Here is a 57,671-nt window from a genome sequence, read left to right as displayed (position 1 = left end):
TAAGGACCGTAATGCCTTTATCCACAAGATTTTCAACCAACGATGACGACAGGACCGAAATCATGATGTCCTTCACCGCCACCAGCAGCGTGGCGGTGAGCACCGAGGTTCCGTTCAGCCCCGTGGAACCTCCATAGACGAATACGGTGACGGCGGAGGCAGCGACGGTATTGACCAGGGCGAGCGCAAGCCAGATGAGAACCACGCCCCACGTTTTGCGCATGAGTCCCGCCTTGACCATGTAGCCCACCACCAGTCCGCACAGCACACTGGCCAAGGCGTATGGAAGATACACGGGATTGGCCACAAGCGCCAAGAACATATTGGTCAGCAACCCGCACAACGCGGAGACCCAAGGCCCAGAAAGGCACGCGATGATGACGGTTCCAATCATGTCCATGAACAAAGGCAGCTTAAGCGTAGAGCATAACGTTCCACCGATAAGGTTGATTCCCACGGCGATGGGAATCAACACCAATGACTTCGTGGAAAACTGAGCCTTGATGGATTGCCAGAAGGGATGCTGGTATGCCATTTCTCCCCACCTTCGATTTGCGTTGCACATATGCCTTTGACTTCCAGGGGTAAACCACCCAATCACTGAAAGCACCGGCCTCTTCCCCCGAGAAACCAGGCGCTTCTCATCACGCAGACGATAAAACGTTAAATCATTGCAACCCCCCATGATAAAGAGTCACGGCATCGTTGTCAAAACAGCTAAATTTTTTGAAAATGTCTAGTGCGTCACGTATAAAACAACAGAATTCATATGGAAACTGATCCGGAACACACAAACACCTAGCGATAAAACGTTTCATCATGATATGATAGGTTCGTATTGCTTTGTGGTTTTTACACGATGAAAAGAGGCCATCTTGGACGAAATCATTTCGCTGATAGACAGCATCAACGGAGCTGTCGGTGTCGTCGGTTCAATGAACGCTGATTACACCGTGACCACGCCCCGTCTGCCCGAACCCGGAGAAACCGTCACGGGCGGCCAACTTGAGATACTCCCTGGCGGCAAGTCCGGAAACCAAGCCGCCGCCGCCGCGCGCATCGGTGCGAAAGCCACCATCTTCGGAGCCGTGGGGGACGATTCAAACGCGGATTTCCTCATTGGCAAATTAGCTGAAGCGGGAGTCGACACGAGTCATATCAGGCACGTGGCAGGCGCCAGTGGCACCACCGTCATCACCGTTGACGACCACGGCGAAAACACCATCGTCTATTCCCCCGGCTCCAATGCTCAGGTCGACGTGGCCTACCTGGAAACGCAAAAGGATGCCCTCCTGGCCTCATCGGTTTTGGGACTGTGCCTCGAAAGCCCCATAGAGACCGTGACCGCTGCGGCGAAATTGTGCCACAACGCGGGAATCAAGGTGCTGCTTAACGACTCACCGTTCCAGGCCGAACTTCCGCAGGAGCTCATCGATTATTGCGACATACTGCTAATCAACGAACATGAGATGGCGCAGCTGCTCGCCATCCATGAACCCGAAAACGGCGATTGGCTTAGCGCAGACTGGCGGCATATCGCTGCCGCCATGAACGAATTCGGCTTCCGAGAGGCCATCGTCACACTGGGAGGCTCCGGATCGATGGTGTTGTCCGGCGACAAGTCCGTCAAACACATCGAAGCCGCAAAGGTGCCTGCAAAGGACACGACAGGATGCGGGGACGCCTTCATGGGTACGGTGCTCGCGGGCTTGGCTTCAGGGTTACCCCTGCAGGACTGCACGGCTTTGGCATCCTATGTGGCTGGCTACGCTGCAACCAATTATGGCGCGCAGGCATCCTACGGCAACTCCGAACAGATTCGCAAGTACTTCATCACCACAAAGCAGTAGGAAGTAATGACGGCCTGAAAAAGCCATTACCACTTCTTATCAGGCCGTCGACTACTCGATAGAAGTGGTCACAGTCAATGTAACGTAAAGTCAAACTGTCATAGTCATACATAACTCTGCTTCGCAGACATATGTTAGCGTGTTTTCTGTCTCGCAAAATCGGTTCAAAGGAAACGCTATCTGCTAATACAAAAACCGGTGCAGAACACGTTAGAATAAACACGTGATTCTGCACCTGTAACACAGCATCGAAGTTTTTAGAACGGAACCCCACATCTAAAAATCACATTCGCAAATGAAGTGGTCTCGCCTGATCTGATGACGAATTTGGCGTTATGAACCAAATCTTTGAGGCCACCCTCACCATCATGAGGAACATACTGCAGAGGGACATCAAACCTCTTTCGAACCCATTCCTCCGCCTGACCGCCTCGAGCCTCTTCCGCCATAGTTCCAGCTTCTAAAATAAGCTCAGGCTTAAGGGCATCAAGTACATCCTCAAAACGCGGTATCCCAAACATCAAAGCCAAATCAACCACTTCAATGTCGTGAGGCACAGGGAGCCCACAATCTGAGACGACGAACAAATCTTTATGACGCAGACCAGCCAACGCTGAAGCCAATTGCGAATTTAATATTCCATGTGTAAGCATACTGTTCCTTAGTCCAATTCATACCGCGAGGTCAAAGGGAGCGACCAGAACGGACAGAAACCAAGAAATTTATGTTCAGACTTGACATTACCGTCTCTGAATTCCATAATTCCTTACCATCCCGGCCACAACTCCTTAATTGCTAGTCACTCATTGCTAATCACTTAAAATCAGCCACATTCTCTTTGGTCACCGTCTTCACGGCAATCGGCTGAGTAGATGCGACCTTACCGCCCTTAATCAGTTTTGCTGCGGCATCCACGGCACGCTTGCCAAGTTCTTTCGGCTGCTGAGCGATGGTACCCGACATTTTCCCTGACTTCACCATTTTGATTCCATCCGCGGTTCCGTCAAAGCCGACCACTTTGACATCAGATCCAGCTTTTGCCCCCAACGCCTGCACAGCGCCAAGCGCCATTTCATCGTTTTCCGCATAGATTCCAGCAACATTGGAATTGGATTGCATCAGATTCGTCGTAACATCCAAAGCTGCTGATCTATCGAACTTCGCAGTCTGCTCTGCAGCCACAGTAATACCGGGGAATTTTTTAATTTCATCTTTAAAACCTTTGCCACGATCACGAGTCGAAGCAGCTCCAGGCATACCTTGCAAAATCAGAATCTTACCTTTTTCTCCAATCGCCTTCGCCAAAGCATCAGCAGCTTGGGCCCCACCGGCAACGTTATCCGAAGCGATGTGACTGGTTACTTTCTCACCCGTCACTGAACGGTCCACTGAAATCACAGGCAAATTCGCAGAAAGAAGAGGTGCTACCGCAGGGCCGGCAGCATCTGAATCCACAGGATTGATGATGACTGCCTTTACTCCCTGCGACTGCGCGTTTTGCGCCTGATTTTGCTGAGTGGCCGAATCATTCTGTGCATCGGACACCACAAGATCCACACCCAACTTCTTCGCTTCATTTTTAGCTCCATCACGCAAATCAACGAAGAACGGATTATTGAGTGTTGAAACCAGCAAGGCTACTTTGCCACCTCCCGCATTAGACGTGGATGAACCAGCACCGCACGCCGTTGCGCCGGCCAACAGGGTTCCCGCGCAAACAATTGCAGCTACCGAACGCAAACTTTTCCTTACACTATTGCTTAACATAAGAACTTTCCTTTTCTAAATGAATTTCCTTAAAAATGTCATGGCTGAAACCAAAGCACAATCGGTCATGACGGTTGCAATAATCAACCCTGATCAGTGCGCATCCTCCTTTCGACGCAAGGTATCGAAACTGACCGCGAAAGCAATGACCAAACCAATAACGACTTGCTGCCAGAAAGAAGATACGTTAAGGATGTTCAAACCATTACGAATTACGGCAAGAAGTATGGCCCCGACGAACGTGCCCGAAATTCTACCTTTACCTCCTGCTAGCGAAGCACCTCCGATGACAACCGACGCAATGGCATCCATCTCGTATCCGGTACCCGCCTCAGGCTGGGCTGAATGAAGGCGGCCCGCGATGACAAGTCCTGCCACCGCAGCAAAGATACCGGAAAGAATGAAAACAGTAATCTGTGTCTTATGAACACTGATACCGGATAAACGCGACGCTTCCATGTTGCCCCCGACCGCATACATGGAGCGGCCGATGCTGGTATAGTTCAGAATCACTGCCGCGATGATTCCCATGATGATCATCGTAACAATCGGAATCGGAACTCCCATGATGGTACTGCCAAAGAAGTTGACCAAGCCAGACGTTGAGATAGGACGGCCGTCGGAAATTACCAACGTCAAACCACGCGCAACAGACATCATCGCCAACGTCGCAATGAAGGAAGGCAACTTCAGATATGCATTGGCCATTCCAGAAAGCGCACCGAAGAATGCACCCGCAAGCAGACCGATAATAATGGTCGACCACGCCGGCAGCCCCATATTGGCTCCCGTATATGCGACAATCATGCTGGAAATTGCCGCTGTGGCACCAACGGACAAATCAATCCCCGCAGAGACGATGACAAATGTTTGCCCAAACGCCAGAATAGCCGTCGTCGCAGCCTGTATACCTACGTTGAGGATATTAGCACCCGTAAGAAAAGCGGGAGCACAAATCGCCAATACGATGCACAGAACAATGAGACCTATGAGGGCACCATTGCGGGCTACGAAGTGCTTGATTGTTTGCCCGGCGTCAAATGTTTTGTTATTAACTTCCATTGTTGAACCCTTAGTTTGTATGCTCATTGCAGTACTCCTTCACGATTATCTTCATAGGTATTTTGTAAGGAATCGGATGTAAGCCCCTTTGGTGGAATATCAGCAGAATTCGAATGGGAATCAACCGAATCGGAATCTTGCATATGCGAAACTGCAAGCGACATTACACTCTCTTGTGTCGCTTCGGAAACAGGCATATCCCCAGATATCCTTCCTCCGCTCATGACCAGAACTCTGTCAGACATGCCCAGCACTTCAGGTAAATCCGACGATGCCATCAATACAGCACCACCATGAGCCGTAATCTCATTAATGAGCTCATATATCTCAACACGAGCCCCGACGTCAACGCCTCGGGTGGGCTCATCCAGTAAAAGAACCTTCACGTGAGCCATGGTCCACTTCCCGAATACAACCTTCTGCTGATTACCCCCAGACAGTGAACCGACAGACTGATTGATGTCCGACATATGAATGTTGAGTTTCCTAGACGTCTCCCCCTCGTTATTCCGTTGCAACGAGCGATTGACGAAGCCGAATTTCGCCGTGGGGATCATCGTCGCCATGCCGAGATTGTCAGCTACGGAAGCGCCCAAGACCAAGCCTTGCGTATGACGATCTTCAGGAACCAATCCAACACCCGCCGCGATGCTCTGCGGAATCGAGTTCTTTGCAACCCTGGTTCCATCGACGGTAACCTCACCTGAGTCATATGAATCGGCACCAAAAATTGCGCGAAGCACCTCAGTGCGGCCTGCACCCACCAGTCCGGCCAATCCAACAACTTCACCGGCATGAACCTCGAATGATACATCTTCAATCGCGCCCGCGCGATTAAGTGAATCCACCTTAAGCAGTACACGGCCACGTTCGGCAGCTTTTCGAGGGTATTGGTTCGTTATATTACGACCAACCATGAGCTTGACTAGTTCCGACTCCGGAGTAGAAGCAGGAACCGTGTCGATATACTGCCCATCACGAAGCACAGTAACCACATCCCCTACCTTCGGAATTTCATCTAAATGATGCGAAATGAACACCATACCTACGTTCTTGGCCTTTAACTGACCGATGATGGAGAAAAGCTGTTGACACTCATTTTGAGTCAACGCGGCGGTGGGCTCATCAAGAATAAGAATCGAGGCATTTTGCATCAAGGCCTTAGCAATTTCGACCATCTGTTGACGTGCAACTCCTAATTCCTTCATTGGCTTGGAAACATCTTCATCCAACCCAATCATTTTGAGGGCTTCAATGGCCTTGCTTCTCATGGTTGAGCGATCCACGAAACCTGCCTTCGTAGGTAGGTTGCCAAGAAAAAGATTCTCCATTATAGACAACTCGCCCACCATGTTGAGTTCTTGGTGAATTACAGCTATACCCAACCTGCGGGCCGCATCCACATTGGGAATGGTGACTTCTTCGCCATCGATTTCAATATGCCCTTCATCCGGTTGGTAGATGCCGCTCATCATTTTGATTACTGTTGATTTTCCAGCACCGTTCTCACCCAACAATACATGAACTTTGCCGGGGTCAACGGTGACCGAAACATTATCAACTACCTTGGAATTGCCGAAAATCTTCGACACTCCAACAAGAGACAATCTTGTCATCGCAACTCATCTTCCTTTCCTACATTTACTTTGATCAATCAACAGTTCCTAACACCTCAGTCAGGCATTACAGTCGACCGAATCAAAAGTGACTGCACAAACATTGGAAATCGACTTCTGATGGCATTGGCGCCTCCTTTGGTCACCCTCACAACATATGCTTCTTTACAAATTTTCAAGGCATTACATTCTCTTTGTACGCTTGATAAATTCATGATAAATCGTATTATCAATCTTGTCAAACTCCTTTTTTCTTTGTTGTGTCCCTTAATGAATTCTCTAGATTCTCGGTAAATCGTTTTATTATTGTCGTATTATTTGCTTTTGACAATATTTATATTTTCCAGTAAAGGATTGCATAAGGCACAATTAACTGAAATGCGAACCAATTAGGTTCCTGGCACCGACTCATACGCCTCAGCAATGGCGATTGCAGATATCGGAATCATCATTACCGTCGCCCATAACGAAAACCGGTCCCTTAGAATGCACCATGCAAGAAGTTACAAGCCTTCAGTAAAGCAACAATCACTGATAATCATGCAGGCAAATACCGGTTCGTCTCCTAACATGGCTCAACAATATGTGCCAAGGCATTCACTGCGCCATTTCACCTTGTTTCTGTCGTGTTATCATAGACGCAGATAAATGCGGCCACACACTATGCGATGAGGAATACGGTTATCGATGAAACACAGGACTACGTTAAAGGACATCGCACACGAAGCCAAGGTCTCCGTCACGTCCGTTTCCTTAGTGCTTAACGGCCGCCCCACCCGCATAACGGAGGGTAAGCGACAGCTTATCCTCGATACGGCCAGGCGATTGAACTATGTGGCAAACCAGACCGCACGCAGCTTGGTGACCAACCGGTCGATGCTTTTGGCGCTTCTGGTGCCGGATATTGAAAACATGTTTTTCGCTTCACTCGCCAAGGCGCTGGAGGACGTCAGTCGTGCCGAAGGATACTCCCTGATTATCGCGAATTCAGACGATTCACAGGACAATGAGCTGACGTTATTACACCAGTTCGAAGCCCGGGCGATCGATGGCCTCTACCTCATCCCCTCGGCCCAATCCGTGGAGCAATCGGACAATCTTCGCAAGGCGGTGGAGTCATTAGGCTTTCCGACAGTGCTCACAGACCGTAAGGTCGGTGGCAAATGGTGCGATTCCGTACGATCGGATAACTTCGCCGGGGGAAGGATAGCCGCACAGACTCTGATTTCCAGTGGACATACCCGCATTGCATGCATCTGCCAGACCTTGGCCGTACCGACTGGGCAAAGGGATATCGGACACGACCCTCTCAACGATAAGGAACTGCGCCGGCGCAACCACGGGTCTCGCCACATGCAGAGCTTCGACGCACGTCGGGAAGGCTTCCTGACCGGCCTGAACGAAGCCGGTCTGTCGCTTGATCCCACCTTGGACTGCTTCGGAAACTACAGGTTCTCCGGAGGCTATAACGTCGCCGACCACATCATAGATGCGGGCGCCACCGCCGTGTTCTGCGCAAACGACTTGATGGCGATGGGCTTCATGCAGCGCATGAGTGAGCGCGGATTGAACTGCCCTGAGGATTGCTCGGTCATCGGCTACGACAACGTGGTAAGCCGCTACGGGCTTGGTGCCCAACTGACGACTCTGGACCAAAACATCAATGCCTTGACAAGTGCCTGCCATTCCATGATGATGGGCAGATTAAGCCAAGATACCTCACAACAGGCTTGGCTCACCGACCCACAGGAACGTCTCATCAAACCGGAGCTTGTCAAGCTCGGTACCGTTGGGCATCCCGCCGCCTCACGCTAGCCGGCCCGCAAACAAGCCCAGACAGCCCGGTCCAAGAGCATGAGCTACGTCGAACGATACAGTGCATGGCTACGCGCTGGGCGGACAAGCAAAAAGCCCCCGACGACATTCACATCGTCAGAGGCTTGATAATCGTTCTTCGCTATCGCGTTTCACGCAGCTACGCGCTGAATCTTGCCGGCCTTAAGGCACTTGGCGCACACGCGGACTCGACGATTCTCGCCATTTACCGTAGTATGTACGGACTGAAGATTCGGAGCGAAAGTACGCTTATTGCGAATATGTGAATGCGAGACGGTGAAACCGGTACGCGGTCCCTTGCCGCACACTGCGCAACGAGCTGCCATGATAACTCCCTAGATTGTGTTGACTTGCAAGTCTGGCCCTGACAGCACACAAGAGTTCCGTCAAGACACAACATGCCAAGTATACAGCAGTGTCCGACCAAACACTCCGTAGACGAAGCAACGACCCACGGCCGAAAGCTCTTCCTCCATTGAGCGGCACTCCATGAAACCCAATACAAGTCGAGCCAAACATACCGCACAAGTCTTGAAGGACCAAAAAGCAAAACCGCAGATCATTTGACTAGACATTTCCTCAAAGAATGTCGTATTTTATACATACTTAAACACCCGTACTGTCTAGTGTTCGCAAAGAAAAGGCAGTTTAATACACAATTCACTCCTCCAATATCCATTTTTTATATTAATCAGGTAAAATAAAAGCAATTCAGGTCTGAAAGGGTTTGATACAGGGGGTGTGATGGATATGTCAAGACCAAGGCGAAATTCAAACCAGCTTCCGGCTGTCGATCGCATGGAAAATGCCTTCTGGCGCTTGCTGAGCAACAAACGCTATTCCAAAATCACCGTCAAAGACATCGTCGACATGGCTTGCATCAATCGCAACTCGTTCTACTACCACTACGAAAGACTTTCGGATTTGGCTCAAGGCGCCATAGAGGACGCAGTGACCAGTTTGAACAAAGCCTTGCCTGAACTGGTTGAAGACCCCGCGGAATCCTGGCGCCGCATAGTGATCCAATTGTTGGGGCTACCGAAGAACAGCACCCACATCAGCCATCTGGCTCTGGTCATGACGCCGAACAGCTCGGCGGATCTATTGAACTACACACGCACATCCATACGCAATTCCCTCATCCGCGAGCAACATCTCGACCCTGGCAATCTTTCGCTGACTTCGGACATATTGTTGGAATTCACGACGGCGGGTTTGATGGCATTGATAGGAACGTGGCCAAGGGTGTCGAAAACCGCGTCGCTGGATGAACTGGTCACCATCGACGGTGCAGTGCTTGCACGAACCCTATACCTTTCGATTGCCAACGGCGGCATGTCGAACTTCTGGACAAATCTCCTGCAGTCCAACAATCAAGGGTACGAACGAGGATTACCTCATGCCACGCTCAACGACAGCGGGGAATCCAAAGGTCCGCAACTTTCCGGAACCGTCAAGAATCCCGAAGGTTTTCAAAACGCGCCCATGCAGAACGCCATACAGATGCTCAGCAATTATTTCGAAACCCAGCGTCACAACGACATCGCCCACGGATCCGCTCCGGACGACGCACCCACATACGGAAATCGCACCTACGCGGATGCGCAGCGCAAGGACTCGGGCCAGTACCCATTCATGACGGGGCAACCCAACACGGACCTGGGATAATAACCGATCCATTGGGAAGCCGGATCGACACCGGCTTCGGATCCAGCTTCCCAATGGGAAACAACGGCGCTGCGCACTTCTGCGCATCCAAAAGGAAGCCTTTTGCACTGCGAGCGCCCCTCGAATCCATATTCCGCGGTCCAAGGCCGGGAAGACACGAACCAACTTACATGTAGACGGCAGCCAATGTCAGCAAACCCAAAACGATCAGCGCGCAAATCACGCCCGGGTTGCCCAGGACGATTGCGACCCGGCATTGCTTCGGCAGCTCATCAGGAGCCTTATACAGTTTGATGTTCTTATACTTAAGCACCATCACGACGATTCCCGCAAAGAACATCACGACATTGAAGAGGCTCAGCAGCAGGAATCCATATACCGCCGGACCACCGGTGGAAAGCGCCGTCTGCATTCGTCCAAAATTGGCGCTTCCGATATCGTCCATTACCTTCTGGCTCATACCTGCGGTAAGCAGTTCAGGAAGCGCTCCGCCAAACACATTGAAAAGTACATGCAGTGTGATGGTATAGCGAAGCCTTCCCGTACGAACATAGATGTATCCGAGAAGCATACCGAACGCCGTGGCATAGAAGAACTGATACAGATTGGCGTGGTAAAGTCCGAACGCCAGAGACGAGACAAGTATCGCCGTCAGCTCCCCGTATTGCTGAATCCGGTCGATGATGAGTTTCCTGAAGAACAGTTCCTCAAAAATCGGCGCCAGAATAGTGGAGAACAGTATGGTGACCCATAAACTCCCCCCTGAGAGCGCTTCATCCAATCGATTTGAAGCCTGGCCTCCGGACAGGATTCCGGAAAGAGCAGAGCCGATTACGCTCCCGATTTCCGCAATCGGGAAAAGCATCACGAAGCATTCCAGAAAGACCAGCGGAGTCATGCCCGACCGACGCCTCTGCACTTTAGGTAGGGTGCGGAACAACAGCAGGGAAAGCGGCATCGCCACCAGATACAGCGGAAGACTTCCCAAAACGGTCTCCATGTCGTCCTTGTTCATCCCCAAACGGACCAGACCGGGGCCGAAGCCGCTGACCAGCTGATCGGAAAGCACATACCAGAGCAGAATCGTAATGACCAGCGCCCAACCGATTCGCGAAAACACGGATCGGTGCTGCTTCAGGAATTTCACATATGCTGGATTCTTGGCGGGACGAACCGCCACCGGAGCTACCTGATACGGCTGCTGAGTGACGAATTGGGGCTGTTGGAGCTGAGCCGGATATGGCTGCGCGGAATACTGCAAAGGATATGATGACTGAGCCGAAGCCGCTGACTGCGGAATCTGCCATGTCTGGTACTGCTGCTGAGGGCTAGGTTGCGTCGGATACTGCTGCGTTGGGTAGGTCGGAGCCGGGTACGGCTGGGCAGAATGAACAGGTTGCTGTTGCCCCGCCGACAGTTGACTAGGCTGTACCTGATCGCCTTGCGTCTGATTCCCGACGGAAGACCAGAGCGGCTGTTGCTGTCCCGACAAAGGTGCATATGCCTGTGGCTGATACGGCTGATAGCGGTCCATTGGAACCCCATAATTCACGGGCTGACCGGGCATGACCCCATATGACGGAGCCACCGGAGTCTGCGGGGCTACCGGGATTTGCGGAACTATCGGAGCCTGCGGGGTCATTGAAGCCTGTTGAGCCACGGAAGACTGGGACGCAAACGGCACAGCCGAGCCGGCACCCTCTTGGATGCCTACTGCCGGCTTCGCTTGGTAAGGAACCTGCGCCAAATAAGGGCTCCCATCGTTTTGTGCATCATGCCCGCTGCCAGGAGTCACCTCCCAGGAAGAGTCGGCATGACCGGCTTCCCCTGCCTGAGCACTCGATTTCGACGTACCAATGAGATCCTGATTGTCCGGATCCGAAGGTTGCGGTCCATGATCGGAAAGCCACTCATGTCCGTCATGCATATGATCTTCCATTTTTCTGTTCCTTCACCGTTCATCCAACATGTTACGTCACGATTCACCGGCTTGACCAACACAGAGCCATCAAACGTTCTTCTCAGTCTAGACCATGACGGCGTCCAACAGTTCGGTAATGAGCCCGGTGTAGCTCAGACCCGTCGCCTCGAATGCCTTGGGGTACATCGATATCGGGGTAAAACCAGGCATGGTATTGATTTCGTTGACCACCACATCACCATTGGCGCCGACGAAGGTATCCACACGGCTCAGACCTGCACCGTCCACGGCTTTGAATGCTCGTATGGCAATGCGGCGCACCTCGTCCAAAACGGACTGGGGAAGATCGGCGGGAACCTGTACGTGCGAAGCTTCGGAATCCGTGTATTTACTGTCGAAGTCATAGAACTGGTCATCCCCGTCGCTTCTGCGATCTAGCACTATTTCGCCTGGCAACGCGGCACGAGGTTCGCCTCCTTTGACGGGAGCAAGGACCGCACACTCGATTTCGCGCGCGTCGACCCCGTTCTCGATCAGGATTCTCCAATCATGCTGGGAAGCTTCGAACAACGCAGCGGCAAGCTCTCGCTCATCATCTTCGCGCTCCAACTTCGAAACACCGAAACTCGAACCCGCACGCGAAGGCTTGACGAACAACGGATAGCGCAGATGCGCGGCATGTATCGAGTCGAGCACTTTCCTAGCGTCCCTCCCAAAGCCGTCATCGGCATCAAAACCGCGAACGTCCACCGTGATCCCAGGAACGACGGGGATGCCTGCGGCCTGAAGAAGAGTCTTTGTGAAATGTTTGTCCATGCACGCGGCTGACGCGAACACACCGCATCCGACATACGGAACGCCCATCATCTCCAAAAGTCCTTGGACGGTTCCGTCCTCGCCATAAGGCCCATGCAACACGGGAAACACTGCATCGACATGACCGAGCGAACTGAGCGATCCATCCTGCTCACGAATGAAGAAACCTTCACTCCCCTTACCGGTATCAAGTACCACTGAGCGCGCACCGGAAGCTATGACCTCCGGCATCGACGTCGATCCGGCGGCGCCGTCCTGTGAAGCGCCGCCAAGCGAATACGTACGCGGGTCAACCGGACTGACGACCCACTGACCCTCCTTGGTGATGCCGATGGGCACAGGTTCGAAACGATCGGTATCCATGGCACCCAACACTCCGGCAGCCGAAACACAGGAAATCGGATGCTCATCCGCTCTGCCTCCGTACAACACCACAATACGTTTCCTGCGCATAATCCTCCTTAACGCACTGCAAGCGCCTGTGTCGAAGCAACTTGGCCACCGCTGCGAACCTTGTGATCGCCCATGCACCGACACTGCCTTACCTCCAACCATACCAAGGCGCATCTTCAATCAGCCAAGCGCCGGTCGGAAACCACAATCAAACATCCGAAAACATCCGCCCAGCATGGTAGCCAACCATGACGTATAGCAGTGCAGACGTTCAGCATCCTGGGGCCCAGCAAAAACGGGCTGCCCGCAATCCCCTCCGTTACTCCTCATCGAAACTGGGACCCGAACCAAGCAGTTCGGAGAATATCCGCTTACAGGACAACCCCTCGTTCAACACACGATTGACGCCGCTCGCCAATGGTGTAGGGACATGGAGCTCCTTCCCCATACGCACCACCGCATCGGCGGTGGGAACCCCCTCCGCCACACCGTTGCTGAGTTCCTTCGCCTCTTGCATGCTCATGCCTCGGCCGATGTTGGCACCAAACGTATAGTTACGGCTCAAGGGCGACCCGCATGTGGCGATCAGATCACCTATTCCGGCCAAGCCGTGGAATGTTTTGGCGCTTGCCCCCGAAGCCACGCCTAGAGCCGTCAGTTCCACAAGTCCACGGGTCTGAACCATTGCAGCGGTGTTCTGGCCGTATCCGGCACCGTGCACCATGCCGACGGCGAGCGCCACCACGTTCTTGAGCGACCCGCACATCTCGACTCCGATCACATCCGTAGTAACGAATGCCCTGAAATATGGGGTGGAACAGGCTTTAGCCACCTTGCGCGCCACTTCGATATCGCAACAGGCCACCACGGTCGCACCTGGTTCGCGCGCCGCGACCTCCTTGCTCAGATTCGGCCCTGACACCGCTACGAATCGCTCCCGAGGCAACGCCAACGCCTCGCACACAACCTCATCCATACGTTGGCCGGTGCTGCGTTCTATGCCCTTCATCAGGGAGACCACGATCGCATCCTGCGGCAGGATTGCCCTGAAGGACTCCAAAGCCTCACGTGCGTATTGTGCGGCTATGGCCACCACCACGATCTGGGCATCACGGACTGCGGCCGACCTGTCACCGGTGGCGGTGATGTTGTCGGGCAGCCGATCGACGCTGGGCAGACGTTGGACATTGCGGCGGTCCTCCACGATGCTTCGGACTATTTCGGGTTCGCGTGCCCATAAAGTCACATCATTGCCGGCATCGGCCAACACCTGGGCGAACGCCGTTCCCCAGGCACCCGCGCCGAGCACCGTTATCCTATGCAGGGGCTTGTCAGAATTTCCCATAACTTCAATCACCTTGTTCCTGTTTTGCCTCCATGGTATCGACACCGCTTCCCTGCCACATCGAACCATGCACATTCCATCGTCGTTCAGACATCCGCCGGCCATCCCGACGGGACCGAGCCGACGAACCTACATGTCAACGGGCTGATCGGGCAAACCTCCCGCCGGACCGTCAGCACCGGGGTGACGCATGCCATCATCGCAAGCAGCGGCATAATCCATCCCGCCCGCTCCTAGGGCCGAATCGAGCTCTCGAGGACGCGGGACACGCGTCATCGTCGGATAGTCCCAATACCCTTTGGCGGGCGGTTCCTCACCGCGAATCTCGGCCATGAGGGTCTCCAGACGGAATCGGACACGGGCGGTAAGCTTACGCACAGATTCCATCGGCGGTTCCTCACCCCATCCATCCATGCCGACGAGCAGATCGGAATAGTCCAGCCTCTCGTCAAAGCACATGACCACGTTCTTCCTGGGCCACGGGAACCATTGATTGATGCTGGCGGCACCCCATGTGGCCGTACAGTACAACGGCACCTGACGCCCCAGACGACGCGAGGATTCCAAAGCGATGATGCCTATGCCGTCCTTCAGGCTCATGGGCCATTTCAAAGGGTCGCGGGTGAGCGTGCCCTCAGGCCATATGGTCAGGGGACGGCCGGAGGTGAGTATTTTTATGGATTCCTCTTCGATGATCTTCGCCTTGCCGCTGCGACGGGGAACCGGCTGCATGCCCACCAATTGAAGCCACTTGCCGACCAACGGCCAGCGGGTCAGCTCAGCCTTGGCCATGTACCGCGGACGGCGACCCATATGGAACATTGCCACCATCGGCACGAACACATCGTACATCGAAACATGGGTCGCCGCAGCGATGAAGGGACCCGTGGCCGGAACACGATCCAAGCCCCAGGCCCTGACCTTGCTGCGGTTGCGCAGCACCTTCGAGGCACCCTCAAGCAAACGTTCGGTGGCCTTGGGATGTTGCGCGTCAATCTCGGCCCGATTTGGGCGCTTTACCCCCGTTGGGTAATACCGGGTCGGATCGACGAGAAGATGCCGCTCACCGAGACGTTCGACCTGCTCGTCGCTCAACGGACTAACAGCGCTGCGCGGGGACGGTTTTCCTTTGGAAGTCATGTGTCCATTGTGCCGCATGGCTTGGAACAGACGTATCGGATTCCAGCGGATAAAGAGAAACCCGGTGAGGTTGGCACCGGGTTAAGAGAAGAAGAGGGTTCAATTATAAAGTCCCTTACGGGAACTGCCTGTGAACTATCCACCGGCTTGACTATTGTAATCAGGCATTCCTTGGAGGAACAATGGCTCAAGCTTGGAAAATGCTGAAAAACAATCTGTCCGACCTACACCTCAGCACACATGAGTCATGATTGCACGAACCATGGTTACTCGAGTCATAGTCACTGGCCCAACGATCGCATGAATCCGCCCTGCCAACACACACGAAAGAGCGGAAGCCTGCACAACAACGAACCCGCATTCCGACGGCATAACGACCCAACCAGCAGTGAGCGAACCGCATCCTGCATATGGAAAACGGCTCGCCTCTGCTACAGGTACCTTAATCGCCGAGCTTGCCTTTTTCAGCCTGCAGACGTTCCTCCTCGGCGGCCTTACGGCGGACCGAATCGGCTTCGAAACGGTCAAGCTCCTCAGCCACCGCCTCCTCGGGTATCTTTTCGAAAATCGGTGAAGGCTGCGGTACCTCAGTACCGACCACCAACGCCTCGCTGGCCCACGGATGCACCGTACTTCCCAGTTCGTAGTCACCCGTGATGATCGGATACTTGAAGCCTGGCTTGTCCAAATCCTCCACTTCTTCGATGCGCGGCAATGGTGAGAACGTACCGGTTCCACCGAGGGCCTCCCATACCTTCTGCGCCGAATGGGGCAAGAATGGAGCGAGCAGATGGTTCGCGTCCGAAACCGCTTGGGCGCAGGTGTGGAGCACCGTTCCCAGACGGGCATCGTCATCCTTGATCTTCCAAGGTTCGGCGGCAGAAATGTATTTGTTGATGTCGCCCACCAACCTCATGACCTCAAGCAAAGCGGCCTTCTGGCGATGGCGTTCGATGAGATCGCCGACCACATCGAACGCGGTGGCGCTTTCCTCAAGCAAAGCGCGATCCTCGTTCGTCATGGAATCTTCATCCAAGGGGGGTATCTGACCGAACTTGCGATGAATGAGATTGGCGACGCGATTGACGAGATTACCCCAGCTTGATGCCAATTCCTCATTGTTGTGGCGTACGAACTCAGCCAAGTGAAGTCGGCGTCGCTGGTCTCCGGGCCAGCCACGGAAATGTAGTATCTCACAGCGTCCACGGGATAGCGCGCAAGGATATCCTTGACGTAGATGACGACCCCTCGGGATGAGCTGAACTTCTTGCCCTCCATCGTCATGAACTCGCTGGCCACCACTTGCTCCGGTAGGTTGAGGCGACCCAGCGGGCCGGATTCACCACCCCTAGAACCCTCACCGTCATATGCGAGAATCTCGGAAGGCCATATCTGCGAATGGAATGTGATGTTGTCCTTACCCATGAAGTAATAGGCTGGGGACTTCGAATCGTTCCACCATTCGCGCCAAGCCTCAGGCTTCCCTTGCCGACGTGCCCATTCGATGGACGCCGAAAGATAGCCAATGACCGCATCAAACCAGACGTACAACCTTTTGTTTGGATTGTCAATCCAACCGTCAACCGGCACAGGAATGCCCCAGTCGATATCGCGCGTAATGGCACGGGGCTTGACTTCCTTGAACAAGCCCAATGAGAAGTTGATGACGTTCGTCCGCCAGCCTTCGCGTGACTGAAGCCACTTCAGATTCGCCTCCGCGAGCGCCGGCAGGTCGAGGAAGAAATGCTCGGTCTCTTCAAAGCGCGGAGTTTCACCGTTGATTTTAGAAACAGGGTTGATGAGCTCATCAGGGTCAAGCTCGTTGCCACAATTGTCGCACTGGTCACCACGGGCTCCGTCTGCGCCGCAAATCGGGCAAGTCCCCTCGATGTAGCGATCGGGCAGCGTGCGCCCGGTCGAGGGTGAGATGGCGACCTTCTGAGTGCCTTTGTAAATATACCCGTTCACCATGCACTGGCGGAACATCTCCTGCACAACCCGCTCATGGTTCCCCGTGGTCGTCCGGGTGAATAGGTCATAGCTCAAGCCCAGATCGCACAGGTCTTTGGCGATGACGCGATTGTAACGGTCAGCCAGCTCCTGGGCGCTTACACCCTCCTTATCCGCCTCCACGAGAATGGGGGTGCCATGCTCGTCCGTCCCGGAAACCATGAGCACATCATTGCCTTTCATGCGTTCATAGCGCGCATATACATCCGAGGGGACGCCAAAACCGGCAACATGGCCGATATGCCGCGGACCATTGGCGTAAGGCCAAGCGACGTTAACCAAAATATGAGTCATACGTAAGATTATCAGGCCCAGCGGGGACAGCAAGCCCCAAATACGGTGGAAAACTCTATCAATCGCCCGGCCGACGCGGGAATACGAGACCGGGACCAAGTTATTCACAGATGGATTCACCTTTCACTTCCAACGCTGCGAAGTTACCCACATATCCACTTTTTCCGCATACGCGTTGGCGCTGGAACGCAAAACCACTTAGGATTCCGGCCATGGATACGAAAAGCGAATCCATGCACCGTTGACGAAGACGGTAGGAGAACACAGAAAGGAGCTCTTATGCAGACCGTCGAACCAGTGCGCGAGGCGATGCAGACATTTGAAGCCAAACCCCAAGCCCTAGCCCGAACAAGACCACCCGACACCAGGCCGCCGGCCTCTCCCCGACAATCAGGAAGACCGCCCCGCATAGGAAGCGTACGGCGCTCCGATGACGCGCGGTCACGCCTTCGTAACATCCCGATCGGAACGCAGAAAACACCCGCAACCGGGCAGAACCGTGGCGGATCGACGGACAGGCCATCATCGGCAACGGAACCCCTGCTTGATGCCAGGGGACTTCCAGGACCCATGAGCGTGCGTCTGCTGGACGGCTGCGGGGTCCTACGCCCACTGGACGACACCTGGTGCTATCTCTCCCGATATGCTCGTACGCTGTTCGGCCGAGGCATCATCATGACCAACCTCGTGCCATCACGATCGACCGCATGCTCCCTCACGGCAGCTTGGGTCTGGTTGGGAGGAGAACTGCCCGATTTCATCGACGTGCTTTCGCGATCGCACTACCGATCGACGGTATGCGGGCGGGCGATACGCACCTATGACCGTAAAGTCACCGCGAAGCAGACAAGGCGCATCGGAGATCTCGCCGTCACCTCGCCGGCCCGCACTGCCTGCGACGTCATTCTTCTTGCTCGGGGCCTTGAATCCGATGACGTGGATGACTGGAATGGACGGCACCGTGACTTGGCGCGTGAAACCGCCTGTGCACTCATGACGGATTTCCACTTCAAGCCGCAGGATTGCCTCGACATCCTGGACGAGAACCGTGGTTGGCCAGGCGCACCTCAGGCCCGCAGATTCTTCGAATCGATTCGGTACTGCTTCTGATCGGGACAGGGCCGCCTCACGCGAACTCATTCACGCACGGTTTTCCGGTCGTCACGAGGACAAGTGCGCAGACCAATACGAATGCGAACCATCACACAGCCGTATCGGGCTGAGATGCAAGGCGCAATAGCGCGAAGATACGCTTGGGACCACGAAGGAATAAATCCGGGTGAAATTAGTCGAAATCGACCGTAAGCTTGTCGTCCTTGATGCTGAACTTACCGCTGACCAAGCCGGAATCGGTCGTCGTGCTGTCTTTCCAATCCTCGTTTTCGGTAAAGCGGTACTGATAGGCGATGCGCGAGTAAATGGGCTCGGTCGTGAACGTGCTTGAACTTAAGCTGAACCGATCCAGTTTGACGGAACCATTGGTCACGCTACGGGTTATGTTGGTCACGGCTTCATTGGTATAACTCTGGAAATCGCCATTCGAAAAGGCACAACCCTGCATGGCGAGGTCCTTGCTTGCCTCGCATGAATCGACATGCTTGCGCACCTGGCCCAACAGGTCGTCCTTCAACGCCGCAGTCGCCCGTGCAACGAGGTACACCGACGCATCCTTGCCGTCCAACTTCACTGAATCCGATTCAAAATATTTGGATTGCGGCAACTTGGCGGTCTCTACAACCGGATACGTCGGCAAAGCGTAGCTGGTCATATCCTTGAGCACGTCATCTTCATCGCCCGAAGGCACGTCGGGCGCGGTCACCGACTTCCTATGCATGCCTGCTTTGGCGAGATTGACGTCGATGCCGTTGACCTCAACATGGGTGAAGGCGTCGGGAACGGCTATGTTCACGGTATCGATCATTGGAGTGTTGATCTTCCACGAGTTGAAAAACAGCATCCGCCTGCCCGAAGGCTGCATGATCATCCGTTTTTCATGACTCACCCCATTGAGGGTATAGCTTACCTCAGCGACGCGGTCAGGCGAATTCGGCACGGTATGGGTAGGAGCGACCTGCACGTTCTGCATGCGCTTGCTGGCATCCTTGGCGGCATCATCATGAAGCAGCACCCGCGAATCGTTTTCTATCCCGGGATCAACCATTTTCGATGCGGACTCAAACCTGCCTTCAGCTACGGCGCTCACATAGGATTCCAGCATCTTATCCGGTGTGAACACGAAATTTTTCAGCACGATGTATGCACCGGCCAGGAGCACGACAACAACGGCCACCACCGAGCAGATGACGACGGTACGCCGTGACGGACCATGATGCTCGGGACTCGCAACGGTCCCTTCATCAGCGCTATTGGAAGCCTCGTATCCAAGACCGGCCTGAGGCTGCGCAGGCTGTGGCGTGATGACCGGAGCGAGCACGGCTGTGGGATCTGAGGTGGGCATAGCAACCGGGGACGGTTCATGGAAATCCATCAACGTGGTTTCCCCATCGGAAGTAGCCGAGGGCATAGGAACCGGGGTCGTCGCAGCGGTGTCGATTGGAGCGGAATCAGCATTGCCGTTCTCAGCCGAACGAGCCGACTCCTGCGGCTTACCGCAATGCGTGCAGAATCTGGAATCCGCATCGATATCCGTACCGCAGTAAACGCATTTCATCACATATCCCCTTTGTCCAAATACATCCAAATCGAAATCGTCACAGCAACGCCTGCAACACAGCCGTCCCCGCTATGGCCAAAGCAAGCAAGGCCATGACGAAAAGCGCAAGTACCTCAACGAGGATGAAAAGCAACCAAGTCCAGTATGTATCAAGCTTCGGCCTATCGGGGCAACGGGCGGTAAGGAAGAGGGGCTTGAGCGGAGCCAACGCGATTTCGAACATGAGCAGCACCAACGCGAAGGCCGTCCCTCCAAGCAGCACGAACAGCACCAGCACAAGATTGAAAGCGACCGATACTACGCCGAGTCTGGCGAATTCATGATGGATCTGTTGGAAGGTTTCGACGCTTCCAAACATCTTTTTGCCGATGAAGCGATAAGCGCCAACGCATAGACGGCTACTGAGAATGCGATCCACAAACGTATGAACCCGGCAAAGCCGACGCGCGGAGCTTCGATTTGCGGGCCGGACGTCCATCCACCAGTCATCATTTCAGTGGCGCCCCCCAAAAGATTGTTGACACCACGCTCAGCCGAACCCAGCACATTGTTCGCCGCAAAGAAACATACAAGCGAGAGCGACAACGAATCCGCGAACATGACCAGGCAGGACCACCACCAAGGAACAAATTGGATGGCCGAAGGATGTTTCAGGGAATCCAGCAACCACGCGAAGAACATGTTGGCGGTCGAACCCGCAGCACCCGCAGCGCCATTGGCGCCGCCGTTGGTGCCACCATTGACAGTAGCACCCGTGGGGACTGACGGGCGTGAAGCCATCAGCGTGTCCGTTTCAAAGTGAGGCACGGACGGCGACGGAGAAGAGAACGGCGGCTGCGGTCCATCTGCCCGTCCAGGCGAAGCGACCGGAGGAATACGCGCCGAAACTGGTCGCGACGCCGCCGGAGAAGCCGAGTCGGCACCGCCTTTAGCGAAGGGGGAGGATGAAGAGGGAACGGCGGCATCAGGAGCGTCACCAACGCCAAAGCCACCTGCAATCGCCCCGCCCGGAAGCGGAACTTGCGGAACCCCGTTGGGCAATATAGACGGAACCTCACCTTGACCCGGTTGCGACGGTTGAAGCGAATCGGGCGGCACTGCATCGAAATGCCTGCCGCATTGCCCGCAGAACTCGGCCGTCTGAGGATTCCCAGCCCCACATGCGGTGCATATCTTCATCTTTTACTCCCCATTGAAAGAATGGACCACGAATACCCTATCATCGATAGAAATGCATGATAATTGCCTTCAGCAAACCATAAGGTTCTGACAATCCGGCGATGCCTCACTATCGTTCCCCCGCATCGTGACGATGCATGACGGCCCATCGCGTACCTGTGGCCGCTGGCGGCAAAGGGGGCTGTCTTATAAGCATAAATTCATGCCTTACCCTGCTTCCTGAGCACTTGGGAATATATCTCCTTGCGGTTGGGCAGCGAGCCGTCCGGCAATGGGTGCTCCTGCGCCGTCACAGCGATGGCGTCCTTGACGCGCAGCCCTTCATCCCGCGCACGGGCCAACGCCAAATCGGCGAGCGCTTCAGGGCCGAGAACCGTTCCAACTTCCATCGCCGCCCCAGCCGCTCTCGTCTCGTCACCGCTCGCCCCTGCGACGACGAGCACGATCTCACCGCGCGGAGGATCGTCAAGAACGGATTGACGAATCTGTGCGATGGTGCCACGCCGAACCTGTTCATGGTCCTTGGTCAGTTCGCGTGCCATCGCCATGAGACGCTCGGAGCCGAACACTTCGAGGATGTCCGCCATCGACTCGTCGATGCGATGCAGGGTCTCATACCATACGATGGTTCGCGGTTCAGACAGCATGGTGCGCAGGTAACGGATGCGTTCAGCGTGGCGGCGCGGCAGGAATCCCTCATAGCAGAACCTATCGGTCGGCAGTCCCGAAAGCGCGAGCGCATCGAGCACGGCGCTTGGCCCTGGGGCGCATGTGACCGGGATGCCGCGTTCTATGGCCCGGCGCACGATCGCCAGACCCGGATCGTTGATGGTCGGCATGCCCGCATCGGAAACCACCAGCACCGTCGCCCCACGCTCCGCATCATCAAGCAGGCCATCCGCCTTGCCACGCTCATTGTGGTCATGGTAGGCTACCACCTTGCCGCCCACCCTGACCCCAAGTCTATTGGCCAGATCGTAAAGACGGCGGGTATCCTCGGCAGCCACGATGTCGGCACGTTCAAGCAGCGCCACAAGACGCGGAGAAGCATCGCCCACATTGCCGATCGGGGTGGCGGCGAGCACCACGGTGCCTGCAGGCATGACGATTCCGCACCCCACAGCCTTGACCTGCGTTCCGAAGGCCATCTCCGGCCCAGATCCGATGTTCTCTTCATACTTAAGCGTCATATGACCAGTATGACGCAGGATGTGTATGAGCGAGGGCCGAGGACGCGGCGAATCGATGGGACGAGTCGCACTCCGGTGTTTTAGGAAAACCTTCGGCTTGGAACACACGTCATCAGAATTCAGCCTCTGCCTGACGAGCCACGAAGGCAGGATGCTTGCGGCAACGCCCGCTTTATCAGTAGGAAATCGCACGCGTCGGCATACCGACCGACAGAGTCACCTGGGCTGGCGGAAATGACGGTCGCCGATGGCGGGGAACGGCGTATGAGGTTCGGTTTGATACCAATAGGCTACCGAAGCCACGTCGTCGCTGCGTTCGAAGAGGCCGTTCTCGTCCGTGCCGATCTGCTGCAGAGTAACGCGCAGATCATGTTGGAAGTAGATCGGGTCGGGCAGATGCCACCGGTACAGTCCGCGCATCACCGGCGTGGCCTGGTCCCAGTAACGGCTTTCACGCCCGACCAAGGACCGAGAGTAGAAGGGAAAACCCACGAACGGGCTACAGTAGGTTTGTTCACTCATCTCGCCGGGTGCCGGGCAATGCGCTCCGCGAAGCCCTTCCGCACCGAAGCGGTGATCGTACGCGGAACCGGTAACGCCCGATGAACCGGCGCCGTCCCCGAAGTCGGAGAAGCTCCATGCCCCGCCGAAGTAATCCTCGGTACCGGTACTCGTCCAAGTCGGATGGTCCTCGTCCCCGTCGATGTACATCTTCACTTCACCTTCGCCCCACCAACGGCTTTCGAGAGCGGTGAGGGCCAGATACATGCCGACGAACGCACCCTGCCCTCTGACGCCGTCGAGCACCGTGTAGTCGTGAGCCTCGGTGGTGACCCGTTCGCGCCTCCACTGGGCATGGAAACGCAGGGCGTCCTCAGGCAATGCGTCGTACTCGGTGTAGTCGATTTGGTAGAAGAAGGCGGGCACATCCTCGTTGTGGTCGTTGCGCAGGACGATTCTCGCATGTTCGAACGGCATGGAGAAGTAGGAGTTGAACCCGCGGTTGGGCGCCACCATGATCGGCAGCGAGTCGATGCGGCAGGCCTGGGCGTGGCCGCAGCAGAAGAAGTCGCCGATGGGGCATACGACGGAAGGCTCCTCCTCGCCGTCCCAGTAGAACTCCAGGATGAGGTTGCGCAGCACGTTCGGGCCGTTGGGCGAGGTCTTGCCGGTGACGGTCATCCAGATGTGGCGGATCACGCCCGGACCATCCACATCCATCAGGGTCGCCGTTCCTCCGGCAGGAATGGTTCCCAGGCAAGGTGTCCCCTTGCGACCCGGTCCGAGCCCACTGGCGCTCATCGCGCCACGGCCCTTCTCGCCATGCGGGTTCTCCGCGTTGACGCACCGTGAACGTCCGGAAGAGCGCAGGGCCACGCCGTCAAGCAAGCCGCCTAAATTTGCACACGACCCCGCCGCATGGAACAGGTTTTCTTCTCCCATCACAATCCCCTCTGTCGAGCTACCACAGAGTAGCTTAGATTACAAAACTCACCTCAACAAGCCTGAGAACAACCATCCCCACACCTCACGTGGGTTTCAGCCTCGCTCAATCATATTGATGATATCAACCATGTCGGTCCAAGGCGCAAAGTCTTGCTCATGACAATCTGCAAGTTCCTGGCGCCAATGCGCCTTTTGCTCCGAATTGTGCCTAAGCGCGTTGGCTTTGGCTGCTTCCAGTTTGCCTTCAATGGAGTCTTCACGGATAGACTTATTGTTTCTTCCCGCTGTTATTCCTAGCGTCTTGGCCAGTTCCTCGACCTCCTTCGTTCCCTTATGGCTCTCAGGACAGAGTCGTATATGATCCACCAGCCAAACTTCGAAACATGGGTTCGAAATTATCAACTTCATACCAGCCTTTTGGCATGTTTTTTGTGCCAAGCGGAGTTGCGAAGCGGTGTATTCATCGACATCCACCACTACCCACACTGCCCTATATCCATCAACACCTGCGTCTTTGGCAGCATTTTTCTTGCACTCCACTGCAAGAGAAGCCAACTTGGAAGGGTCACAGTGGTCCCACCTATAATCAATGGCCACGTCGAATAATTTCCTAAGGTGAAGAAAGTACTGTTTTTCGGTTACTTCGCCTCCGCCGACTATCAGATATCGCACCTTACGCCTATGATGCCCACGGCGAACATTGCGCCCGTGCTGCAATTCCCCCGCGTTCGAGCGATGATCTTTCATAAGGCACCCCCGATTCCCATACCGACCAGGGCATCGCCACCGTCATCGCTATACGCCGTATCGGCGTCAGCACCGGTTTCGTGCTCGTTGAGGATTTGTGCAAACAATTCGTGGAATTCAGGTCGTGGTACCGCACCATAAACGCCGTTGAGATAATTTCTTCCCATATTTTCCGTTTTGCGCACACCTAAATCACTGGCTGGGAAAATCTCGGAAGCGCCATCCATCCCTTTTTCAACAAACCAAAGCTGATCAGGGTCCAGCAACCGCGACGCGGAGCCGTAAACCATGATCAGCGATACGTCATGTGCCGTGAAAATCAGCTGCGAATTGTGCGGGTTGGTCTCCTTATCGGTAAAAAGCTCGACAAATTCCTTTACCAATGACGGATGCAAGCTCGTGTCTATTTCATCCACAAGCACAACGGACTGCTCTGAAAGACTGCTCAACGCTAGGGAAAAGAACGAAAGTGCACCCAGCGTTCCGTCAGATTCTTGTTCAGCCGGGAACCGAACCTCCTTGCCACCGACTTTGGTGTGGCTAAACATCAATCGCACCTCAGCCGGATCAGTAAAAATCTGATCGAATTTGGATTCGTCGACACCAAGGTCCTTCCGCAGTTGCCCCTTGATTTGGGACAACAGGATGGGATCTATAGTCTCCTTTTGTGCACTGAGCCCATCAATGCCGAAATCAGCATAACTGATCAACTTCGAAAGATTCTTACCAAATTCAGTATGTTTGGAAAGCTGATCGACGATACGCATCTGCTCCACTTTGAATGCAGAGGCTTTGCAGTAACTGATTCGGCGGAAAAAATCGAAAGCAGGTTTGGTAACCTCTAGTCCCGCCGCGGCCGCAGCAGAAAGCACCAAGGCATCCGGACGCTGGGATACGGTGGATTCCAACAGGCCACCCGCGCCGAAGGACGCCCCAAATTCCACACCGTTTGCATCACGCGAATATAGCTTGGACGGTCTTGAGGAAAGCCGCTCCCCGATTCGCCTATACACATACAGAGACTCATCCACCACCGAAGATCCTTGATAACTGAAGCGATACTCATACTCCATTCCATCACAGGCCCGGAAACGTATGTAAAATCTTGTGGGCTCATCAGCCCCATGACCCCCATCAGCTGCCAGAGCAAACGCATTCTTGGCGCCACCTTTGTAGCTTATACCCTGCTTATAGCTCTGAAGAACGCAAGTTACCATTTGCGCAAATGCACTGAGGAAGTTGGATTTCCCTGAAGCGTTCGCGCCATAAATAGCCGTCACAGTAGAAGGCGACGACCCTTTTTTGCTCGGCATCATGGAAAACGACTGGGCATCTCGGAAACTCCGAAAGTTTGAAAAAGAAAAATCTAACAACATTGTAGGCCGCCCATACTCTAAAATCTAGTGGAAACACGCTTTCGATATAAAATTATAGCACGAAATTGCATTTTTCGTATTTTCTTTACCAAATCGTCATTTTCAGTAGGCATTTGCCTCAATTATCATATGACAATTTGCAAGCGGCGATGCCACCTTGCAATGCCGGCAGCATCTCTACCGCACCCTCCGCGACAGTAGGACGCCCCCCCCTTGCACTGCCTACCAAACCGAGGCCGAACGCACTGACCGATAGACCGACCTAAGCCAATATCACCACGTTCTGTATAGTTAAATCAGCACACACACGACAACAGGACGGGATATGGGCTTCATCAAATTCCTCATCGAACTGCTTAAGGATCCGCGCACCATCATCGCCGGATGGATTTTCATGGGCGTGGCTCCGACGCTGGGCTTCATTTTTCTCGTCGTCTTCGTTGAAACCGGTGTCGTCGTGTTCCCGTTCCTGCCAGGCGATTCTCTGCTCTTCGCTGCCGGCTTCTTCGCCGCGCCGGATGCGGCGACAGGCAAAGCCGCTCTTCCGATCGCCGCCCTATTGCCCGTCGTGATGCTGGCCCCAATCATCGGCGACCAATGCAACTATTTCATCGGCCACTTCTTCGGCCGCAGAATCATCGCTTCGGGAAAGGTCAAGGCCATGACGCCCGAGCGCCTCGCGAAGACCGAACACATGATAGAAAAATGGGGACCGTTGGCGGTGTTTCTGGGTCGCTTCTTCCCGTTCGTCCGCACCTTCATGCCCTTCATCTCAGGACTTTCCGGAATGCGCTGGAGCCGGTTCACGCCGTTCTCCATACTCGGCGGATTGGTGTGGTCATCGTTGTTCACGCTGTTGGGCTACTTCTTCGGCGGCATCAAGGTGGTGCAGGACAACTTCGAACTGGTCATCGTGGCGATTCTCCTCATTTCACTGCTTCCGACTGCCATCGGGCTGTTGAAGGCGAAAATCGGGGAAAAATAGAAATTCCCCATAACGTACGTAAGCTGCCGCCGGATGATGTCCAACCATCAATGACTTTATGTTTTTTCGTTTTTACAGCAAATGGAACATCGGCGAAATCAACACGAACATCCTGACCGAAACCATCGGTCACCGATTGACGAACATCTCCCCCATTATCGCGGCTCAATCGATGTTGCCTACTACAGTCTCTTACCGCAAGGCCACAAGAAAAAGTCGTCAGTCACAATCTCAACGTCTCCAAGTTCGCGAACCTTATGAACCACTTCACAACAAACGAACTGTCATCGATGGCATTGCTTCGCGTAGAGTCCTGTCTCAGATTCCTGGAACATACCCAGACTTGTTCTACACCCGCCCGTCATACCATCCGACTTAGAACCATGACTGCCCATTGAAATCGATTTTCCATATCCGTTTAAAACCACCGACACTGTCCATGTAGGCCGGCCACACGACTAAAGATAATGACTATCGAGATGATTATGGCAACCATGTAACTATTCTTGCCAATAATCAATTCTGACTCATAGCCCGCTTATCATGAATCGAACCGTTCAGCTTTTGGTTTCTCATTTCGCATGATTCCAACACCATCGTCGGTTCTTATTCAAAAGTTAATGTATATGCTGGCGGGTCCGCTGCATCTCGTCTAACACCATCGTCGGTTCTTATTCAAAAGTTAATGTAGTTACTGTATGTATAACGATATATCTGACCATTATCACGATTATCAACTTTTCGACAATTATGGGTTTTTTAGCGTGTTGCGGCACCCCAGTCAACGTTTACGTATATCGTTATATATAAGTTCAATTTGATACAGCGATGTGCAGAGAGGCGAACATGAAAGTAACAATATTCTCCACATGTTTGGTCGACTTGGTGTTTCCCAACGTCGGGAAGGCAATGGTGGAAGTCCTTGAGCGATTCGGCTGTGAAACCTATATGCCCAAACAGCAAATCTGCTGCGGACAAATCACATACAACAGTGGGTATGTGAAGGAATCGACGCAAACCATGCGCAATGAGGTGGATGCGCTACTCAGCAAGGATACGGACTATATCGTGGGTCCAGCGGGTTCGTGCGTAAACATGCTCAAGGAGTTGCAGTTCCACCTAGGCGACGACCCTGAATACAAAGTCAAAGCCCATGTTCTAGCAGGCAAGGTCTACGAGTTTTCGCAATTCATGTACCGCATACTGGGTGTACTCGACGCCGGAGCCGAGCTGCACGCCAACGCCACATACCACCGCTCCTGCCACATGACACGGCTGCTGGGCGAAAGGGAAAGCCCGTTCATACTGATGGAACACGTCAAAGGACTGAATGTCATTGCATTGCCACACATAGAGAACTGCTGCGGATTCGGCGGAATGTTCTCGATGAAGGTTCCACAGGTCTCACGACAGATGGTCGATGAAAAAGTGGCTGACGTCGAAAGCACAGGCGCCGACATACTCATTTCCTGCGATCCTGGCTGCCTGATGAATATAGGAGGGCGATTCAACCGCGAAGGCAAAGCCATCACGATCATGCACTTGGCCGAGGTACTCAACAGCAACGTCGACATGGACCGCGTGCGTTTTGTAGATGAGCAAGAACGCGCCGAACTCGACCGCGAATATCTCGTGAAATCCAATATTGAGGAAGAGACACTGGTATGAGTAAGACACAGTTTACCGATGACACTATGTTCCACCGCACCGGACTGAAAACCGGAACGATGATTCGCGATAACGAACTCGACTTCGACGAGCGGGTCGCGAAATCGGAAAAAGACACTTTCGGACAACGCGCCGTAGCCAAAGCCCAGGACGCCCAATGGGTCAAACGCGAGACGGCCCGTGCTGAACTCGGCAATTGGGAAGGCTGGCGCGACCTAGGCGAACAAATTCGCCAGCACGCAATCCGTTACCTGCCGGACTATTTGGAAGAGTTTAGTGACAATGTGGAGCGACGCGGCGGACACGTGTTCTTCGCCCAAACCGATGTGGAGGCCCGAGACTTCATCGTGGACCTGGCCAAGCGCAAACAGGCCAGGCATGTGGTGAAATCCAAGTCGATGGTCACCTCCGAAATAGGGCTGGATCCCGCCTTGTTGAAGATTCCGGGCTTGGAGGTGACCGAGACCGACCTCGCAGAATTCATCCTCGAGGAGGACAACTGGGACGAGCCCACGCACCTTGTGTTCCCGGCAATCGACAAGGACCGCGACCGTGTGCAGAAAGTATTCCACGACAAGCTTGGATATGACGGCGACAACGACCCGCAGAACGAAGCCAGGTTCAGCCGCGAGGTGCTGCGCGAACGCTTCCTCGAGGCCGACATGTCCATCACCGGATGCAACTTCGCCGTGGCCGACACCGGGATGGTCAACATCGTGACCAACGAAGGCAACGCCGACCTTTCCATGGCGATACCCAAGACCCAAGTGGTGGTCATGGGCATGGAACGCATCGTGCCGAGCCTCAAAGAGGCCGAGACGATGGACAACATGCTCGTACGCAGCGCGGTGGGAAGCAAACTCACCTCATACTGCACGTTCACTTCACCGAAGATGCCCGACGAGACCGACGGACCCGAAGACTTCTACGTAGTCATCGTCGACAACGGCAGAAGCAACGCGCTGGGCACGGACTTCGAACCGATATTGCAATGCATACGTTGCGCTTCCTGTCTCAACGTCTGCCCGATATACCGGCACATCGGAGGCAAGGGTTACGGTTCGATCTACCCGGGACCGGTGGGTGCGGTGCTTTCACCGATACTACAGGGCGATTATGGCGACTTTCACGACCTGCCATATGCCTGCAGTCTGTGCTCCGCCTGCACGGCTACCTGTCCGGTCAAGATTCCTCTGCACGAGCTGCTGCTCAAACACCGCAAGATAGAGATGAACGACAACCACATGGCCAACGCCATCGCTGACATGACCATGAAAGTGGTCGGTATTGGCACCGGACATTCATCATTGTTCCGCACGGCGCTCGCCATGGACCATATAGCGACCGACCCCATCGCCAGGAAGGGCCATAAGAGCAAAGACGATGACGGCGAGACCAGGCGTACTCCCGATACGGCGCGGAACCTCAACACCACCGGCAAACATGAGGAATGGATGCCACTCGTCTTCGGTGGCTGGACGAAGGTCCGCGACCTTCCGCAACCTCCGAAGCACTCCGACAACTTCCGCACCTGGTTCGCCAAGCGAAAAAAGTCGCAAGGGTCGCCGGAGGAATTCTCCAAACTCCAATCGGGAATACTCTCCAGCAACCCAAACGCCACCATCGCCGGGACCGGTACGGTGAATCGTGAAGAAGACGCGACCGCGCCTTTCGGCGCTTTCGACAATTCCGTGTCGTCGCGTCGCGCCGACCACGAAAAAACCGAACCCCTCAGCGCCGACACGGTGCCGACCTCGTTGGGGTCGATTGAGGATGAGACCTATGGCGAACGGGTGCCCGACTTGGTGCATGCGGAAATGAATCCGCAGGCGCAGCATGGCGCGCACGACGCCTCGGATGAGGGAAGGAAGCACAACAAATGACCGACCGCGAAGCATTCCTCGACTATCTGGCGCAAAAAAGCGGGCGACCAAGGCACCAGCTGCAAAATCACCCATTGGAACCCATCAACGATCTGCCCGAATCGAACATGTCCGGCCATTCACAGGACGAGCTGCTCGAAATCGCGCGCAGAAACGCCCCTGCGGTGCATGTGGATTTCCAGACTTGCACGACTACGAATCTCACCGACACGTTGGATACGTTTGTGAAGCGGAACTCGGACGGCAGACTCATGCTGCCGACGAACGACGACGAGTTCGCGGCATTCGGTCTGGAAAGCTGGCGTGACGGACTTGACCCCAAACCCACCTACTGGCTGCCGGATGCGGATCGCGACAGCAATATCGCAACCGCTTCCCACGCCCAGGCCGCCATCGGGTTTGCGGATTACCTGTGTGCGGAAAGCTGCACCATCACTGCGGCTACGACACCTGGCCAAGGGCGTGCCTTCCATTTCCTGCCCGTCCATTACCTCTCGATTATCCGTAAATCGCGGATAGTGCCGCGTACGCGGCAGGCGATGGATCATTACGATCAGGACATCAAGTCCGGCCGCTTGGCCACATCCAACATCAACTTCATTACCGGTACCTCAAGCACGGGTGATATCGAAATGGTGCTGGTGGTAGGCGTGCATGGCCCACTTGAAATGACATACTTGGTGGTCACGGACTTATAAACGCCCCTACCGCAGTCGAACCGTGAGACGGCTCCTCCAAGAAGACACATCCCGGAGAACCGACTCTTCAATGCGGACGCTCATTGCCGATTATCCACTCGTTTGGCACCCGTTGACGAGTCCGCTTTGCTCACAGACATTCAACGACCGCAACGAACAGATCGGTCCAGGACGGAGCACATGATCCGTATCAGTCAGCGAATCCCACCAAGCCCAATCCGTAGCCCACCAATCAAAATGCTCATTCGAAGCAAAGGCTCGGATAAGAGGCAGACGGACGGTAATCACGCTATGCAGTCCAACGCACTGTATAGCGACTGAATCATGTCAAGACTCTTATCAGCAACGATACGGCCGGCGTCGGTGAGCGAGTAGAGCGAACTGCGGCCTTCGGACTTATTCTCGACCAACTTATCCTCAACAAGAAGACTCAACGTATACGAAAGCATGCGGTCGCTGATGCCGTCAACCTTGCGACGAATCTGGGAAAAGCGGGCGTCATTTTCTCGTAGTGCGGTAAGGACAAGAATGCTCCACCTACTTGTCACATCATTAAGCAGAGCCCGGGAAGGGCACTGCGACGAGAACACATCATACTTCACATTCGCCGTCTGGCTCATCACTTCATCCACCTCCATAGACCAACCCTGCGCATTACACCCATTCAACAGTCCCGGTAACAAACACCGCATTCTATAGTACACGAAATATCGATTTGACACTAACATTATTTTAGTGCTAACCTTATGTTAGCTGTCGAGGTACGGCGAGCCCATTCTCGCGACAGATAATTAAACAACCACAATAAGGTCCGCATATCGCGGACAGTGAAGAACACAGCAGAAGTTATGGAGAGCACGATGACAACAGCGACAATCTTCGGCAAAGGCAACATGGGAACCGCAATCATGGGCATCTTCGAGGATGCCGATTGGCAGGTGCAGATATTAGACAGCAAAACCACACCAAGCACCACCATCGAAGGAAGCATCGTAATCCTCGCCGTCCCCTACCCAGCCTTGACGGCCATCACCGGCACCTTCTCGGATCAGTTCAAGGGTCGCATCGTGGTGGACATCACCAATCCCGTGGATTTCAACACTATGGACTCGCTGCTGCCTGCGGCAGATAGCTCGGCAGCAGCGGAGCTCCAGACGAAGTTGCCGGACTCCCAAGTATTGAAGGCGTTCAACACGATGTTTGCGGGAAACCTCTCATCAAAGAAGGTCGGTCCGAACCAGGCGACCGTACTTATCGCCGGCGATAGCAAGGATGCCAAGTCCGAACTCGCCAACGTCATCAAGAAAGCAGGGCTCAACGCCATCGACGCGGGCAGCCTCAAACGCGCTCGCGAGCTCGAAGCCATGGGCTTCCTGCAGCTTGCGATGGGAGTAGCCGGAAAACTCAGCTTCGACGGCGGTTTCGCAATTTTGCAGTAACGCGAGGCTGGATCCGACTCACACTGAGGCAGGACAGAGCTGGACGGACGAATGCTCGCGCCCTGCGAATCCAACGACGTCCGCCCGCGCTCCACACCAGCGGACTTCGCGTGAAGCGCAGGCGGACATGAACATGCAAACATGTCAGAAATGAACGGTCATGCTCATCCAGGCAGCTACGGATACATGTGAAATACACGAATAGCGCAGCCCGGACACCGCCGAGGCAAACAAACCGCATCGGAGACCAAAACACATCAACTGGATAGGTGCGGACAACCAAGAGGGTCGGATCCCAACAGATCCGACCCTCTTCAATTCACACCGATACCCACCGGTGCACGACGCTCAGTGCTGACCATACACGTTGGTATAGCGATCGTTGAGCTTGGCTATGTCCTCCGGGGCAATCTCCATGGCACCGCCCAGCTGCTCGGCGGCCCACATCGTGTGCGCCACCTCCTCGGTCATCGCGGCGGCCTTGACCGCAGCCTCGGCGTCCTTGCCGATGGTGAACGGCCCATGGTTCCGCATGAGTACCGCAGGAGAATGGGGGTACTTCCTCAAAGTCTCCACCACGCCCTTGCCGATCTCCTCGCTTCCGATGAGTCTGAACGGCCCCACCGGAACGGGGCCACCGAACTCGTCACCCATCATCGTCAGGCCGCAGGGAATGTCGCGGCCAGCCGCAGCCCAAGCTGTAGCATACGTGGAATGGGTGTGCACCACACCATAAACGCCAGGCATGTTTCGGTAGATATAGGCATGGGAAGCGGTGTCCGAACTGGGGGCTTCAGTGCCGTCAACCAGATTCCCCTCCAAATCGGTCACCACCATCGAAGCAGGAGTAAGGTACTCATAGCGCACGCCCGAGGGCTTGATCACCATCAAATCCGCGGTATGCAGACGTTGTGAGACATTACCCGCCGTCCATACCACCAAATTCCATTTGATCAGCTGCTCATGAAGAGTAGCCACCTGTTCACGTACCTGTTTGACTTCAGCCCTTACTTCCGGCCCAAAATCCGCTAACGTCGCCATATCGATTCCTTTCGTCGCGTGCCATAGAGGTCACCCATCGACCATCACGGTCTCTACGCATTCTCATGTTAGCGCGAACATGCTACAGTTTGCAAGCATTGGCACACGCTTCACATGGCCCGAAGATCTTGGGACGCGCGGGAAAGTAGGATCGGGAAAATCGCGATGCCCGTACCCGAAGTGGGAGCACCACGATCGCACCCGAAGTGAAAGGCCGCCACTAAACCATGTGAATCACGATTGAGACGCGCGAAAGATACGATATACCCAAAAGACACGAAACACACCCTTGCAAATTGCACTTATATGGCGGTTACGCTACACTATGTAATGTTGTCTGAAGAGACAATGGGGCTGTAGCTCAGTTGGTAGAGCGCTTCGTTCGCATCGAAGAGGTCGTGGTTTCGATTACCATCAGCTCCACTGGCGTGTGTTTGCGCGTGTTTCCCTCAATCCTTGAAATCCCGGCTTTTCCTTTGCCGCAGTAGTGTTCATACGCGGCTCGCCTTGCCCCTCCCGTTTGCCACGGGACGTCAAAAAACGTCATAATAAACCATGGTTAGGTAACAATTTAGGTAACATCACGGAAGGGGCCGATGATGGTAAGGAAACAGACTTAATCAGAACCAGAAAGGAATAAGACGATATTGCCTAAAAAGTATTCCCTGCAAAACTAATAGCGGCAGCCAGACAAAAAGACTTTAACATTCGACTTCAATAAGTTTCGCCGACAACGATTCGCATAAAACAGTAAATCGTCTATTTTGCTTACTTTGAATCATTAAGCATATAATTTTTGGACACTTTCTTCGCACTCCCCAAGCACAACTTATTATCTTTCTCAGCCTTTCTTAACCAACGGTTTCCCCTCGAATCACTATAAACTAATTCACTAACGTAAAAGACAGAATTCGACGCATCACTGAAAATCGGGGTGCATTCATTTTTTCTACGGTCAAAACGAGAAAGATAAAGTTGCGCATAAAACTTGTTAGGCCCTGGCGAGGCGGTTCCATCTACATACCACTGGCCTGTCGCAATGTTGGCCCAACAGGAGAAATTTCCTCTTTTTTCCGGCAAGACCAAATCCACAGTTGACACGGCCTGATCCCAATCCCATTTCCCGCAGATCCTCATCTGAACCCTATGCACAGACGTATCACCCGAATTCTCCAGTAGAACACCATGCTGTTTCTTGTCAGTACCTATAACAGGGACCGCAGAAAGTATGTTGGCATCTCTATGGCGTTGTAATCGAAAGTTATAAGCAACAGAAACGATGCTAGCTGCCGAAATCAATGAACTTATCGACTCTATAATTGACCAAATCAACGTAACGCCTTTCTCATTGAGAATAAGTCTTTAACATTGCAGACTATTCGTTGAAATAAATACCTTTTGTATATTAACTCATTCGGAATATTCACGATTATGACCATGTCGATATGACGCATACCTAAGCTCTATAATGTTCTCTTAATCACTATGAAGCAGCATCTTCAATGATTGCAGACCCGAAAGCGCAACATTCTTTCCTAAATCCATACTCGCTTACCGAATATTGAACAAGAAAAGTATCGCTCAAACATCAAATTTCTACGGGAACTGAAATCCTACGATTTACATCACCTGCACAGTAATAAACCCACTACAACTACCGAAAACACAGTAAAACTCACAATACTGTTTCTGTAGAGAATTACATTGACGCACCATCACGAACGAGTGTAATTCAGTTCCGTGGACCATGCTCAGTTTTGAAGCGAAAAATCAGCATTCACAGTGATGCGGGGCGAAGCCGACAAAACTCCGTTCCGCATCAGTTACGACTTCACATCATAATCAGCGACTTTATGGATTCACGTTTATCCATGGCTGCATACGCATCCGCCGCATGCTCCAGGTCGAAGCGCTTGGTGAAGACCCTGCCGGGGTTAATGCGTCCCTCAAGCACGGCATCGAGCAGTAGCCCACGATCATAGGTGGTCACATTGGCAATGCCCCCGCACATGCCCACATTACGCCAGTAGAGCGGATCGAGATCCACCTGGCTGGACTGCGGGATGCCGACACGCCCTACAACCGCTCCAGGACGGGCCACCTTCACAGCGGTGTCGAACGAGAGCTCCGTACCCACACATTCAAGCACCGCATCTGCACCGGCGCTTTTACCTTCATCCACGCCCAAAAGCTTATGCACCGCCTTCACGGCATCATCACCACGATCCGGCACGATGTCAGTGGCACCGAACTCTTTGGCAAGCGCCTGACGGTCCGCATGACGGCTCATAGCGATGATGCGCTTGGCGCCGCGCAGCTTCGAGGCGATCACGCCACACAAGCCGACAGCACCATCACCCATCACTACGACCGTATCGCCTTCAGCGACCTCAGCGGAGGCTGCAGCATGGTAGCCCGTGGCCATCACATCAGATAGCGCAAGCAGCGAATCAAGCTGATCATCCGTATACCCTTCAGGCTTGCCGGGCACTTTGACGAGCCCCCAATCGGCGTGCGGATAACGTAAGTATTGCGCTTGGTAACCCCTCTTGCCCGTCGCGTCCGGGTTCATGCAGTTTGCATCGAAACCAGCACGGCATGCCGGGCAATGCCCACAGCCGGCAGTGAATGGAACAACCACGAAGTCACCTGGATGAATAGGCTCGGCACCATCACGAGCTGCCGCATCATTGACGCCACTACCTACCGATTCGACGATGCCGATGGCCTCATGCCCGGTCGTGGTGCCGGTATCGCGATGGGAAAGTCCACGATACCACCACAAATCGGAGCCGCACACGCAAGCGCGCAGGATACGCACGATGGCATCGGTCGGCTGTTCGATGACCGGCTTGGGAACGTCCTGCACCTCGATCCTTCCTGGCCCCATGAACACTGCAGCTTTCATTGTCTCTGCGGTCATACACCGCTCCTTTCACTAAATTACTTGGACGATTGGCTTTCTGAGCTACATGTGAAGAAATGCATCACTCCATAACGTGGATGTCAGCCAACCATCAATACCATTAAATGTAAAGCATTAGAGTTACTCTAATGCAAATCTTCGTCATTCTCACTTACGCTTTTTCGCAGCGTCAGCAGGGACGTAACTGTCTGCACTATGGCTGATGAGGACATCAGCGTAATGCGCCACTTTCTTATTGATCGTGACCAAGTGGCGGTTGAGCTCTTCAAGCTGCTCGACCGTGCGCCGCTGCTGATCGAGCATGATCTGATAACGTTCGGGAATGGTCAAATCTCCCCGGAGTACAAGTTCGAAGTAATGCTTGACCTCTCCAATTGGCATGCCGGTCTGCCGTAGACACGTGATCAAATGGACCCATTGCAGATCACGTTCGTCGAAAACACGGTTGTTGTGCTCATCGCGCTTCGCGAAAGGGATGAGACCGTGATTATCGTAGTAGCGCACGGCGTATGTCGATATGCCTTCTTTTTGCGCCACCTCACGCACCGTATATGTATTCTCCCCTTCAACCGTTGTCCATTCGGACTCTCTATTTCCCGACGGTTCAGCTAATTGACTCGAAGGCATGACGGAACTTCCCTTCCACTAACTGTAAACCTCTATACTTCTTTTCTACTATACAAAGGCAACCACTCATAAAAGGGCAATCGTTCGAAAGGGCAATCGTTCGAAAGGACAACCATGCATATTGCAATCATCGGTGCCACAGGATCAATCGGAACAATCACCCGCACCTACTTCCTCGACAACGGAAACGACTTCCTTACTCTCGTCGCCAGAAGCTTCCCCTCGTCCTTGACGATAGACCCCCGGCGTGAGCAAGTCGTCGTCGCTGACGTTACCGATCCGGCCTCATTGCATGGCATCCTGCAGGGCCAGGATGCAGTTTTCGCCGCGCTGTCCGGAGACCTGCCGGCAATGGCACGCGCTTTGGTAAACACCATGGACGAAGCAGGAGTGCAACGGCTGCTTTTCATCAGCTCAATGGGCATCTACGACGAGATACCGGCATCCGTCGGCGTGGAAGGCAACCTCTCCCACAATCCGATGCTGCTCCCCTACCGTCAGGCAGCGGACATTATCGAAGCCTCTGACCTGAACTATACCGTCATCCGGCCAGGTTGGTTCGACAACGGCCCAGCCGACGATTACCAAGTGACCCATAAAGGCGAACCGTTTGGAGGGCATGACGTAGCACGGCGTTCCATTGCGGACCTGGTATTCCGTTTGGCGCACGACCCCCATCTCGGCAGCCGCGACAGTCTCGGCATCAACCGTAGGTAAGCACCCGGAATGCCTGTATGCATTCACCATCGCGAATCATTAGGACGATACTGCCTGACCGGACCTATTAGTAGGCACCGCATCAGATTGCCTCTAGCACCCCGATGATTTGTGCGACCTCCTTATCCCTCACTTCCAGCTATAGAATCGAGGATTGAGAGCCAAGGGCCAAGACAACACCTAGAACAAAATCATCGCTGAACACACAGCAAACGACAACTCAAACAGCCGAAGGTACAGCCGACTGATCAGAGTTATGGGAACAGACACCGTAGTCCATCAATCATACGAATGTGTAAATTATCATGTATTTAGTAGCCATAGAGGGTGCCGCTGACGGGACGACGATTATGAAACACGTCTGATATTTTCAGTTCCTAAAACATATCATGTAGCCCCAGAACGTTGCTGCTGACCGAAGCAATCACAGGAAAAATAGACAGAATCGTTGAAATAGTAGGAAAAAATAAACATAAACAAGACTCGTGACCTGAAGACAATTATTCCTGTTTTCCCAAAAGGTAGCAACCAGCGGAATTTACCAAATTTACGCATAAAGATGTATGCTGAGATAGTCTAATACATCACCTTGGAAAGGACCATGACATGGACATCAAGAACGAAGCTACAAAACTTGCCCACAAGGTCGAGGATGGCGCTCAAAAAGCGGCGAATTCCGCGACCGAGGCTGCTCACAACCTGGCTGACAAGGCCGCTGATATGGCAGGGAACGTGAAAGACCAATCCCAAAAAGCTGCTGATCAGGCGAGCGAAAAGGGAAAGGAAGCCGCTGATAAAGCCAAGGATGCGGTTAACGAGGCCAAGAACTAGTTGAGGCCGGGCCAGGCTTAAAACTGACCGGCTTATATGACTCTCGTCACATGTAAGATCCGACTGCCATGACATCCACTCAACTAGTGGATGTCATGGCAGTCGGATCTTGCGTTATTCGCTTCCGAATCATGAATTCTAAATCACATATGGAACTGCATACGGCATTCAAAACGTAGATTTGAACCATCGATGCACGTCGATTCCGTCAATATATCAAATTAACGGCAATCCGATGCCTTCAAAAATGTAAGCGCAGAAAACTCAATGACACGAAAAAGAAGCGTCCAATCTTCAGACCAAAGTGGATCATGTCATTGCACCTCGGACGGTACTAAAATAAAGAAGTGATGCATCCACATACCAAGATGCCTTTCTTATAGACTTCCCGACCATAAGAAAGGCATCTAACGATGACATGGACTAACCGATTTCAACCACCGTCAGTCATCACCATGCAACGGGATGAGCAACGACGCCATATACGCCAACGCCAAGAGGACCACGGCACCTACCATGCTCGCCATGTATCCGACGGTGCCGTTTGTAGGTGTGCTGAAGGCGTTCATAATGGCATAGAGGACGGCATAGCTTAACCCTGAACCAAGATTGAAGCCACCGGCATTGAGTCCTGGCAGGTAACCTGTATTATCGGCAGGAGAAAGCACAACGCCCAAACCATTGAGCATGATGTTGACCGTACCCGCATAGGAGACACCCAACAAAACGGACAGAACCACCAAAGCCCAGATGCTAGGCACCTTACACACGTAAATGCCGAACAGAAGACCGATGACCGTGACAAGCAGACCGGCACGCAGAACCTTATGATAACCGAACTTGGATGCCAGAACGCCGGCGACCGGACCGAACGCCAATCCGATGAGCGCGTATGGGGTGAGCGTAGCGAAGGAAACAACGCTGGCGCTCATTCCCACACCGAACTTCGCGTCTTGAGCTAAAGCCGGAACGATGCCATTCATGATTGCAAAAACGCCGGTCATGGTCAGCAAAGTGGTCAGCAGCAGGCCCCAAGTGCGGCGCTGCTTGAGATAATGGGTGGTGACCATAGGTGCCTTGGCTCTCTTTTCAATCTGCCAAAAGACCACGAAAAAGACCGCCGCGACCACGATTTCTCCAACGACCACCAGCCAATTGGCCTTGACGAGCTTTTCAATCTCATTGATGGCAAGGTAGGCCATAAGAAAAGCCACACACAGAGAAAACACACCAGGCCAATCCATGCGCGGGGTTTCAGCCGCATGACTCTCATCGGCGAAGACGAGCACCAGCACGATGGCGATGACTGCTATGACCACCATGAACCAGAACACGGAACGGAAACCGAATGTTCCGGCCAACCAGCCACCGAGAATGGCGTCCACCCCGCCGATTCCGCCGTTGACCGCTGTCAGAATGGACATGAGCTTGGCATAGCGCGTATCGTCAGTAACCCTGTTATGGAGCATGATCAGCGTCATAGGAACAATGGGACCGGCGACCCCCTGTATCACGCGCCCGACCATCAACATCGGAACGTTTACCGCGAGCGCGGAAACAACGCATCCGGCCGCGGTCAAAATCAACATACCGAGCAGGACTTTCTTACGCCCCGCCAAATCCCCCAAACGGGGCAGAAAGAGCGAAAAGACGGCGCAGGCCGTGAAGAACACCGTCTGCGTCAAGCCGATTTGCGAGCTGTCGGTGTGCAGCTCGTTCTGCATGGTGGCCAACGCCGGCGAAAGCATGGAGGCGTTGAGCTGGAAAGCAAAGATGGCAGCCATCAGAGCCGTCATCAAAGCGACGATTGACTTACCGCCCTCATTCATTATTTTTTTACCGGAAACTTCACTCATTGCATTCACCCAATCCTTTTGATGGCGTCCGTGACAAGATTCCAGAACTTGCCAAAGTCAAGCTTGGTGGCGACCTGGGTGTGGCATTCCTCAGCAGAAGGCTCCGGACCACGCAAATCGGCAACGGTCATGCCCAACGTCAGATCACCGTGCAGCTCGATGTTCACAGGGCAACGACGAGTCTGCACGACACTTGGGTCAATGAGGTAGGCAACAGTGCAAGGATCGTGCACAGGCGGATCGATGAAGTCCTGATTATTTTGGTAGCTTTTACGGAAGAAATCCATAAGGCCGCTGACAAAGTGGGCCAGATCGGTGCCCAAATCGTCGATGCGGTGCTGGACTTCAGGTGTGCACAGGGCCTGATGGGTCAGATCCAAACCGACCATCGTCACCGGCCAAGGTTCGTTGAAAACGATATGGGCCGCCTCAGGATCAACCTTGATGTTGAACTCCGACACCGCGCTCCAGTTGCCGGTGTGGTAGCCGCCTCCCATCAGGACCACTTCCTTGACGCGATCGACGATGCGCGGCTCCAAACGCACAGCCATAGCGATATTGGTCAACGGGCCCGTCGGTACCAAGGTGATGGTTTTGGGTTCAGCCGCCATAATCGTGTCGATGAGCCAATTGACGGCGTGTCCCTTATCAAGCGGACGAGTGGGGTCAGGAAGCTCTACGCCATCCAAACCAGTCTCGCCGTGGATAGAGGCGGCCACCTCCTGCTTGCGCACGAGAGGTCTGTCGCAACCGGCATGCACGGGGACATCCGTCGCGTGGGCTTTTTCAAGGACCGCACGCGCATTGTAGGTGACTTTATCAAGGCTCTGGTTGCCACCGACTGTGGTGACACCCAGTAAATCTATGTCGGGGTTGCCCACTGCCAGCAAGATGGCGACCGCGTCATCATGCCCCGGGTCGGAATCCAGGATTATTTTCCTTGCCATTTGCTCTTTCTCCTTTTGCTGTTGACGCATACAACGACTTGCAAACCTAGCAACGGTCTTTCAATCGTCCTATCGGCTACGCGCTTGGCTATTGATACTCATATCGAACCATGAGCTGTCCAGCAGGCTGAGACCCCGACTTCCGGGCAACCTAAAACCCATCCGGCGAATCCCCACGCATCCGCACGACATGTTCACCGTGCGTATGCAAAATAAGGTCAACACCTTGCTTTTTGTCCTTCACGCATAGCGCGTCCACATCGTAGCGACTCCATGATACTGCCTAAAAGCCTGGTCATGAAACGACACCGGCGCAAGTCGCGAAAACACTTCCCGAAAGTGGTCTCGGACAAGCGGACTCCGCCCCGGACTCGCCCCAGACCGGCCGCACGACTCCATGAATAGGCTTCATTGCATTATGAGCTTTTGCAATCCACCTTCCATCCTTGCGAAGTCCCTGATCCTTTATGCCCAATGTGGCAAGGCCGAGCCCAGCCACGGGTTCGCTTGGAGTCGCAGCTTGTGTTGATTCATACCATCCAATCCGCTTCCTCGCCTCACCGCATTCATCGGTTTGAAAGCACGTTCAGGCCAATCGCCCACATACAGCGAATAGAGAAAAGGAAAGCTGGAGCGAGACCATAGGATGGTGGTCCAAGACAATCAACGTGTTTCCCATGAAGCAGCGGTAACGCATGTGCACACAAGCGCCAAGGGAATCAGTCCTGGGACGAACCGTCCTTAGCTTTGCCATCATGCAGTCTCCGGTAACCGGCGAAGTCGCCACGCACCGCCTGCACGGGATATTTGGCGCGGTTCTTGGCCAGCTTGGACAGGATGATGTCCTCCATGCTGCAGCCCAAGGCGTCAGCCATCGAACTGCAGTAAATCAGCACGTCGGCCAGTTCCTCCTTGACATGCTCAAGATCCGGCTTCTCGACGTCAGGCGACCACTGGAAGCACTCAAGTAACTCCCCCGCTTCGATGCAGATGGACTTCGCCAAAGCATCCACCGTGTTGTATTGGGCCCAACCGCGTTCGTCAAGAAACACCCGCAACGCCTGCACCGTGGACTCACTGATCATAGAGCGATTATACACCTCCACAACACTATAATGAGCTTCATGAGTGATTCCATCGACAGCCCCATAATAATCGACCTTCCGTATGAAGAAGGTGGAAAGAAGTATGACGAAGATATCTTCGCCAGGGCCTTGCAAACGGAAACCCACCAGAAAACCGGCCAAGTTGAGTCCTCGAATGTGACCGAATACCATTTGCGCATTCTCTTACATTACCCCGCCGTGTATGTCATTCATGCCGAGGAATCCCATTCCCAGCGCAGCGAACCGGAATACTGTGTTTATGTCGGAGAGACCAACGACATAAGCCAACGCACTTATGAGCATCTTTATAACGACCCTCAGAACCGCGACGATTGGAGACTCTTCAACAATCACGGGAATATGTCCCAATATGTGATCACCCATCCGTATTTCAATAAGTCACTGACGTTGGACATCGAGAATCAACTCATGCTTTACATGTCGAGCGTCGACCACGTGTCCCTACCAGTCAACAAGCGGGTCAATCCACAGCGTGACTACTATACGCACGACCGATTCAAGAGGATATTTTCCGACATTTGGCTCGATCTGCACCGCAAAAACCCCAGTTTGTTCCCCGCTGAGGGCATCATCCTCGATTCCGCTTTATTTAAAGCCTCACCTTTCCACAAGTTGAGTGACGAGCAGCTAGAAGCCGAGAATATCATACTTTCAGAAATATTCGCAGCACTTCATTTGGAATCTCCAGACCAAATAGCTACCGACAAAACCAACCCTGCTGACTCACACCTCATCCTCGTACAAGGCGCTGCCGGAACCGGCAAAACCGTGTTGCTCAGCCACCTTTTCTACCGACTTCTTACCCAAACCTTGCCAGAAGAAGATGCACCACTGATACATTCCCCTGCCTCAGCGTGGAAAAGCGATGACAAACATCAAGACGGCGATCATGCCTCTCAGCGAAATCTAATCCCGAAAGAAGATATATCCGCATACATCTTGGTCAATCATGATGAACAGATTCATGTCTACAATCAGATAGCCACAAAGCTCGGCCTGCAGAACCGGTCCGGAACCGTTGTGCTCAAGCCCACCGAATTCCTCAATCGCCACAGCAGGAAAAACGACCGACACCGCGCTCTGCTGAACGAGCCAATTGACAAGGCGGACGTCCTGCTCGTGGACGAAGCACACTTGCTGCTCACACAGGGAAACCGGGCATATTCGGGTAAATCACAGCTATTCGACCTGCTGAATCGCGCTAAAGTCGTGGTCGCCGTATTTGATCCCAACCAGATCCTGCAATCCAGCCAACGTCTTTCCCCTAAAATCCAGAAACTGCTTTCCCCAGCCGACGACAGTGCGGCGAATCCTTCCAATAATGGAAACGACGATGAGCCTTCTCGAATTCAATTGGACGATTACAACAATGCGAAGCCTTTGACGGTCGATGTTTCGCACATTCGTCTACAACAGCAGTTCCGAATCGATGCCAGCCCCGAAGTCATCGCTTGGTTAGACGCATTTACAGACGAGGGAATCATTGGGGAACTGCCGGCTGACTGTCATGAACATGCTTGGCATGCAGACGATTCAGTCGACACCCGCTCCAAACCATATGACATCCGTGTATTTGATTCGCCTGTGGATTTATTCGATGCGATAAAAAAGAAGGCGGAGATCAAGGCTGATGGCTGTGACGGCAAGGGGCTTTCCCGACTGCTTGCCACCTATGATTGGGAATACACAAGCAAGCATAAGAACGCCAATGACCCATCGGGGCACTGGAACGTCGAACTGCATCAGGACGGGACGGGCACATGGCGCATGGGGCTTGGTGGCGGTGACGGAACCGACAATACCTCCCATGATCGATGCTTCTGCCAGCCATGGAACTACCAACTCACCGACCCCCACTCGCACCGGAAGGGCCTCAACAAGGATCAGGCTTGGGCTGAAAAACCATACACCATTAATGAAGTCGGTTCCACATACACCATCCAAGGATTCGATCTGAATTACGCTGGAGTTATTATCGGACCATCCGTACAGTATCAAGACGGGAAAGTGATGTTCCACCCGGAGAACAGTAAGAACAAGAATGCCACGAACAGCCGCAAGGACCTCGGGGACTTTGCCGAAGAAAATCTCAAGGACGAACTCAATGTACTGCTCAAGAGAGGCGTACACGGATTATACTTGTTCGCCGTCAACCCTCAACTACAGCAACGGCTTATGGACGTGTATGAAGCTAGCAAAAATGATTAAGTCCAGTCCTCAACCGAGGTGTAGGGCAAATCAAACAGGTACGACTTGAATAGAGGAGAGTGGATTGACAATACAAAAGGCACAGTTGCATGCGGATAAGTCCGGTGCCGTACGCATCCATGCCGTCGTCACAGGACGGGTTCAAGGCGTGGGTTTCCGTTATTACGTCGTCAAACAGGCGCGGAGCCTGCACATCTCCGGCTGGGTTCGCAACCGCTCCGATGGGTCGGTGGAAACGGAGGCACAGGGCAGCGACGAAGACGTCACCGATTTCATCACCTTATTGAAAACGGGGCCTGAATGGAGCAAAGTCGAGCATGTGAATGCCGCATCGATACCAATCACGGAATTCACACCAACTGAAACCCGGGAGCCTACCTTTACGGTACGTCCCGACGCCCGCTGAGACGGATGCATGGAGCCACGCGAACCAATAGCGAACAACGTTGTTTTACGTGAAACACCCATGCACCGCATCAGCAGCAGGAATCGATTCCATTCGTGGCAAAGGCGCCATGTTCAAAAAGAACACGGCAGCCAGCGAACATTGCTCCGCGAATATCGAACCGGCTGTCTACCGTTGGCGCTCCTCACCCGACGGCGGTGCGGGAGGCGCACCTATCAAACCTATCTTGCTTAACGGCGCCGCAGTGATGTGCCGCATGGCAAGTAACAGGCCGAATGACAGCGTGGTAAGGGCGACGATGCCAATTCCAGTGGATGAGCATGCCCCGTCGTTAGCCCACATAGCACTGTAATCAAGACCAGGCATGATGTTCCAAATCACGAATGCGCCATACAGAGCAAACAGCAGCCCAAAAGTGATCATCACGCTGGCGACAATCTGAATGCTCGCTGACGAAGCCCGTTTCCCCGGCTCGTCCATGCCTGTTGCCCGCGTGAGCGCCATCGCCACGAAGGCGAGCCCGCAAGCCAGAAGTACCGACATCACGACATCAGTGGGTCTGTGCCACCGTCCCGCCACCAACGAAACCGCAACCAAAACCACGTAGGTGGCTCCTATCACGGCAACCAGCGCACGCCAGACACGAGGCACGGCCATCAACAAAAGCACAACTGCGGCCACCGCAAGCAGGGTATGACCGGAAGGCGCGGTGTTGCTTGGTTGCGAGTGCACACGCACCAACATGGGACGGGGCAGAACACGCTTCAACCACGACAAGCCGTAGCAGATTACGCCGAATGCAAGCCCCTGCGCAATCAGCCACCAACGTTTGCGCACAATCATGACTATGAACGCCACAGCAACCAGCACAATACTGATAACAAGTACCGTGGCTTCCTGCGACAACAGCGCCGAAACTGAGGAAAGCCAGACCGGTATGTGCGAACGCATGACAAGCCACACCATATCATCATAGTTCTGCCCTCTTGGCGTATGCACACCAGCCCAGTACACACCTGCGGCACCTGCGAAATATGCAATCGCCAGAACCACACAGAGTGCGATGCTTGATATGCGCGGCCGGTTAAGCAAAGGGTCCACGGTCTGCAACCTATACGAATCTTCCTCCATCTCGTCGGAAGCGTCCGAAGCTCGTCCTTGAACGTTCTGTTCTGAGCCATCTGGAACCGCTACCGTGTCCGGCCTCGAACCCGAATATCCATTCGCGCCTGCAATGCCAGCACCATGACGCCCTACCGACGAAAGTCCACCTTCGGGGGGAGTTGATACAGAACCAGCGTTTTTGCGAACAGCGGAATTCCGCGCCCTCTTCGTGCCGGCCTTTCGCCTTCCTTTTGTCTCCGTAGACTCCGAAGTCACACGAATAACGCGCCTGCCCGGTTCATTGTTCTCCGCCATACCACCGGTCGACACCGGTTCATGGACGGCGCCGCTCGAATTCACAGGGGCATCTGACCACAAAGCCGCGGCCGAATCACCGCGAACAGGCGGTTCTGGGGGCGCGGGAGGCACGGCACCTACCTCCGAAGACGGGCCATCAAGCTGATTGGAGGACAGGGAAGTCGGATCCTGCTGAACACCTTGGTCGAAGTTGTTGTCGGTCATACTCAAACTGTATACAAGGAGTGCCGACAGGCAAACGGAACGGACTCAGATGGGAAATGCCGGGCATCGCCTGACTCCGAAGCCGGCGACCTCACACAAACGCCGGCGCATGGAATGGCCGCGCTGGAAGGCATACGAAATCAGCATGGTTCATTAAGTCAGCTTCGAACCAGACTCTTGAGCAAGAGGCATATGACATCACACTAAACATCTTCGCATCCTGCTCATAGTTCGTTTCTATCGAAACCAGAAGCGCATAGCCACCCCTGGAAACACTTCCCATCGCTGCCCGAGGAGAAACGCTGCCCGGACGGAAACGCTCATGGACCGAAGCGCATAGACTCACACGGAAAGTTCCAGGTATCTGCTCATTATCCAAGCCCCGAAGCCAGAGGCGTGCAATTTTCACACGATAAGCAACTCAAATGGGCTTGCACCGTGAGACGCAAAGAAAATCAAAACAAACAATGCAGCTTTCCATCATCATTGTTTGAAAAAGTAAACCTTCACGCACCCGACAGAGGCCGCTTACCCTTGCTGCATTCCTGCCCTGGGGGGATTGGGCGACGTAACGCCACGTGAAGGCTTAATCAGTATACCCCACGTGCCGACCATCAGAAAAGGAATAAGAGAAGCTTGCCCGGTACGCTGCATAATTCCAGAACGGCATGCCCCAGCATCACACACCCAACACTGCGCCCTCAATACGGAACCGCACAGAGCCAACACACCCAAGACGGAAGGTCGTCCCACCGATCACCCCAAGACGGCAACCCCATACGGCACACCACAACACCATAAGTCTGAGCCCACATGCACCAATACGTCATGTTCCGCTGCGAAAGCCGTACCAACGCCTCTGGTATGAGCCATTGGAATACGAGCACTCACCTAGCCCAACGCGCACCAGCACCACACGTCCCCAAGACGGCACGTCACAATTGGAGGTCGTCCCGAATGGCAAAGTACTGCTGATCTCCCGACATGACTCCTTAGATAGCTTCTGATTCCGTTCCACAAGAAACCGACCTACACAACAAGGTACGGGGTTCGATACCGTCCAGAACGGCACAAGCCGCAACGCCAGCGATTTATTGCTACAAAAGATGCCAAAAAATGGAACAAAATATGGCAACAATAATCCATAGCTACAAAAGTGACGAAAAACGGCACAAATTGCAAATCGTAGAAGTCAAAATAATCGTACTCTCATAGAGACGACCGGAACCCGAAAAACACCAGTAAGAAACCAGTGGAATCACGAGTAAACGATACGGAACCAGCATCCACAGTCCGCGAAAGCATGGATATGCGATGCATAAGGCCGTTTAACGGACTGGAAAACCGAAGTCGGGACCAACGAGAAGACGTGAAGGATATGCGAAGAACCGGAAAAGGAAGGAATACGGAACCCGCCCGTGGGCGAAAAGGTGCATCGGAATCTAGATCACACAGGGAAATGGGAATACAGTCTCGAACATCCACACAGAATATGGGAAAGAACCAAGGACGTCCTATCAGCACGTGCCGGAGCTCGCTTGAAAGTCCGCTCAGAATAGAGGGAAGGACCAAGGGACTATGAGAAGCAAACGATGAGCATAATCAGAAGGGTGTGGGATTCCGAAAAGCCGAGAGGGGGCACGGAAACACACGGAGCACACGAAAAATTGCATAACAATTATGAAGCGTGTTCAAGAACGAAAATGAATCGGACACAAAAACGGGAAACAGGAAACCGAAACACGAACACAAAACACAAACAAAACAGGAAACCTAGACGCTGAAACCCGGATGTCGGAAGTATGATCGTGATATAACAAACTCCCACAGTTCACATCAATCAGCAGTGAACCGCGGGAGTTGCCCATCTCATCGCAGCGGCAAACGCGAACCAGAAAACGGCACGAATAGAGAATCAACCGTATAGGCAATCCCAATCACACCGCACAACGCCAACGCACTGCACGGTCAACTACCGCACCTCCGCGCACCATCACCGTCCGATGATGCCACCTATCGGCGGTAGACGCGACCGGCAAACACCTTCGCGACCTCAGGCGTGCCAGACGTCCTTGCCGTTGCTCTTGGCATCGGCCACATCGGCGTTGAGCTCGTCCTCATTGGCCTCGACCTCGCCTTTGATGAATTTCTCCACCAGTTCGCGGGCCTCGGTATCCTCATGCTGCACGGCAGGGGACTTCATGAAGTAGGAGCTCGGGGCAAGCACCGGGCCGGCCAAGCCGCGGTCGAGCGCGATCTTGGCGGCGCGCAGGGCGTCGATGACAATGCCGGCGGAGTTCGGCGAATCCCACACTTCAAGCTTGTATTCCAAGTTCAGCGGGACGTCGCCGAAGGTGGTGCCTTCCAAACGCACGAAAGCGAACTTGCGGTCATCGAGCCAAGCCACATAGTCCGAAGGTCCGATGTGGACGTTGTGGTCTTCCATCTCATGGGGGACGATGGAGGTGACGGCGCGGGTCTTGGAGATCTTCTTCGACTCCAGACGCGAACGCTGCAGCATGTTCATGAAGTCCATGTTGCCACCCACGTTGAGCTGGTAGGTGCGGTCGAGACGCACACCGCGGTCCTCGAACAAGCGAGCCATGACGCGGTGGGTGATCGTGGCACCGACCTGGCTCTTGATATCGTCGCCCACGATCGGCACGCCGGCATCGCGGAACTTCTGAGCCCACTCGGGATCGGAGGCAATGAACACCGGAAGGCAGTTGACGAAAGCGCAATGTGCATCCATCGCGGCCTGGGCGTAAGCCTTGTCGGCCTCTTCGGAACCGACCGGCAGGTAGCTGATCAGCACGTCGACCTTCTTGTCACGCAGGACTTGGGCCACATCCACCGGTTCGGCGCTGGACTCGGTGATCATCTGACGGTAATACTCACCCAAGCCGTCATAGGTGGGGCCGCGCATAACCTCAACGCCCTTGTTCGGTACGTCGGAGAACTTGATGGTGTTGTTCTCGGAAGCCCAGATGGCCTCGGAAAGGTCCTTGCCCACTTTCTTGGCGTCGACATCGAAAGCGGCCACGAACTCGATGTCACTGACGCGATAGCCACCGAAGTTGTTGTGCATCAGGCCCGGAATCTTTTCATCGTCCTTGGTGTCCTTGTAATATTCCACACCTTGAATCAGTGACGAGGCACAGTTTCCTATACCTGCCACAGCCACGCGAATGCTCATTGCGACTCCTCTTACGAATCTAACTAATGTCCAACATTCTATTCTAGCGCAAACCACGAAAAACTGCATATTGTAAAGCACTCGATGTCACTTGCCACAACTTGACACGGTCCGCAACCGGATCCGTCCGTCAAGGTTCCTACGTTACGACGCCACGACGGGTGGCACATGAATACATCAACCAACCAGATGGTTCCCGTCATCCCTGAGACACCACCACCCACAACCATCCATCACCTTGCCAAAGCTGAGCCGAAAACCGGGGACGATAAAGTACGCTAATCAGGTTCGGCAGTATTCATGACGTGCAGAGGAACCTCTCTAAATACCAAGACCTTCCGGTCATGCCATACAACGTTCCCGCGATACCCTGAAGTACTTCCAACATGCGATGAACCTTCTTGACATGCTGATAAACGTGCCGCCATACCGCAAAACGTTCCAGGCATCGGTACACACCGGCGCCGAGAAACCACACACTGGCACCCAATCCATACACACCGGCGTCGAAAAGGAATACGACCGACTGAATTCGGCATCAACGAAGCGCTTTGGAACCAGACAGTTCACCACAAAGCATAATCGCTTGAAATCGTTCGAAAAATAAGAATTTTTTCAGGGGGGATAGATACGGTAGTACGCATGGTATCCAGAAGGCAGCAAATTCCAGCACATATCGCAAACGCGCAGACCTCGCGCAGTCGGCGGGTCAGCTCGGCCAATGCCATAAGCTCTCGGCGCAGCCGCGCCGATTCAGCTGCCACTTCCAATACACCTTATGGCGGCCGCGCGAACGGATCAACACCACGCAACGCCCCGACCGCACGGACCCGCGAGCGCCGAAACACTGCAGGCAAGAAATACGTTCGTCGCGGATCACACACGTCAAACGCCACAAACAACAGACGAAGGCGACCCCGCAACGGCGGCGGCAAAAGACGGCACCTGGTACTCAAATGGGTGCTCGGCATACTGGCGGCCTTGCTGGCGATGGGAGTCGCGGCATTCGCCTATCTTTACGCCACTACGGAGGTGCCTCCACCGGAAAAAATGGCGATGGCCGCGAAGACCACGGTCTACTACAGTGACGGCACCACGCAGATGGGCAGTTTCGCGGAACAGAACCGCGACATCATAGAGTGCTCAACCCTGCCGAAATACGTCGGAGAGTCGATCGTAGCTTCGGAGAACCGAACGTTCTACCAAGACAGAGGCATCGATCTGAAGGGCATCGTGCGCGCACTGCTCAACAACGTCACAGGAGGTGCCAGGCAAGGCGCATCCACCATCACGCAGCAATATGCCGAGCGATACTACCTAGGCCAGACTGATACGTATGCGGGCAAGGTCCACGAGGCCATTCTCGCGCTCAAGATCAACAAGACCCAAAGCAAGGATCAGGTGCTGTGCAACTATATGAACACCATCTATCTTGGGCGTGGCGCCTACGGCATACAAGCCGCGTCCAAAGTTTACTTCAACAAGGACGCCAAGGATCTGACCGCGCCTGAATCCGCGCTATTGGCCGGCATCATCCCCGCCCCTTCGAACTGGGATCCCGCAATCAACCCACAGATGGCTCAGAAACGTTACACCAGAGTCATCGACGCCATGCGCGATGCGGACTACATCTCGCCCGCGGACGCAGACAAGGCCAAGACCATGCCCTCCACCCAGCCGCTGCGGCAACAACCGAACTGGTACGCCGGGCCGCAGGGGTACCTTCTGCAGATGGTACGCGAGGAACTGACCAACAGCAAGACCTTTACGAAAAACGACCTGGACACCGGTGGCTACACCATCGTCACCACCATCGACAAAACCAAGCAGGACACGATGTTCGATGTGGCGAGCCCCACAAAGGGAGGGGCAGGCATCGTTCCGGCCGGACTGCAGATCGGTGGCATCAGTGCGAACGTGAAGAACGGCGACATCGAGGCCGTATACGCCGGCGACGATTATCTGACCAAACAGTACAACAATGCCACCCAAGCCACTTACGAACCCGGTTCGACTATGAAACCATTCGCCTTACTCGGGGCCGTCGAGGCCGGTGTGAACCTCAACACCACATTCAACGGGAATTCCCCACGCACCTACGCAGGAATCGCCACCCCTGTTCAGAATTACGGCAATACGAGCTGGGGGTACTCGAATCTGTACAAGGCCACGGCCGATTCCATCAACACGGTGTATATGGATGTTCAGGAGCATCTGGGCGCCAAAAAGGTGGCGCAGATAGCACAGACCGCCGGAATGGACCCCAAGCTGGTCACCGGCGACAACCCGTTCACCGTTCTCGGAAACGACGGTGTGCATGTCAAGGACGTAGCACAGGCATACGCCACGATCGCCAACCAAGGCAACAAGCCGACCCTGCATATCGTGGCAAGCGTGAAGGACTCGTCTGGCAACGAGATGTATCGGGCACCCGTGGACACCGAGCAGGTCTTCTCCGCGAACGACACGGGACTGGTCGCCAAGGCGATGACCGGCACCATACAATACGGCACGGCTTACGAGGCACGACGCATCGGCAAGACGATCGCTGGAAAGTCAGGAAGCGCCAATGACGACACCGCGGGAAGCTTCGTCGGTTTCACCCCCAACATCGTCACCGTTTTCGCCACTTGGAATCCCGATGCCAATGGCAATCCACAGGTGGTGCCGCGCTTCGGCAGATTCACCGATACCGCCGCCTATCCCATTCACCTGTTCACAGAATATATGAGTCAAGTTTTGGAAGGCACACCCAACCAGGACTTCCCAGCAGTGAAGGACACCGGAAAAATCGGCGGTCCCGACGGAAAGTGGGGAACCGGCGCCCCGAGCGGAACGAATGGCGGATTCTCGCAGCCTTACAGGAACTCCGCCAACACGAATCCCGGACAGCAGCAACAGAGTCAGGGAGAGGCAGCCAACCCCGACGACACCAACGCCCCGAAAGGAAACGAAACCGGCTCCCAACCCGGCACCGTACCAAACGAAACCACGAAACCCGACGATTCACCAACGCAAAATCAGTCGGAAGGTTCGGCACAATACTCGGGACAATAGGACAGAACTGTACATCGAATCACGCTTCAACCTCGCGGCAACGTCTGCGAGCGTTCGGGCCCTGCGCAATCCAGCCGCACAATCCAGCCGCACAATCCAGCCGCACAATCGACCCGCACAATCCAGCCTGCGCCATTGATCCACAGCATCGATCCACATCTTCCAGCCTACACACGTCAGCCTGCGCCATCGACTACCTGCTGCAATCGAGATTCTCGCTGAACACCCATACTCGTCCGTCGCACAACACCGTCAGGGAGCGACCAATCACTTTACCGATACCCATGACGTCGGTCAGCGAGGCCGATTTGCCTTTCAGCGCCAGCAACCTGTGTTATCCGCCAACTTTCGCCGTCTTTGCCACAAAACGGTCATCAGCAATGTACGAATGCCGCAGACCATTCCAACGCTTGTTATCTACGCTCTTATTGGCGCGTAGTCACCGGCAAGGTACAGATACTGCAGACCGTTTCGAACCATCGGCGGCCGCCCAACCAACCAGACTCGCGGAAATCAGCCCAAACGCTCCGATCGGTTGATCGCTGAGATAATCGCCTTCAGCGAGCTGGTGGTTATCGAAGAATCGATGCCCACTCCCCATATGGTGCGAGCGTCCGCCTCGCCGCCGATGCGGCATTCAACGTATGAGGCCGCAAGCGCGTCCGTCCCCGCGGTCATGGCATGTTCGGCGTAATCCTGCACCTGAACCGTCAAACCGATGGAAGCCAGGGCGTTGAGGAACGCATCCAACGGACCGTTGCCCGTTCCGGAGACCTTGCGTTCAACGCCCCCGATGCCAGGCTCATCGCCGGAGTCAAGCAAAGTGGCTTCAAGCTTGGTATCCGAACCATCCTCGCCGGACACGGTGGAGACATGCAACAACTTGAGCCTCCCCCACTGCGTCAGATGTTCGTCGCCTTTGTCCCCCAAAGCCTCACCGGTATTCGAAGCCAACACACCGCCGCTTTCGACGGGCAAGTACTCGTCCTTGAAGAGGCGCCAAATTTCATCGTCTTTGACTTCCTTATCGTTTGTATCGGCGTAGTTCTGCACGACCTTTTCGAACTCCACCTGCAACCGTTTCGGCAGGTCGAGGTTGTGGTTGGCTTTGAGCAGATAAGCCATGCCTCCTTTGCCGGACTGCGAATTGACGCGGATGATGGCTTCATACGTACGGCCGATGTCTTTGGGATCGATTGGCAGGTACGGTACAAGCCACAAGAAGTCGTCAAGGTTCGCGCCGGCTCGGTCGGCGGCCACTTGCCGGGCTTCCAGACCCTTCTTGATAGCATCCTGATGAGACCCTGAGAAAGCGGTGAACACGAAATCACCCACATAGGGGTGACGTTCGTCCACCTTGATCTGATTGCAGTACTCGACCGTCTTGCGGATTTCGGGCACGTCAGAGCAATCAATCTGCGGATCAACGCCTTGTGTCAGCAGGTTCAAAGCGACGGTGAGAATATCGACGTTGCCCGTACGCTCGCCATTGCCCAACAAACATCCCTCGAGGCGATCGGCTCCAGCCAGCATGCCGAGTTCGGCGGCAGCGACGCTCATTCCTTCGTCATTGTGCGGATGCAACGAAAGGACGATGGAATCACGATCCTTGAGATTGTTGGAAACATATTCAACTTCGTCTGCAAAGACGTTGGGCGTGGTCATCTCCACCGTCGCGGGCAGATTGATGACCATCCTGTGCTCTGGTGTCGGTTTAATGACGTCGATGACGGCATTGCAAACCTCGACCGCGTAATCAGGTTCCGTGCCGGTGAAGGATTCCGGAGAATACTCATAATACAAATCGGTTCCATCCGCATCCGTCTCCAGCTCACGGCACAGCTTGGCAGCGTCAACAGCGAGCTGCTTAATGCCCTCACGGTCTTTGTTGAACACAACCTCGCGCTGCAGAACGGAAACGGAGTTATAGAAGTGCACGATAGCGCGCTTGGCACCGCGCAAACACTCATACGTCTTACGAATCAAGTGCTCGCGCGCCTGCGTGAGCACCACGATGGTGACATCATCCGGGATGAGTTCACGTTCGATGAGCAGTCTGACGAAATTGTAGTCCGTGTCGGAAGCACTCGGGAAACCAACCTCCACTTCCTTGAAACCCATCTTCATCAACAGGTTCCACAGGCGCAGCTTACGTTCATTATCCATCGGGTTCACCAACGCCTGATTGCCGTCGCGCAAGTCCACCGAGCACCAACGCGGAGCACGATGAATCCGCCGGGAAGGCCAAGTGCGCTGCGGATAGTCGAACGGAACCTGCACGTTGTACGCAGCATACTTGGAATACGGCATTCTGCTGGGTTTTTGCGGCGACCCGACGAAACGGGCAGGAGGCAGCAGCAGGTCATTGTTGCCTCCATTGGACTGTGCGGCGACAGCCGCGAGATCGAACACTGAATCTCGACTGACGCTCACATCGTCGGCCACGTCGCTGAATTGACCCTGACCCATCATTCCTCCTTTGTTCATCGGCGACACCGCACTATCACTACGGTGAACGGATAAGAAGCAACTTTACCCGCAATCGCGCCCGTATGCATCCACGGTTCCATAAATCACGAGGCAACGATCGTGACCGTTTCGATCGATACATACGACAATCCAATCGAGCCGATGCGCTCCGCCATGCACGGCAGACACGTCATCATGGATATTCGTAAAGCATGAAGACGAGGCAAATTCCATGCGGCGCAGTTGACCAATGAACCGCACTCATATTGGCGGTAAGCCACGGCAAACCTGATGTGAATCACAAATCGCCTGACTTGATGTCATTAGACAAAGGAAGGGGTGCGACCAGACGGCCACATCCTTCACTCATTCTTTTGCTACCCCATCATCTATAGCGCCGGTACCGGCGCCGGATACACGAACTCAACCATCACGCTCACGTCGCCAGACGACAGCGGACTGACGGCTACCAGCCAGTGTCAGCGAGTACGAGCGCACCGCGCGGGCTCGTACGGCAAAGTTCACGACGCAATCCGGGTGGGGCTCAGGACCGACGAATTCGTTGCCAAAATTGTCTCATCACTTACTATTCCCTCGACCTTCCGCCACACCTCATGCTCACGTCCATGTCTTCGATAACGGATTCGATGACGAAATCAACATCTGAAAGCTCACCATAATCCGTAGTAGCATGAACTCTTTGCAAGACCGCCGATCGCTCTTCAGTTTTGAGTGAACCTGCGGAGATAAAGGTGTCAACATCCCGCTCAATGAGTTTGGTTCCACGTTCCAACGCCTCTTGGGACGTATTAACCAATGTCACGTCATACCCATTCATCGCAAATTGAAGAGCGGTGGCATGCCCCATCGTACCCGCGCCAAGATTTCCTATTCTCCTGATGTCACCCAACTGCAAACCCATATCAACCTACTATGCCCAACCACGTCGTTTCCTGCTATCCTACGTTTCTCAATGAAGAAAATGCACCAGATCACCGAACCAACCAGCACCGGACGAAACACCCCGTCCCGCTGCCTTGAAACATAAAAGGGTCTTTCCCGGGCGAACCCGGGAAACGACCCAAACCACATCGGCAAAACCGCCTAAATCATCACAATAACGACTTCAGCAGGCTTCGCCATCACACGTCAGCGACGAGTCCGACGCAACACAGTCAACACACCACCAGCAGCCAGCATCACCAAGGAAGCCAACACAACGACAGCGACCTCAGCACCAGTACTAGCCAGATTAGACTTATTGGAACCATTGCTGGAACCGTTGGAACCACCGTTACCAGTGTTGTCGGAACCACCGTTGCCACCGTTACCAGTGTTGGAACCATTGGAACCACCGTTACCAGTGTTGCCACCGTTACCAGTGTTGCCAGTGCCGGAACCATTGGAACCACCGTTACCAGTGTTGCCACCGTTACCAGTGTTGCCACCGTTGGAACCACCATTACCGGAACCACCGTTGCCAGTGTTGTCGGAACCACCGTTACCGGTGTTGGAACCGTTGCCAGTGTTGGAACCGTTGCCACCGTTACCAGTGTTGGAACCATTGGAACCACCGTTACCAGTGTTGCCACCGTTACCAGTGTTGCCACCGTTGGAACCACCGTTACCRGTGT

General features: G+C 54.2%; 45 protein-coding genes, 1 tRNA gene, 1 other RNA gene and 1 pseudogene (1 of these 48 running past the window's edge). 15 read left to right on the top strand and 33 right to left on the bottom strand.

Annotated elements, in window-relative coordinates:
- Positions 1-535: the 5' portion of an ECF transporter S component gene (locus BBOMB_RS06410; protein WP_044087645.1), read on the bottom strand. Its footprint begins 146 nt before the window's first position; the window shows 535 of its 681 coding nt (coding positions 1-535); its start codon is at positions 533-535; the stop codon falls past the left edge of the window.
- Between the two features lie 340 nt (positions 536-875).
- Here BBOMB_RS06410 and BBOMB_RS06405 point away from each other — a divergent pair, with 340 nt between their 5' ends.
- The gene (locus BBOMB_RS06405) at positions 876-1,850 is read left to right on the top strand and encodes a ribokinase (RefSeq protein WP_044087646.1); all 975 of its coding nucleotides are present in this window, start codon (positions 876-878) and stop codon (positions 1,848-1,850) included.
- A 257-nt stretch (positions 1,851-2,107) separates the two neighbouring features.
- Here the strand turns inward: BBOMB_RS06405 and rbsD are convergent, their stop codons facing one another.
- The 4 genes from rbsD to BBOMB_RS06385 form a co-directional block, all read right to left on the bottom strand.
- Positions 2,108-2,503: a D-ribose pyranase gene (rbsD, locus tag BBOMB_RS06400; RefSeq protein ID WP_044087647.1), complete on the bottom strand. Its 396-nt coding sequence runs from the start codon at positions 2,501-2,503 to the stop codon at positions 2,108-2,110.
- A 160-nt stretch (positions 2,504-2,663) separates the two neighbouring features.
- Positions 2,664-3,617, bottom strand: a complete 954-nt coding sequence (locus tag BBOMB_RS06395; protein ID WP_044087648.1) for a substrate-binding domain-containing protein — start codon at positions 3,615-3,617, stop codon at positions 2,664-2,666.
- Between the two features lie 93 nt (positions 3,618-3,710).
- Complete coding sequence (locus tag BBOMB_RS06390; protein ID WP_044087686.1) at positions 3,711-4,679, bottom strand: ABC transporter permease; 969 nt, start codon at positions 4,677-4,679, stop codon at positions 3,711-3,713.
- 23 nt (positions 4,680-4,702) lie between these two features.
- Positions 4,703-6,295, bottom strand: a complete 1,593-nt coding sequence (locus tag BBOMB_RS06385) for a sugar ABC transporter ATP-binding protein (RefSeq protein WP_081867428.1) — start codon at positions 6,293-6,295, stop codon at positions 4,703-4,705.
- A gap of 687 nt (positions 6,296-6,982) precedes the next feature.
- Here BBOMB_RS06385 and BBOMB_RS06380 point away from each other — a divergent pair.
- The gene (locus tag BBOMB_RS06380; protein ID WP_044087649.1) at positions 6,983-8,110 is read left to right on the top strand and encodes a LacI family DNA-binding transcriptional regulator; all 1,128 of its coding nucleotides are present in this window, start codon (positions 6,983-6,985) and stop codon (positions 8,108-8,110) included.
- A gap of 152 nt (positions 8,111-8,262) precedes the next feature.
- Here BBOMB_RS06380 and rpmB read toward each other — a convergent pair whose 3' ends face one another.
- Positions 8,263-8,457, bottom strand: coding sequence for a 50S ribosomal protein L28 (gene rpmB, locus BBOMB_RS07930; protein ID WP_081867427.1), 195 nt, complete (start codon positions 8,455-8,457; stop codon positions 8,263-8,265).
- 418 nt (positions 8,458-8,875) lie between these two features.
- Here rpmB and BBOMB_RS07710 point away from each other — a divergent pair, with 418 nt between their 5' ends.
- On the top strand, positions 8,876-9,799 hold the full coding sequence (locus tag BBOMB_RS07710) for a TetR/AcrR family transcriptional regulator (RefSeq protein ID WP_152570149.1): 924 nt from the start codon (positions 8,876-8,878) through the stop codon (positions 9,797-9,799).
- Positions 9,800-9,965: 166 nt separating this feature from the next.
- On the opposite strand, the gene BBOMB_RS08570 is transcribed toward BBOMB_RS07710, so the two are convergent.
- The 5 genes and pseudogenes from BBOMB_RS08570 to metG all read right to left on the bottom strand — a co-directional run bounded on the left by BBOMB_RS08570 (position 9,966) and on the right by metG (position 17,718).
- The gene (locus tag BBOMB_RS08570) at positions 9,966-11,738 is read right to left on the bottom strand and encodes a CPBP family intramembrane glutamic endopeptidase (RefSeq protein ID WP_044087651.1); all 1,773 of its coding nucleotides are present in this window, start codon (positions 11,736-11,738) and stop codon (positions 9,966-9,968) included.
- Positions 11,739-11,825: 87 nt separating this feature from the next.
- Entirely contained in the window at positions 11,826-12,989 is a 1,164-nt protein-coding gene (locus BBOMB_RS06360; protein ID WP_044087652.1) for a D-alanine--D-alanine ligase family protein, read from the bottom strand.
- Positions 12,990-13,248: 259 nt separating this feature from the next.
- Positions 13,249-14,274: an NAD(P)H-dependent glycerol-3-phosphate dehydrogenase gene (locus BBOMB_RS06355; RefSeq protein WP_044087689.1), complete on the bottom strand. Its 1,026-nt coding sequence runs from the start codon at positions 14,272-14,274 to the stop codon at positions 13,249-13,251.
- Positions 14,275-14,403: 129 nt separating this feature from the next.
- Positions 14,404-15,414, bottom strand: coding sequence for a lysophospholipid acyltransferase family protein (locus BBOMB_RS06350; RefSeq protein ID WP_081867426.1), 1,011 nt, complete (start codon positions 15,412-15,414; stop codon positions 14,404-14,406).
- A gap of 442 nt (positions 15,415-15,856) precedes the next feature.
- Positions 15,857-17,718: pseudogene (gene metG / locus BBOMB_RS06345) on the bottom strand (methionine--tRNA ligase).
- A gap of 279 nt (positions 17,719-17,997) precedes the next feature.
- Here metG and BBOMB_RS06340 point away from each other — a divergent pair.
- Positions 17,998-18,828: a hypothetical protein gene (locus BBOMB_RS06340; RefSeq protein WP_052377561.1), complete on the top strand. Its 831-nt coding sequence runs from the start codon at positions 17,998-18,000 to the stop codon at positions 18,826-18,828.
- Between the two features lie 175 nt (positions 18,829-19,003).
- On the opposite strand, the gene BBOMB_RS06335 is transcribed toward BBOMB_RS06340, so the two are convergent.
- The 7 genes from BBOMB_RS06335 to BBOMB_RS06305 all read right to left on the bottom strand — a co-directional run bounded on the left by BBOMB_RS06335 (position 19,004) and on the right by BBOMB_RS06305 (position 26,330).
- The gene (locus tag BBOMB_RS06335) at positions 19,004-20,389 is read right to left on the bottom strand and encodes a zinc ribbon domain-containing protein (RefSeq protein WP_044087656.1); all 1,386 of its coding nucleotides are present in this window, start codon (positions 20,387-20,389) and stop codon (positions 19,004-19,006) included.
- Between the two features lie 40 nt (positions 20,390-20,429).
- Positions 20,430-20,750: a DUF6574 domain-containing protein gene (locus BBOMB_RS06330; RefSeq protein WP_156097146.1), complete on the bottom strand. Its 321-nt coding sequence runs from the start codon at positions 20,748-20,750 to the stop codon at positions 20,430-20,432.
- Positions 20,690-21,571: a zinc ribbon domain-containing protein gene (locus tag BBOMB_RS06325; protein ID WP_044093321.1), complete on the bottom strand. Its 882-nt coding sequence runs from the start codon at positions 21,569-21,571 to the stop codon at positions 20,690-20,692. Before BBOMB_RS06325 ends, BBOMB_RS06330 begins: the two co-directional genes overlap by 61 nt.
- A 200-nt stretch (positions 21,572-21,771) precedes the next feature.
- Positions 21,772-22,761 carry a 16S rRNA (cytidine(1402)-2'-O)-methyltransferase gene (gene rsmI, locus BBOMB_RS06320; protein ID WP_081867446.1) on the bottom strand — a complete coding sequence of 330 codons (990 nt, stop codon included), beginning with the start codon at positions 22,759-22,761 and terminating at the stop codon, positions 21,772-21,774.
- Between the two features lie 216 nt (positions 22,762-22,977).
- Complete coding sequence (locus BBOMB_RS06315) at positions 22,978-24,204, bottom strand: glycoside hydrolase family 172 protein (protein WP_044087659.1); 1,227 nt, start codon at positions 24,202-24,204, stop codon at positions 22,978-22,980.
- A gap of 96 nt (positions 24,205-24,300) precedes the next feature.
- Positions 24,301-24,954, bottom strand: a complete 654-nt coding sequence (locus BBOMB_RS06310) for an RloB family protein (RefSeq protein WP_044087661.1) — start codon at positions 24,952-24,954, stop codon at positions 24,301-24,303.
- Complete coding sequence (locus BBOMB_RS06305; RefSeq protein WP_081867425.1) at positions 24,951-26,330, bottom strand: AAA family ATPase; 1,380 nt, start codon at positions 26,328-26,330, stop codon at positions 24,951-24,953. Before BBOMB_RS06305 ends, BBOMB_RS06310 begins: the two co-directional genes overlap by 4 nt.
- Positions 26,331-26,655: 325 nt before the next feature.
- Here BBOMB_RS06305 and BBOMB_RS06300 point away from each other — a divergent pair, with 325 nt between their 5' ends.
- The 4 genes from BBOMB_RS06300 (at position 26,656) to BBOMB_RS06285 (ending at position 31,564) form a co-directional block, all read left to right on the top strand.
- Positions 26,656-27,315: a DedA family protein gene (locus tag BBOMB_RS06300; RefSeq protein ID WP_044087662.1), complete on the top strand. Its 660-nt coding sequence runs from the start codon at positions 26,656-26,658 to the stop codon at positions 27,313-27,315.
- A gap of 846 nt (positions 27,316-28,161) precedes the next feature.
- On the top strand, positions 28,162-28,983 hold the full coding sequence (locus BBOMB_RS06295) for a (Fe-S)-binding protein (protein WP_044087663.1): 822 nt from the start codon (positions 28,162-28,164) through the stop codon (positions 28,981-28,983).
- Positions 28,980-30,866, top strand: a complete 1,887-nt coding sequence (locus BBOMB_RS06290; RefSeq protein ID WP_238549937.1) for a LutB/LldF family L-lactate oxidation iron-sulfur protein — start codon at positions 28,980-28,982, stop codon at positions 30,864-30,866. Before BBOMB_RS06295 ends, BBOMB_RS06290 begins: the two co-directional genes overlap by 4 nt.
- A complete protein-coding gene (locus BBOMB_RS06285) occupies positions 30,863-31,564 on the top strand; it encodes a LutC/YkgG family protein (RefSeq protein ID WP_044087664.1) in 702 nt (233 codons plus the stop codon). The genes BBOMB_RS06290 and BBOMB_RS06285 overlap by 4 nt, the downstream gene beginning before the upstream one ends.
- Before the next feature lie 284 nt (positions 31,565-31,848).
- On the opposite strand, the gene BBOMB_RS06280 is transcribed toward BBOMB_RS06285, so the two are convergent.
- Entirely contained in the window at positions 31,849-32,202 is a 354-nt protein-coding gene (locus BBOMB_RS06280) for a winged helix-turn-helix transcriptional regulator (RefSeq protein WP_052377560.1), read from the bottom strand.
- Positions 32,203-32,424: 222 nt separating this feature from the next.
- Here BBOMB_RS06280 and BBOMB_RS06275 point away from each other — a divergent pair, with 222 nt between their 5' ends.
- The gene (locus BBOMB_RS06275) at positions 32,425-33,003 is read left to right on the top strand and encodes an NADPH-dependent F420 reductase (protein ID WP_044087665.1); all 579 of its coding nucleotides are present in this window, start codon (positions 32,425-32,427) and stop codon (positions 33,001-33,003) included.
- A gap of 348 nt (positions 33,004-33,351) precedes the next feature.
- On the opposite strand, the gene BBOMB_RS06270 is transcribed toward BBOMB_RS06275, so the two are convergent.
- Positions 33,352-34,044, bottom strand: coding sequence for an L-ribulose-5-phosphate 4-epimerase (locus BBOMB_RS06270; protein WP_044087666.1), 693 nt, complete (start codon positions 34,042-34,044; stop codon positions 33,352-33,354).
- A gap of 350 nt (positions 34,045-34,394) precedes the next feature.
- Here BBOMB_RS06270 and BBOMB_RS06265 point away from each other — a divergent pair.
- Positions 34,395-34,467, top strand: a tRNA-Ala gene (locus BBOMB_RS06265).
- Between the two features lie 345 nt (positions 34,468-34,812).
- On the opposite strand, the gene BBOMB_RS08115 is transcribed toward BBOMB_RS06265, so the two are convergent.
- From BBOMB_RS08115 to BBOMB_RS06255, 3 genes are all read right to left on the bottom strand, one after another.
- Positions 34,813-35,376, bottom strand: a complete 564-nt coding sequence (locus tag BBOMB_RS08115) for a hypothetical protein (protein ID WP_152570150.1) — start codon at positions 35,374-35,376, stop codon at positions 34,813-34,815.
- 499 nt (positions 35,377-35,875) lie between these two features.
- Entirely contained in the window at positions 35,876-36,967 is a 1,092-nt protein-coding gene (locus tag BBOMB_RS06260; RefSeq protein WP_238549936.1) for a zinc-binding dehydrogenase, read from the bottom strand.
- Between the two features lie 150 nt (positions 36,968-37,117).
- Positions 37,118-37,597, bottom strand: coding sequence for a MerR family transcriptional regulator (locus BBOMB_RS06255; protein WP_081867424.1), 480 nt, complete (start codon positions 37,595-37,597; stop codon positions 37,118-37,120).
- Between the two features lie 114 nt (positions 37,598-37,711).
- Between BBOMB_RS06255 and BBOMB_RS06250 the strand changes: the two genes are divergently transcribed.
- Both BBOMB_RS06250 and BBOMB_RS06245 read left to right on the top strand, forming a co-directional pair.
- Positions 37,712-38,314: an NAD(P)H-binding protein gene (locus BBOMB_RS06250; protein WP_044087667.1), complete on the top strand. Its 603-nt coding sequence runs from the start codon at positions 37,712-37,714 to the stop codon at positions 38,312-38,314.
- Between the two features lie 606 nt (positions 38,315-38,920).
- Positions 38,921-39,145: a hypothetical protein gene (locus BBOMB_RS06245; RefSeq protein ID WP_044087668.1), complete on the top strand. Its 225-nt coding sequence runs from the start codon at positions 38,921-38,923 to the stop codon at positions 39,143-39,145.
- Between the two features lie 443 nt (positions 39,146-39,588).
- Here BBOMB_RS06245 and uriT read toward each other — a convergent pair whose 3' ends face one another.
- The 3 genes from uriT to BBOMB_RS06230 form a co-directional block, all read right to left on the bottom strand.
- A complete protein-coding gene (uriT, locus tag BBOMB_RS06240) occupies positions 39,589-41,001 on the bottom strand; it encodes a uridine transporter UriT (protein WP_044087669.1) in 1,413 nt (470 codons plus the stop codon).
- Between the two features lie 5 nt (positions 41,002-41,006).
- Positions 41,007-41,948: a uridine-preferring nucleoside hydrolase UriH gene (gene uriH, locus BBOMB_RS06235; RefSeq protein WP_044087670.1), complete on the bottom strand. Its 942-nt coding sequence runs from the start codon at positions 41,946-41,948 to the stop codon at positions 41,007-41,009.
- Between the two features lie 719 nt (positions 41,949-42,667).
- Complete coding sequence (locus BBOMB_RS06230) at positions 42,668-43,033, bottom strand: nucleotide pyrophosphohydrolase (protein ID WP_044087671.1); 366 nt, start codon at positions 43,031-43,033, stop codon at positions 42,668-42,670.
- A 39-nt stretch (positions 43,034-43,072) separates the two neighbouring features.
- On the opposite strand from BBOMB_RS06230, the gene BBOMB_RS06225 reads away from it, so the two are divergent.
- Both BBOMB_RS06225 and BBOMB_RS06220 read left to right on the top strand, forming a co-directional pair.
- Positions 43,073-45,283, top strand: coding sequence for a DUF2075 domain-containing protein (locus tag BBOMB_RS06225; RefSeq protein WP_330934734.1), 2,211 nt, complete (start codon positions 43,073-43,075; stop codon positions 45,281-45,283).
- A gap of 64 nt (positions 45,284-45,347) precedes the next feature.
- Complete coding sequence (locus BBOMB_RS06220; RefSeq protein WP_238549935.1) at positions 45,348-45,689, top strand: acylphosphatase; 342 nt, start codon at positions 45,348-45,350, stop codon at positions 45,687-45,689.
- Between the two features lie 168 nt (positions 45,690-45,857).
- Here BBOMB_RS06220 and BBOMB_RS06215 read toward each other — a convergent pair whose 3' ends face one another.
- From BBOMB_RS06215 to BBOMB_RS06210, 3 genes are all read right to left on the bottom strand, one after another.
- Positions 45,858-47,315, bottom strand: a complete 1,458-nt coding sequence (locus BBOMB_RS06215) for a phosphatase PAP2 family protein (protein ID WP_081867423.1) — start codon at positions 47,313-47,315, stop codon at positions 45,858-45,860.
- A 494-nt stretch (positions 47,316-47,809) separates the two neighbouring features.
- Positions 47,810-47,906: signal recognition particle sRNA small type (ffs, locus tag BBOMB_RS07925), an RNA gene on the bottom strand.
- 1,462 nt (positions 47,907-49,368) lie between these two features.
- Positions 49,369-50,511, bottom strand: a complete 1,143-nt coding sequence (locus BBOMB_RS06210; RefSeq protein WP_044087673.1) for an inositol-3-phosphate synthase — start codon at positions 50,509-50,511, stop codon at positions 49,369-49,371.
- 642 nt (positions 50,512-51,153) lie between these two features.
- On the opposite strand from BBOMB_RS06210, the gene BBOMB_RS06200 reads away from it, so the two are divergent.
- Positions 51,154-53,568: a transglycosylase domain-containing protein gene (locus tag BBOMB_RS06200; protein ID WP_052377559.1), complete on the top strand. Its 2,415-nt coding sequence runs from the start codon at positions 51,154-51,156 to the stop codon at positions 53,566-53,568.
- A gap of 513 nt (positions 53,569-54,081) precedes the next feature.
- On the opposite strand, the gene leuA is transcribed toward BBOMB_RS06200, so the two are convergent.
- From leuA to BBOMB_RS08190, 4 genes are all read right to left on the bottom strand, one after another.
- Positions 54,082-56,037, bottom strand: a complete 1,956-nt coding sequence (gene leuA / locus BBOMB_RS06195; protein ID WP_044087675.1) for a 2-isopropylmalate synthase — start codon at positions 56,035-56,037, stop codon at positions 54,082-54,084.
- 521 nt (positions 56,038-56,558) lie between these two features.
- On the bottom strand, positions 56,559-56,648 hold the full coding sequence (locus BBOMB_RS08530; RefSeq protein ID WP_162176041.1) for a 3-hydroxyacyl-CoA dehydrogenase NAD-binding domain-containing protein: 90 nt from the start codon (positions 56,646-56,648) through the stop codon (positions 56,559-56,561).
- Positions 56,624-56,959, bottom strand: coding sequence for a 3-hydroxyacyl-CoA dehydrogenase NAD-binding domain-containing protein (locus BBOMB_RS06185; protein ID WP_044093320.1), 336 nt, complete (start codon positions 56,957-56,959; stop codon positions 56,624-56,626). Before BBOMB_RS06185 ends, BBOMB_RS08530 begins: the two co-directional genes overlap by 25 nt.
- Before the next feature lie 227 nt (positions 56,960-57,186).
- On the bottom strand, positions 57,187-57,671 hold a 485-nt coding region (locus tag BBOMB_RS08190), incomplete at its 5' end, for a hypothetical protein (protein WP_202961859.1).

Source organism: Bifidobacterium bombi DSM 19703, from assembly GCF_000737845.1.
Taxonomy (GTDB): domain Bacteria; phylum Actinomycetota; class Actinomycetes; order Actinomycetales; family Bifidobacteriaceae; genus Bifidobacterium; species Bifidobacterium bombi.
This window is presented reverse-complemented; position numbering and strand designations above follow the sequence as displayed.

Coding starts and splice junctions, on each gene's coding strand:
- rbsD (WP_044087647.1), bottom strand. CDS start 2,503: ATGCTTACACATGGAATATTAAATTCGCAATTGGCTTCAGCGTTGGCT.
- BBOMB_RS06395 (WP_044087648.1), bottom strand. CDS start 3,617: ATGTTAAGCAATAGTGTAAGGAAAAGTTTGCGTTCGGTAGCTGCAATT.
- BBOMB_RS06390 (WP_044087686.1), bottom strand. CDS start 4,679: ATGGAAGTTAATAACAAAACATTTGACGCCGGGCAAACAATCAAGCAC.
- BBOMB_RS06385 (WP_081867428.1), bottom strand. CDS start 6,295: ATGACAAGATTGTCTCTTGTTGGAGTGTCGAAGATTTTCGGCAATTCC.
- BBOMB_RS06380 (WP_044087649.1), top strand. CDS start 6,983: ATGAAACACAGGACTACGTTAAAGGACATCGCACACGAAGCCAAGGTC.
- rpmB (WP_081867427.1), bottom strand. CDS start 8,457: ATGGCAGCTCGTTGCGCAGTGTGCGGCAAGGGACCGCGTACCGGTTTC.
- BBOMB_RS07710 (WP_152570149.1), top strand. CDS start 8,876: ATGGATATGTCAAGACCAAGGCGAAATTCAAACCAGCTTCCGGCTGTC.
- BBOMB_RS08570 (WP_044087651.1), bottom strand. CDS start 11,738: ATGGAAGATCATATGCATGACGGACATGAGTGGCTTTCCGATCATGGA.
- BBOMB_RS06360 (WP_044087652.1), bottom strand. CDS start 12,989: ATGCGCAGGAAACGTATTGTGGTGTTGTACGGAGGCAGAGCGGATGAG.
- BBOMB_RS06355 (WP_044087689.1), bottom strand. CDS start 14,274: ATGGGAAATTCTGACAAGCCCCTGCATAGGATAACGGTGCTCGGCGCG.
- BBOMB_RS06350 (WP_081867426.1), bottom strand. CDS start 15,414: ATGACTTCCAAAGGAAAACCGTCCCCGCGCAGCGCTGTTAGTCCGTTG.
- BBOMB_RS06340 (WP_052377561.1), top strand. CDS start 17,998: ATGCAGACCGTCGAACCAGTGCGCGAGGCGATGCAGACATTTGAAGCC.
- BBOMB_RS06335 (WP_044087656.1), bottom strand. CDS start 20,389: ATGAAATGCGTTTACTGCGGTACGGATATCGATGCGGATTCCAGATTC.
- BBOMB_RS06330 (WP_156097146.1), bottom strand. CDS start 20,750: ATGTTTGGAAGCGTCGAAACCTTCCAACAGATCCATCATGAATTCGCC.
- BBOMB_RS06325 (WP_044093321.1), bottom strand. CDS start 21,571: ATGAAGATATGCACCGCATGTGGGGCTGGGAATCCTCAGACGGCCGAG.
- rsmI (WP_081867446.1), bottom strand. CDS start 22,761: ATGACGCTTAAGTATGAAGAGAACATCGGATCTGGGCCGGAGATGGCC.
- BBOMB_RS06315 (WP_044087659.1), bottom strand. CDS start 24,204: ATGGGAGAAGAAAACCTGTTCCATGCGGCGGGGTCGTGTGCAAATTTA.
- BBOMB_RS06310 (WP_044087661.1), bottom strand. CDS start 24,954: ATGAAAGATCATCGCTCGAACGCGGGGGAATTGCAGCACGGGCGCAAT.
- BBOMB_RS06305 (WP_081867425.1), bottom strand. CDS start 26,330: ATGTTGTTAGATTTTTCTTTTTCAAACTTTCGGAGTTTCCGAGATGCC.
- BBOMB_RS06300 (WP_044087662.1), top strand. CDS start 26,656: ATGGGCTTCATCAAATTCCTCATCGAACTGCTTAAGGATCCGCGCACC.
- BBOMB_RS06295 (WP_044087663.1), top strand. CDS start 28,162: ATGAAAGTAACAATATTCTCCACATGTTTGGTCGACTTGGTGTTTCCC.
- BBOMB_RS06290 (WP_238549937.1), top strand. CDS start 28,980: ATGAGTAAGACACAGTTTACCGATGACACTATGTTCCACCGCACCGGA.
- BBOMB_RS06285 (WP_044087664.1), top strand. CDS start 30,863: ATGACCGACCGCGAAGCATTCCTCGACTATCTGGCGCAAAAAAGCGGG.
- BBOMB_RS06280 (WP_052377560.1), bottom strand. CDS start 32,202: ATGGAGGTGGATGAAGTGATGAGCCAGACGGCGAATGTGAAGTATGAT.
- BBOMB_RS06275 (WP_044087665.1), top strand. CDS start 32,425: ATGACAACAGCGACAATCTTCGGCAAAGGCAACATGGGAACCGCAATC.
- BBOMB_RS06270 (WP_044087666.1), bottom strand. CDS start 34,044: ATGGCGACGTTAGCGGATTTTGGGCCGGAAGTAAGGGCTGAAGTCAAA.
- BBOMB_RS06260 (WP_238549936.1), bottom strand. CDS start 36,967: ATGACCGCAGAGACAATGAAAGCTGCAGTGTTCATGGGGCCAGGAAGG.
- BBOMB_RS06255 (WP_081867424.1), bottom strand. CDS start 37,597: ATGCCTTCGAGTCAATTAGCTGAACCGTCGGGAAATAGAGAGTCCGAA.
- BBOMB_RS06250 (WP_044087667.1), top strand. CDS start 37,712: ATGCATATTGCAATCATCGGTGCCACAGGATCAATCGGAACAATCACC.
- BBOMB_RS06245 (WP_044087668.1), top strand. CDS start 38,921: ATGGACATCAAGAACGAAGCTACAAAACTTGCCCACAAGGTCGAGGAT.
- uriT (WP_044087669.1), bottom strand. CDS start 41,001: ATGAGTGAAGTTTCCGGTAAAAAAATAATGAATGAGGGCGGTAAGTCA.
- uriH (WP_044087670.1), bottom strand. CDS start 41,948: ATGGCAAGGAAAATAATCCTGGATTCCGACCCGGGGCATGATGACGCG.
- BBOMB_RS06230 (WP_044087671.1), bottom strand. CDS start 43,033: ATGATCAGTGAGTCCACGGTGCAGGCGTTGCGGGTGTTTCTTGACGAA.
- BBOMB_RS06225 (WP_330934734.1), top strand. CDS start 43,073: ATGAGTGATTCCATCGACAGCCCCATAATAATCGACCTTCCGTATGAA.
- BBOMB_RS06215 (WP_081867423.1), bottom strand. CDS start 47,315: ATGACCGACAACAACTTCGACCAAGGTGTTCAGCAGGATCCGACTTCC.
- BBOMB_RS06210 (WP_044087673.1), bottom strand. CDS start 50,511: ATGAGCATTCGCGTGGCTGTGGCAGGTATAGGAAACTGTGCCTCGTCA.
- BBOMB_RS06200 (WP_052377559.1), top strand. CDS start 51,154: ATGGTATCCAGAAGGCAGCAAATTCCAGCACATATCGCAAACGCGCAG.
- leuA (WP_044087675.1), bottom strand. CDS start 56,037: ATGGGTCAGGGTCAATTCAGCGACGTGGCCGACGATGTGAGCGTCAGT.
- BBOMB_RS06185 (WP_044093320.1), bottom strand. CDS start 56,959: ATGGGTTTGCAGTTGGGTGACATCAGGAGAATAGGAAATCTTGGCGCG.